Below are 57671 nucleotides of genomic sequence, written 5' to 3' on the forward strand. Positions count from 1 at the left end.
CATCACTCTTGAAAATGGTCTGGGTGATCGCGCCGCGATTACCCCATGTTTTGCGATAAAGACATGCGGAAAAGCAAAGACCTAAAGCGTGGCAAGCGAATCCGAAGGATCGCGACGCGCTTTAGGATATAGTGTGGCGACCGAAATCGCTTGCACGCGGCATCACGCTCCAGCGATGCCAATATCGGCGGAAAGAGATCTGCTTGTCAGGCGGCGATCGCGCGGTTTCCGAAAACGGCGGTCAGGATCTTGCGATCGAACGGCTTCAGCAGGAAGTCGGTGGCACCGGCCCGTTTGCCCGCCATCAGTTTCTTCAGATCCGCCTCGACGACGCAGTAATAGATCTTGACCTCCTTGCCGCCGTCCATGGCACGGATGGCAGCGATGAGGTCGAGGGCGCCTTCCATGCCGGAATCGACGATCAGATATTCCGGCAGCTCCGCCTGGCAGCGCTGCAGCGCCTCGCCGGCGTTGGAGGCCTCGCTGACGAGAAAGTCGAGTTCGGAGAGAATGCGCTTGCCGACCTTGCGGACGATGTCCGAATTATCGGTGATCATGAACCTTTGCATGGCCGCTCCTTTGCCCCCGCATTCGTCGCAGCAAGAGGCCTCTTACAACCCTGGAGAATAGGTCCATCAGGCTAACGAATCGTTACCGGACGGGGCGCCGACACAGGTCCGCGCTCGAAATCAGGCTGCCGCAGCCACTGCCGTGAACACCAGTTCGTCGGCGCTGGCGCTATGATCAAGCGTCATTCCGCACTCCTGCGCCAGAAGCACGGTGTAATAGGGCTGGATCGAATGGGCATCGATCGCCTCCTCGATAGTGCCGGTCGATATCTCGACGAACTTCGGCGGCAAGCGCATCAGTTTGCCTTTGGCCGTGAGCTTGAACTTCGCATCAAACTCGGGATTTTCGAGTGTTACCTCGAGCACGCCGCCGCGCGGAATGGCGGAATAGGCAACGAGGAAGAGATTGAGCAGCAGCTTGACGCGGTTCTTGGCGACGATAGCGCGCGGTCCGTTCCAGATCACCTCGGTCTTCTTCTCGGCGACGGCGAAATCCTTGGCTGCACGCTCGGCCTCACCGGTGTCGATCGAGGCGCCGACGGAACCCGACGCGCCGAAGGCGAGACGTGCGAATTTCAGGCGGACGGAAGCGTTGAGCGCGCTGGTGCGGATCAGGTCCATCGCATCTGAATCGGCGCCGCCTTCATCCAGGAGTTCCAGTCCGTTATTGATCGCGCCGACCGGCGAGATGACATCGTGGCAAACGCGGCTGCAAAGAAGCGCGGCCAGGTCCGGGCCGGACAGGGTGAGATTGGGGTTCTTGGACATCATTGTCTCCTGATGGGCGGCAATTTCATTGCGCCCGGAATATGCTTCATCAAAATTGCGCGAAGTTTGCGATCGTACTCGGTGCCATAATGACACCATATTTGGTAAACCGATTGTTAAGATCATCGGCGCAAAATGCACCAATCGCCGCGAGCGGTTGCCCGCTCTCAGCCAAACGACGAACGGATGACACCATGCGCCCTCGATTTCCGCACCGATTCATCGGCTTCTGCAGGTTACTTTCGGCCCTCATCTTCTCCTCGCTGATGGTTGCCGGCCCGGCCGCCGCCCAAGACAACGGTCAGTACACGATGCAGGAAATCGTCGACGCCGGCCACTCCTTCTTCGGCTCTGCCAGCGGCGGACTTGCCAAGGTCGTCGAGAGTGCCTTCCAGAAATACGGTCTGCCGAACGGCTATATCCTCGGGCAGGAAGGCGGCGGCGCCTTCATCGCCGGCCTTACCTATGGCGAAGGCCAGCTGAACACCAAGAACGCCGGCGAACATAACCTCTACTGGCAGGGGCCTTCGCTCGGCCTCGATTACGGCGGCCAGGGCTCGCGCGTGATGATGTTGGTCTACGACCTGCCCTCCGTCAACGGCATCTATGCCCGCTTCGGCGGCGTCAGCGGCTCGGCCTATGTGATCGCCGGCTTCGGCATGACGCTGCTCAAGAACAACGACGTGCTGGTCGTGCCGATCCGCACCGGCGTCGGTGCTCGCCTCGGCGTCAATGTCGGCTATCTCAAGATCACCCAGGCGCCGACCTGGAACCCCTTCTGAGGCCGCAAAGCCGCCGGAATCTGCCGCCGTCCCCACCGGCGGCCTTGCCATGCGCGTCACGCGTGCTTAATCATCGCGGCTGACCTCGTATCAACCTTCTTACCGATGGCCACGCCGTGATCGAATATGCTCTCTTGTTCGGATTGGGCTTCCTGACCGCGGCCTTCCTCGTCTTTCTGGTCTCGCCCGCCGTTCACCGCCGCATTGTCTGGTATACCGAGAACCGGCTGAAAGCGACGATGCCGCTGAGCCCGCAGGAGGTTCGCGCCCAGAAAGACATGGTGCGCGCGCTCTATGCCGCCGAAAACGCCCGCACCACCCAGGACCTTCTGCGTGAGCGCGAGAAGTCCCTGTCGTTCCAGCTTCGCCACGACGCCCTCGCCGTCGATGCCGGCAGGCTTGCCGCCGAGATCGGCGAACTGCAGGCCCAGATCGGCGAGATGCATATCGAGGCGGCCGACCAGCGCTCGCATCTGCGCAAGGACGAGAACTACATCAGCCAGTTGAAGACCAATCTGCATATTGCCGAGCAGTCCGCTGCCAACAAGGAGAGCGAACTGGCGGCGATGCGGACGCGGCTGAGCAAGCTCGGTGAACAGGCCGATGGGCTGAGAATAGACCTGGCCGCGCGCGAGACCGAGGCGGAGAGCCTGAAATTCCGTGTCAACGCGCTGCGCGACGAACGCGACACACTGCGCCAGGACGTCAGCCTGCTGCAGAAGCGCGCCAAGGATGCCGAACAGAAACTGACGCAGCAGCAGCATATGGTGATCCGCCTGGAGGATAAGGCCGCCCGCGAGAGCGCAGCCGCCACAGAAAAGGAAAACCTGGTCGCTCGCCGCCAGCAGGAGATCGTCAAGTTGAAGGAGCAGTTGAAGGCCGCCAACGCCGAGATCCGCAAGGTCAACCGGGTGCTGCGCGACGCCGGCCTTGCCGGGATGGTCGCGGAGCTACCGGCGGAAATGACGGCCGAAGACATGACCGCGTCCGCGCTCGACACCGCCATCGTCACGGCTGAAATCGGCGAAGATGTCCGCAAACGCAGCGCCGCCCTGGCCGAGCGCCTGCAAAAGACAAAAGCCGTAGCCGGACGAGATGGTGCGATCCGCGAGGAGATCGCCTCGATCGCCGCCAATATGGTGGCGCTGACCGCCCTGAACGAGGGTCCCTCCTCGCCGATCCGCACGCTGCTCGTCGAAGCTGCGGAAAAGAACCCGAACGATCGTGTCAGCCTTGCCGACAGGGTAACCGCGATCCTCGCCGATCCCCCGCGCGCCTGATAGGACGCGCGAGAGGATGTGCGTTAGACCCGGCCCATTGCGGAAGCCATGGAAAACAGCGCGATCCCCGTCGCCGTCGCGGCATTTAGGCTATCGAGTTCCTCCGACTGTGGAATGCGCGCGCTCTGGAACCGCGCAAGCAGCGCCTCCGGCAACCCCTCGCCTTCGGTACCGACGACGAGCGCCATGCGCGTCGAGACCGGAATGGCGCGGATATCGGTCTTGCCGTGCGGTGAAAGCGTCCAGATGGTAAAACCCCGTTCGGCAAGCGCCACGAGGACATCGAGCGCCTTGCCGCCACGGCGGTGCGGAACGCTCAGCACCGAACCGACCGAGACACGCAGCGCCTTGCGGTAGAGTGGATCACAGGAGGTTTCGTCGAGCAGCACAGCATCCGCCCGGAAGGCGGCCGCATTGCGGAACATCGAGCCGGCATTGTCGTGATTGGAAATGCCGCAGCCGACGAGCACCAGCGCCCGTTCCGGCAGCGCGTCGAGAAGCGCCGCCTCCTCGCGGTCCAGTCGCCGGCCGAGCGCGAGAACGCCCCGATGCAGATGAAAACCGACGACGCCATCGAGCACATCCGCCCCGGCGACATAGACCGGCACATCGGCCGGAAACCGCTCCAGGATGGGCAGCACGCCCTCGACGCGGTTGCGCAGCAGCAGGATCTTTTCGGCGAAAAAGCCGCGGCCTGCCGCATGCGCCTCGGCGAGCATGCGCAGCACGACCGTGCCTTCGGCGATGAAGCGGTTCTCTCGGCCTGTCAGGTCGCGCTCGCGGATCTCGCGGAATTCAGCGACGCGCGGATCGTCGGCGCTGTCGATGTCGATCGGGACGGCAGCCATGCCGGCCTCAATTGCCCGTAACAGTGACGTCGGCGACGGTGCGGCCGGTCCTGAGATCGTAGACCAGCGCTTTGTTCTTGCCCTCGACCGTTTCGCCGTAGAACAGGATCTGCCCAGCCGAAAACGATGTGGACTGCACCTTGAAGCCGAGCGGCAGGGAAACGGTTGCCGCAAGCGGCGCATCCGAGGGCACGCCGGAGGCGGTAACAGCGGACGCCGTCTCCTTCGGCTCGCTGTGCATCACCTTGTAGACAACCGCGCCGAAGACCGCCATAAGGCTCACGAACATGATGGCGCCGGAAACGATCTGCAGGCGGACCATCTTGCGCCGGACGCTTTCCATCGCCGGATCAAGGGGCTTCTCTTCCTGGTCGTCTGGCTCGATTGCTGTCATCTGTGCGTCCCGTTCTAAAAAATACGTCGGAGAAGAAGCGTCTTGAGCGACCCCTTTAAACAAGCAGCCGGCAATAGAAAAGTCCTGACCGCCGATGAAACTGCCGAAGGCCGGTTGGACGCCTGGCTGACGGCGCAGGTCGGCGAGGAATTTTCGCGCAGCCGCATCAAGGCGCTGATCAAGGACGGCCAGGTTTTTCTGCGCGGCGAACCCATCACCGACCCGCAGCGCAAGGTGCGCACCGGGGACAGTTTCGAGATCACGCTGCCCGAGCCGGAAGACCCGACGCCGCAGGGCGAGGACATCCCGCTGGATATTCTCCATGAGGACGACGACGTCATCGTCATCTCCAAACCTTCCGGTCTCGTCGTCCATCCCGGATCCGGCAACTGGACCGGGACGCTGGTCAACGCGCTGATCCACCATTGCAGCGATACGCTTTCCGGCATTGGCGGCGTGCGCCGCCCCGGCATCGTCCACCGTCTCGACAAGGACACGACAGGCGTCATGGTCGTCGCCAAGAACGACATTGCCCATCGCCACCTGTCGCTGCAATTTGCCGACCATGGCCGCACAACCCCGCTTGAGCGGGCCTATCAGGCAGTCGTCTGGGGCCGGCCGCGCTCGCTGTCGGGCACGGTCGACGCGCCGCTCGGCCGCGCCACCGGCGACCGCACGCGCCGTGCCGTCAAACGCCCCGACAGTCAGGACGCCGACGAGGCGATCACGCATTACCAAGTGATCGAGCGCTTCCATGAGAAGCCGGACGCAACCGCGCTCGCCTCGCTGGTCGAGTGCCGCCTTGAGACCGGCCGCACCCATCAGATCCGTGTCCACATGGCCCATATCGGCCATCCGCTGCTCGGCGACACCGTTTACGGCGCCGGCTTCAAGACCAAGGCCAATATCCTGCCTGAAGAGATCCGCAAGGTCGTCAATGGTTTCGGCCGTCAGGCGCTGCATGCCTTCATGCTGCAGTTCGAGCATCCCCGCACCGGCGAAATCATGCATTTCGAGGTGCCGCTACCGGATGATATGGTCGAATTGGTCGAAGCGCTGCGGCGATAAAGCCGGGCTCCGAATGCCGCCTGCCCAACTCACACCTGCGTGAGCGGCACCTTGAACCGCCGTTTCGCCACACTTATCTGTATATTGACTTAGTGCGGGCTCGTAGTAGAGCCGCACGTCCCGGTTTGCCTTTTCTAACGCGAGGATGCGTTGCCATCGGGAACCGGAATTCACTTTAGGAGGGTGCACTATGGCCCGAAATACCTTGCCGTCCATTACCGCCGGTGAAGCCGGTCTCAATCGTTACCTCGACGAAATCCGCAAGTTCCCGATGCTGGAACCGCAGCAGGAATACATGCTCGCCAAGCGTTATGCCGAGCATGGTGACCGCGATGCCGCCCACAAGCTCGTCACCAGCCATCTTCGCCTCGTCGCGAAGATCGCGATGGGTTATCGCGGCTACGGCCTGCCGATCGGCGAAGTCGTCTCCGAAGGCAATGTCGGCCTGATGCAGGCCGTCAAGAAGTTCGATGCCGAGCGCGGCTTCCGCCTCGCCACCTACGCCATGTGGTGGATCAAGGCTTCGATCCAGGAATATATCCTGCGTTCGTGGTCGCTGGTGAAGATGGGCACGACCGCCAACCAGAAGCGCCTGTTCTTCAATCTGCGCCGGCTGAAAGGCCGCATCCAGGCAATCGATGATGGCGACCTGAAGCCGGAGCACGTCTCGGAGATCGCCACCAAGCTGAACGTCTCGGAGGAGGAGGTCATTTCGATGAACCGCCGCCTCTCCGGCGACGCCTCGCTGAACGCACCGATCAAGGCAGCCGAAGGTGACGGCGGCCAATGGCAGGATTGGCTGGTGGATGACCATGACAGCCAGGAAGACGTGCTGATCGAACAGGATGAGCTCGACACCCGCCGGCGCATGCTGGCGAAAGCGATGAGCGTGCTGAACGAACGCGAACGCCGCATCTTCGAGGCTCGCCGTCTCGCCGAGGATCCTGTGACCCTGGAAGACCTTTCGACGGAATTCGACATCAGCCGCGAACGCGTTCGCCAGATCGAGGTCCGCGCCTTCGAAAAGGTGCAGGACGCCGTCCGCAAAGAAGCCCTGGAACGCGCCAAGGCCGTCCGGGTCGTCGAAGCCACGGCATAAACCTGTCGTGTGATATAATTCAAGAAGGCGGGTCCTTGCGGCCCGCCTTTTCTTTTTCATTCATCTTTGTCCGCAGCCTCAGCACCGCGCCAAGATCCGGGAACGCTGACGCTGCCGAACCGTCACTGGCTCGTCGACACATCTCCGAGCGCAGTCCATTCCTTGATCGCGGTATTGAAGGCGTCCGTTCCCGTACCGCCCTTTTCCATCGTCAGCAGCGCGCGGCGGCCGTTGCGGTAGGTGATCGGAATATCGATCCAGTTGCGAGTCGACATCAGGTCGAGATTGGCCTTGCGCGCATCAGGATAGTCGTTGAGCGCGATCATGTGGAAATCGTCGGTAATCTTGGCCGGAACCGCGATCAGCGCGTCACCACGGTCCTGCTCCGTGCGCTTCATCGAGATGCGCTGGACGCTGTCAATGCTGCCGCCTTCAAAATTCGGCGGCACCGAGAAGACGATCTCGACGAGATGGCTTGCCGGCAGCGACGGATCGGAATTGCGCTTGAACGTGACGAGAGCCGAGAGATTGCGCTCGGGAACCGTGACATTGCCCTGAACCGTCGCCTCCTGCCGGCCATCCTGGCCAGCCTCGTGCTGCACGCTCCAGACGACCGATCCCTCGATCGCCGTCGGCGAGCTCTGGCCGATGCGCTCCTCATAGAGGAACATCTTTTGCGACGAACCGACAGGCGCGGTCTGCGGCGGCGATGCCACCGGGCCGTTCGACGTCCGCGTGTCGGCGGGTGCCGCATCGCCTTGCGCGCTGGCAGGCGGCGTATCGGCTGCCGCGACATTCTGTTCGGCGACCGATTTTCCTTCCGCGGTCGGCGTTCCCGGCACCGTCGCCGGTCCGCTGTCGACCTCGGTTCCATCGGTCAGCAGCCGCTGGGTGAATTTCGAATTGGCCGCAGCGCCGTCATTGTTCACTGACGCTACCTGCGGGTTCGGCTGCACCGGCGCCGCTGGCGTATTCTGCGCTCCTGGCGTGGTTGGCTGGGCTGGCGTCACCGCGCCCGGCTGGGCAGGCGTCGCCGCGCCATCCGGCGGCGTTGCCGCCTCGTTCCTGGTCGCCTGCGACGGTGCCGAGCTGACGAGCCCGTCGACCATCGCCACCAGCGCCTCTCTGTTCGTCCAGCCGGCATAGGCGCCGCCACCGATCAGGATGAGTGCGAAGATGAGCGTGATCACGGTGCCGATACCAAAGCGGCGGCGCTTCGGCTCCATACGGAAGCTCTTGCCCTGCAGCTTGGAGGCAACAATCTGATCGATATCCATCGACGAATTGGAGTCATCGTCATCAGCGGCGACAGAGCCGCGGCGGTCGTAGCCGCGCAGCGCCTTCGCCTCTCGCCAGTCCTCGCTCGGCGCGCCGTTAGCGGGCGCCGGCTTGCCATTGTGCACTTCCGCGAAGATATCGACATCGTCGAAATGAGAGGCAACCGGCGTCTTCTTATTATTGCCAGCCTCAATCGGCGGCAGATCGTCGAAGGCGGCCGTTTCCCAGGAAAAACTTTCCTTGGCGGTCGGCATGACGGCCGCGGGCGCCACTTTCTCGAGGCTCGATATCACCTCCTCGAAGGCGCGCGCCGAAGCATCGGCAGTAATCGGCGCCGGCGCCGTCTCCGAATATTGCCGGAGTTCCTCTTCCGCCCATTCGGTCTCCGCATCCTTGGGCGCCGGAGCCGGCGTTTCGGCAACCGGCTCGGTCCAGACGGGGTCGAAATGCGCCGCAGCTTCGGCCTGCAACGGCTCCTCGCGGCTGTGCTCGACGAACTCCTGCGGACGATCGAAATCGGCGACCGGCTCCACCAGGCGGTTGGATGCGTGGTCTATGCCGCGGGTGATCGGCTGCAACGGCTCGACGGGCTCGTGGGCCTCCGGCTCCTCGCTTTCCACGGCCGCAGGTTCGTCCGCGATCTCGTCGGCTTCCAGGGGATGCTGCTCGTCGGTACGGTCTTCGTCGGCTTGCTCGTCGCGATGCTCGGCAGGTGGCGCTTCCCAACCGTCATGTTCGGCCGGCACTTCTTCGGCAGCGACGTCGCGCGCCTCGCCGGCATGCCATTCCTCGGCCGGCGCTTCCTCCTCCTGCGAGGGATGCCAGTATGTCTCGGCCGGACCGGATGTCTCCGGCAAAACCGGTGTCTCGGCGGAAACAGGGATTTCCGGGGGAACGGATGTTTCAGGTGAAACGAGTGTTTCCTGGGAAAGGGGCTCCTCGGCGGTGACCTCTTCCTCAGCCTCAGCCTCCTCCGGCGCGCCGGCTTCCACCTGATCGGGCTCGTCGGCGGCCTGCGGTTCCGCATAGGCTTCGTAGACCGGCTCCGCGACAGCCGTCTCCGGCGCCGGTTCGCTTTCGTCGGGAACCGCTTGTTCTTCGAAGGATTCCGACACGGCGACGGCCGCAACCGGCTCATCGAGCGGCATCGCCTCGGAGTGTTCGCCTTCCACTTCGCGGATGGCAGCCTCGAGCTTTTCGAGCTGGCGTTGCAGCATGGCTTCCGGCGGACGCGGCTTCATGTTCTCGAGCTGCCGCTGCACTGCGCCGCGGGCACGTTCGTAGACCTTCACCCGCATCTCGGGGGTATTTTCAGCCAGGCCGTCGACGGCCCGCCGAATAACTGCAATAAAATCCGCCATCAGTACTTTCTCAAGAAGTCCGGCACCCTACCGAACCATCCTCCACAGTGACCCGTGAGCTTAATCCTCAAACGGATCGGTCACAAGTATCGTGTCATCCCGCTCCGGGCTGGTGGAAAGGAGCGCGACGGGTGCCCCGATCAGCTCTTCGACCTGGCGAACATATTTGATCGCCTGTGCCGGCAGATCCGCCCAACTGCGGGCGCCGACGGTCGATTCCTTCCATCCCTCCAGGGTGACGTAGATCGGTTCGACCCTAGCTTGCGCTCCCTGGCTTGCGGGAAGATGATCAATCTGTTCACCGTCGAGCATGTAGCCGACGCAGATCTTCAGTTCCTCGAGACCGTCGAGTACGTCGAGCTTGGTGAGCGCGATGCCCGTGATGCCGTTGGTGGCGACCGACTGGCGTACGAGTGCGGCGTCGAACCAGCCGCAGCGCCGCTTGCGTCCGGTCACCACGCCGAACTCATGACCTTTTTCCCCAAGGAACTCACCGATCGCATCCTTCAGCTCCGTCGGGAACGGGCCTTCGCCGACGCGCGTCGTATAGGCCTTGGTGATGCCGAGGATATAGCCGAGCGAGCCGGGTCCCATGCCAGAACCAGCAGCAGCCTGACCGGCCACCGTGTTCGACGAGGTCACGAAAGGATAGGTGCCGTGATCGATGTCGAGCAGAGTGCCTTGCGCGCCTTCGAACAGGATGCGGGAGCCCTTGCGGCGCTCCCTGTCGAGGAAGAGCCAGACCGTATCACGGAAGGGCAGTACCCGATCGGCGATCGAGGTCAGCTCGTCCATGATCGCCTGGTGGCTGACTTCGGCAACGCCAAGGCCGCGGCGAAGCGCATTGTGATGCGTCAGAATACGGTCGACCTTACCGGAAAGACTCTCCAGATCGGCAAGATCCATGACGCGGATGGCGCGGCGGCCGACTTTGTCTTCATAGGCCGGGCCGATGCCGCGGCGTGTCGTACCGATTTTGGTGCCGCTGTTCGACGCCGCATCCTCGCGCATCGCGTCGAGTTCGCGGTGCAGCGACAGGATGAGCGTCGCATTGTCTGCAATGCGCAGATTGTCAGGCGTAACCGTCACGCCCTGCGCCTCCAGCCGGCCGATCTCGGCGATCAGCGCATGCGGATCGACGACGACACCGTTGCCGATGACGGCCATCTTGCCCGGGCGCACGACGCCGGACGGCAGCAGCGAGAGCTTATAGCTCGTGCCGTCGATGACGAGCGTATGGCCGGCATTGTGTCCGCCCTGATAGCGCACAACGATATCCGCACGCTCCGAAAGCCAGTCGACAATCTTGCCCTTGCCTTCGTCACCCCATTGCGAACCGACCACGACTACGTTCGTCATCCAACTCTTCCTGTTACCGGCGCGGAACCGCGCACCTGCTCAAACCCGCGCATCTATAAAGCTTTGTTTTTTGGAAAGCGACCCTGTTGTCACAGCAGATTGGGCTTTTTACGTGACAAATCAGCAGCCGACAGGCTATTTCCCCTCACAAAACGCCGCTCGGCGATCGCGGAAAGACGGGAAGAACGCTCTTGCAAGCCACGGCCTATATCTGCCTCGTTATCGCCACCCTCTGCTGGGGCGGCAACTCCGTCGCCGGCAAACTCGCGCTCGGGCATATCAGCCCGATGATGCTGACCTTCCTGCGCTGGTTCCTCGCCGTGGCGATGATCGCCGCAATTTCAGTACCGCAACTGCGGAAGGACTGGCCGGTAGTGAGAAAGAACCTGCCGCTGCTCCTCTTCTACGGCGTCATCGGCTACACCCTTTTCAACGCCATGCTTTATTCAGCAGTGCAATATACGACTGCGATCAACGTCGCCATCGAGCAGGCCGGCATCCCAATGCTGATCTTCCTGCTGAATTTTATGTTCTTCCGTACCGGCATCTCGCTGGCGCAATGTCTCGGCTTCGGCATGACGCTGATCGGCGTCGCTCTGACCGCCGCGCATGGCGACCTCGCAACGCTGCTGCAACTCAGCCTCAACCGCGGCGACGGGCTGATGCTGATCGCCATTGCCGCCTATTCGGTCTACACGATTTTCCTGCGCTGGAAGCCGCCGCTGGACTGGCGCACGCTGATGGCGGTCCCGGCGCTCGGCGCCATGCTGACCTCGCTGCCGCTGCTCCTTTGGGAGGCGGGCCGCGGTGCCGCGCAGTGGCCGGACCAGGCCGGCTGGGTCATCACTCTCTACACGGCGATCTTCCCGTCGCTGGTGGCGCAGATCCTCTATATCAAGGGCGTCGTGGCCATCGGCGCCAACCGGGCCGGCTTGTTCATCAATCTTGTGCCGGTGTTCGGAACGCTGCTCTCCGTCGCCCTGATCGGCGAGAGGCTGCAGTCCTTCCATGTGATCGCGCTGGTGCTGACCTTGGGCGGCATCGCGATCGCCGAAAAGGGCCGTCCGAAAGCTTCGTCGCCGACCGTGCCCGCATCACCCGTGGATTAAAGCCTTTCCTCGTCAGGAAAGGCTTTAACCGAGCTCCAGCGTCGTCACGCCGAAAACGTGCTTCAGCGGGATGGCCGGTGCCGGTCCGCGATACATGCGTGTCGTCTCGAACACCGGTTGAAGGCCGATGCCTTCGGCAAGCGCAACCGCGTCGCGGTTCTCTGCGGGAATGTCGATGAAGACCGCAGCCCCCTTCGCCTCGGGGATCAATTCGGCAAGCAGCGCCGCGGCGCTGTCGACATCGTTGGCGAAGAGCGGGCCGATCTTGTAGCCCTCGTAGCACCGGCGGATCGTGCCGTAACCGCGAATCTTGTGGCTCTTGCGCACCACCGCCGAACGACGGCCCTTTCGGGCGGTGCACCAGGCAGCGAGAAAGGCATCCCGCGGCTGCGGAAAGATCGCCGAATCATATCGCTGCAGGCCTTCGAGGCGTGAATCCAGCACCGGCTGCGCGACAAGCGTCGAGACCGGCAAGGAAGTAGCGACACCGCCGTAACGAATAGTGGAATAGGCGGGTTCGAAGCCGGCCTTGCGGTAGTTATCCTGCTGTGCTGCGACGCCGTCAAGACCGATCGTGCGGTCTCCCGCGCTGGCGATGCCCGTCGCCCAGATCGCCTTGCCGTAACCCTTGCCGCGAAAATCAGGATGGACGATGTAGAGGCCAAGGAAGGCAAAAGTGTCGCCATATTTGACGACCGAGATCGAGCCGACGGGGACTTCACCGATGGAGCCGACGAAAAATCCCGACGGATCGGCCTCGTTGAATGCAAGCGAATCGTCGAGGCCGGGGTTCCAGCCTTCCTGACGCGCCCATTCGAGCACGAGTTCCAGTTCGCCGGGCCGCATCGAACGAACGGCAAATTCCGAATTCATGCAACTTTCCCAGATTAAATGTCCCGCAAGTCCATCCCGGCAACGGCAAAGCAATTGTCAGGCCCCAGCTCCCGATTGCACCTGCGAACGATGGAGAGCCGCGCTCATGGACTTGACGACGCGTATAATCATTTTTCGATGCAATACAGAAAGCTTCGTTTCCGCATTACCATGAAACAATGCCGTTGCAAGCTCAAGAAAATTACTTGCGCCTCAATTATCTTCCAGCCGATGCGAATAAAAAGCCGCGCCGAAAAGATGCCGCCCTGCCAATTTGAAAGACGAGAGAAGCATTCGTCCGAAATCACCTCCGCAACGCGGCAAAAAACCGGGGGAGCGACGACAGTCGCCCGCGGAAGGATCACCAGCCGTTCAGCTGCCCATCGCCGTCTTCTGCTTTTCGATTCGGCTCGCCGGCGATGAGAAAAGACGCTCTGTCTCGGCCGCCGGTGCGGGATAACCGAACGCATAACCCTGCAGGCCATCGCAGCCGAGCTGCGCCAGCACGACGGCATGCGCCTCGGTCTCGATGCCCTCGGCGATCACCTCGACATCGAGCGCCTTGGCGATTTCCACGATCGAACCCACCACGCGCCGCTGCTCGGCGGAAGTGACGACCTCGGTGACGAGCTGCCGGTCGATCTTTAGCCGCTTCGGTCGCAGCTTGACGAGACCGATCAGCGAAGCATGGCCGGACCCGAAGTCGTCGATCTCGATGTCGATGCCCATCTGTTTAATATCGCCGATATGATCGAGCAGTTTTTCGTCGCTATCGTCGAGGAAAATCGTCTCGACCAGTTCGAAGACGATCACGCCGGGCGGGATATTGAGTTTCCTCAGCTTGTCGAGCAACGCCGGATCGGCAAGGCGCGACGCCGAGATATTGACGGCAATGCGCGGAACCGCAAGGCCGCGCAACAGCCAGAACAGCCGGTCTTCGAGAACGCTTTTGAGGATCGCCGCGTCGATCTCCGCCGCAAGCCCGTGCTCGTCGGCGATCTTCAGGAATATGCCGGGGGCGAGCACGCCCTTCTCGGGATGTTTCCAGCGCGCCAGCGCCTCGAAGCCGATGACTTCCCGGGTTCGGGCGTCGAGCTGCACCTGATAATAAGGAAGGATCTCGCCGCGCTCCAGCCCGAGCTTCAGCTCTTCGGCGAGGCGACGCTTGGCGCGCAGGTCCTCCTGCAATTGCCGCGTGAAGAATTCGACGCGGTTGCGTCCAAGCTTCTTGGCCTGATAGAGCGCCAGATCGGATTCGGCCAGCAGATTGCGCGCCCGCCGATCGCCGCTCCAGGAAACGCCGATCGAGGCGCCGGATTGCAGCATCTCCTGGCCGAAGCGGATCTTCTTCCGCAGCCGGCGCTGGACGTCCTCGGTGATCTGCTTCAGTTCAGTGAGATCGGTGAAATTGACCAGCACGATGACGAATTCATCGCCACCGACACGGGCAACCATGCCATTCGCAGGAATGGCAGCGGTGATGCGAAGGGCCGCGGCCCTGAGAACGGCGTCGCCCGCCGCATGACCGTGGCTGTCGTTGATCTGCTTGAACTGGTCGAGGTCCAGATGCAGAACCGCAAGCGTGGTGATGCTCTTGTTGGCCAGCAGCTCCGCCAGCCGCTTGTCGAGAAGGCGCCGATTCGGCAGACCGGTGAGATAGTCGTGATCGGCGACATGCTCGATGCGCGCATTGCTTTCCTCGAGCGCCAGCGCCCTCGCCTCGGCCACCACCTTCTGCCGTGCGAGTTCCGCATTGAGCATTACGTCGACCGTCACATCCCATTCGGCGCCGATGAAGGAGGGCAGCCCCTCCGCATCGACATAGAAATGCGCGCGCGAACGCAGGTGGCGGATTTCGCCACTCGGCAATACGATCCGGAATTGTGAATTATAGGCGCCCCGCGTCGCGATCGCCTGCTCGAAGTCGCGTTCGGCCCGCTCGCGATCATCGGGATGGATGGCGTTCGACCAAAGCGAGGCCGGCACCAGCCGGCAAGTCTCGCCGGTTTCGTAGAGACGATGCATCTGCGCATCCCACAAGATCCCGTCCTGCTCGATGCTGTGCTCCCAGACACCGATTCGGGATGCATCGAGCGCGAGTTCGAGCCGACGCAGAAGATCCTGAAACTCGTGTTCGGATCGTGTGGCTTTTTTCTCTGGCAACGCGGTCCCAGCCTTAGAAGCTTGCATAACGGCAATATGGTCTCAAGCCGGCATTAATGAAGCCTTGTCCAGATGACCGAACTAGTGACTAGGTGAACTGTTCGTTACGAACTTTCCCCTTTTGGATCAAAGGACTTGCAGTCTGCGGCACCGTCAAGATCAGTGGTTGTGCCGCGGCGGGTTTTTTGCGATCTGGCGGAATTCCGTCGATCCCTCCAGAACCGCGCCGTCCGACAATTGCGTAACCGAGCGGCGATAGATCTGCTGCCATGGCGTCGCATCCGCCGGCACTGGCGGGATGCCGTCGCCCTTGCGCCGTTCGATCTCGGCGTCCTCGACCAGCATGTCGCAGCGCCCGTGGTTGAAGTCGATGCGGATGATATCGCCGGTACGAAGCCAGGCAAGGCCGCCGCCGGCAGCGCTTTCCGGGGAGGCGTTGAGGATCGAGGGACTGTCCGCCGTACCTGATTGGCGGCCGTCGCCGATCGTCGGCAGGCTGCGGATGCCGCGCTTCAGCAGATGATCCGGCGGCTGCATGTTGACGACCTCAGCCGAACCCGGCCAGCCGATCGGCCCGGCGCCGCGGATGACGAGGATGGTATTCTCATCGATGCCGAGTTCGGGTTCGTTGATGCGCTTGTGATAATCCTCAGAACCGTCGAAGACCACCGCCCTGCCCTCGAAGACGCCCTCATGCCCGGGTTCTTGAAGGTAGCGCCGGCGGAAATCCTCCGAGACCACGCTCATTTTCATGATCGCGAAATCGAAGAGATTGCCCTTGAGAACGAGGAAGCCTGCCCGCTCCTTCAGCGGCGCAGCGAACGGCGTGATGACCTCGCGGTCGCGCGCTTGCCTGCCCTCCAGGTTCTCGGCCATCGTCCTGCCCGTCACCGTGCGACAGTTGCCATCGAGCTTTCCGGCCTGCAGCAGTTCCCACATGATCGCCGGCGTACCGCCGGCGCGATGAAAGCGCTCGCCGAGATAGGCGCCCGCAGGCTGGACGTTGGCCAGCAGCGGGATATCGAAACCATACACCTGCCAGTCATCGGGATGAAGTTCGACGCCGGCGTGCTTCGCCATCGCGGCCAGATGCGGCTGCGCGTTGGTCGAGCCGCCGATCGCCGAATTGGTGCGGATCGCATTGAGGAAAGCCTCGCGCGTCAGGATATCCGACGGCTTCATATCCTCGAACACGATTTCGACGGCGCGCCGCCCGGTGCGGTAGGCCATCTGGCCGCGTTCGCGGTAAGCGGCCGGAATGGCGCCGCAGCCGGTCAGCGAAAGGCCGAGCGCCTCGGCCAGCGCATTCATCGTCGAAGCAGTGCCCATCGTATTGCAGTGGCCGACGGAAGGCGCAGAATCGAGCGCAGCCTGAAGAAACTCTTCCCGATCGATCTCGCCTGCCGCATATTTCCGCCGCATCCGCCAGATCACCGTGCCGGAGCCCGCCAGTTCCCCTTCGTGCCAGCCGTCGAGCATCGGGCCGCCGGAGAGCACGATCGCCGGAATATCGACCGTCGAAGCCGCCATGATCGCCGAAGGCGTGGTCTTGTCGCAGCCGGTGGTCAGCACGACACCGTCGAGCGGATAGCCGTAGAGGATTTCGACGAGGCCGAGATAGGCGAGATTGCGGTCGAGTGCGGCTGTCGGGCGCTTGCAATTCTCGAAGATCGGATGGGTCGGAAACTCGATCGGAATGCCGCCGGCATCGCGAATGCCGTCGCGCACACGCTTGGCAAGCTCGACATGCACCCTGTTACAGGGCGTTAGATCACTGCCGCTCTGGGCAATTCCGATGATCGGCTTGCCAGAGCGCAGCTCTTCCGGCGTGATGCCGTAATTCATGAAGCGCTCGAGATAGAGCGCTGCCATATCGATATGATCGGGATTGTCGAACCAGTCTTGCGAACGTAGGCGCCGCTTGGGCGAATGGCTGTCCGTCACTTCTTTCCTCCCGGCCGGGCATTCTTCTCTTCGAGATGGAGGAGCAGGCCGCTGTGATCCTTTTCGCCATTGCCATTGGCGACGAATTCGCTGAATTCGGCATGCACCGCCGAAGTCAGCGGCAGCGTCAACGACAGGGTCTTGGCCGTCTCCATGGCGGCGTTCAGATCCTTCAGCTGGTTACTGGACGAACCGCCTGGCGTAAACTGCCGTTCGACCATGCGCTTGCCGTGCAGTTCGAGGATACGGCTCTCGGCAAAGCCGCCGCGAATGGCGTCCCGGAAGGCCGCCGGCGAGCCGCCGCCCGCTTCGATCAGCATCATCGCTTCGGCGACGGCGCCGATCGTCACCGCGACGATCTGCTGGTTGGCAAGCTTGGCAAGCTGGCCTGCCCCGCTCGGGCCGACGCGGGTCACGCGCCCCATCGGCGCGAAGACATCTTGAAGCCCGTCGATCACCCCGTTGTCGCCGCCCGCCATGATCGCCAGCGTACCGGCTTGCGCCCCGACGACGCCGCCGGATACCGGCGCGTCGACATGCTGGATGCCGCGGTCGGCAAGCCGCGTGGAATGATCGCGGGCGAAATGCGGGGCGATCGAACTCATGTCAATGACCGTTGTGCCAAGCGCCATCGCATTGGCTGCTCCGCGGTCGAACAACACGTCCTCCACCGCCTCGGCGTTGGTGAGCATGGTGATGACGACGTCGGCGCCGGAAACGGCATCCGCCGGTGTTTTCGCGCAGATTGCGCCGTCTCCTGCAAGCGGTTCGGCCTTGCCGGAATCGCGATTCCAGACGGTGACGGCAAAGCCCGCGCCAAGCAGCCGGCGAGCCATCGGCGCGCCCATCAGGCCGGTGCCGAGAAAGGCGATCCGCCTGCCGTCATGACCTTCTCTCGAACTCGTCATTCAGTCCTCCCAACTGTTATCCGTCTTTGATAGTCCCCTCGCCCATCGTTGCAAACCGTTTTGACGGACGTAACGCATTTTTGTCACATGCCCTGAAAACGATACGGGCGAGAACCGAAGTTCCCGCCCGATTTACTCGACAAAGGAAGGTTGAATTCCGTTTATTCCGCCGCGAGCCGGATGACCTCCGCCTCTTCTTCCTTGTGTTCGTCCGGCTTATGCTGGATGAGCGGACGATTGCCCGTCAGCCGTCGCAGCAGCACATAGAACACCGGCGTCATGAAGATGCCGAAGAAGGTCACGCCGATCATGCCCGAGAAGACCGCGACACCCATGGCCGCGCGCATTTCCGCGCCGGCGCCGGTGGAGACGACGAGCGGCACGACACCCATGATGAAGGCAAGGGAGGTCATGAGGATCGGGCGAAGGCGAAGGCGGCTGGCCTCGATCGCGGCCTCCCGCGGTGTTCTTCCCTCGAACTCCAGTTCGCGGGCGAATTCCACGATCAGGATCGCGTTCTTCGCTGATAGGCCGACAAGCACCACAAGACCGATCTGGGTGAAGATGTTGTTGTCTCCACCGGTGAGCCAGACGCCGGTCAGCGCCGCCAGCACGCCCATCGGCACGATCATGATGATCGCAAGCGGCAGCGTCAGGCTTTCATACTGGGCGGCCAGTACCAGGAAGACGAGCAACAGTGCCAGTGGGAAGACGACGATGCTCGAATTGCCGGCCAGGATCTGCTGATAGGTCAGATCCGTCCATTCGAAGTCGATGCCCGCGGGAAGGGTCTCGCGAAGGATCTTCTCGATTGCCGCCTGCGCCTGACCGGACGAGAAGCCCGGTGCCGGACCGCCGTTGATATCGGCGGCAAGGAAGCCGTTGTAGCGGTTTGCACGTTCCGGACCGGTGCTCGGTTCCACCTTCAGGAGGGCCGAAAGCGGGATCATCTCACCCGATGCCGAACGCACCTTCAACTGACCGATATCTTCCGGCTGGGCGCGGAATTTCGCATCGGCCTGCACACGGACGCTGTAGGTACGGCCGAAGGCGTTGAAGTCGTTGACATAAAGCGAACCGAGATAGATCTGCAGCGTCTGGAAGACGTCCGTGACGGAAACCCCGAGCTGCTCTGCCTTGGCACGGTCGAGATCGGCATAGAGCTGCGGCACGTTGATCTGGAAGCTGGAGAACAGTCCGGCGAGCTCAGGCGCCTGGTAGGCTTTTGCAAGGACGGCCTTGGTCGCCTCGTCGAGCGCCTGGTTGCCGAGGCCGGCACGATCCTCGATCTGCAGCTTGAAACCGCCCGTCGTGCCGAGACCATTGACCGGCGGCGGCGGGAACATGGCGATGAAGGCATCCTGGATGACGCCGAACTTCTGGTTCAGCGCCATGGCGATTGCACCGCCCGACAAATCAGGCGTCTTGCGCTCCTCGAAGTCCTTCAGCGTCACAAAGACGATGCCGGCATTCGAGGAGTTGGTGAAGCCGTTGATCGACAGCCCCGGGAAGGCAATCGCATTGGCAACGCCCGGCTGCGCCAGCGCGATGTCGGTCATGCGCTTGATGACGTCTTCCGTGCGGTCCAGGCTTGCGGCATCCGGCAACTGGGCAAAGCCGATCAGATACTGCTTGTCCTGCGACGGCACGAAGCCGCCGGGGACCGTGCTGAACAGGCTGTAGGTCGCACCGACCAGCGCCAGATAGATCACCATGACGATGCTCTTGCGCGACAACAGCCCGCCAACGCCCTTGCCGTAGGCATTCGAGCCCGCGCCGAAGACACGGTTGAAGCCGCGGAAGAACCAGCCGAAGATAGCGTCCATGAACCGCGTCAGCCAGTCTTTCGGCTGATCATGGCTCTTCAGGAGAAGGGCTGCCAGAGCCGGAGACAGCGTGAGCGAGTTGAAGGCGGAGATGACGGTCGAAATCGCGATCGTCAGCGCGAACTGGCGGTAGAACTGACCCGACAGACCGGAGATGAAGGCAAGCGGCACGAAGACCGCGACGAGCACCAGCGCGATCGCGACGATCGGACCGGAGACTTCCCTCATCGCCTTGTAGGTGGCAGCCCGCGGCGACAGACCCTCCTCGATATTGCGCTCGACGTTTTCGACCACCACGATCGCGTCGTCGACGACGATACCGATCGCAAGCACCAGTCCGAACAGACTGAGCGCGTTGATCGAGAAGCCGAAGACATACATGACCGCGAAAGTGCCGATGATCGAGACAGGAACGGCGATCAGCGGGATGATCGAGGCGCGCCACGTCTGCAGGAACAGGATGACGACGAGGACGACGAGCGCGATGGCTTCGAGCAGCGTGTCGATGACCTTCTCGATCGAGGCCCGCACGAATTTCGTCGTATCGTAGACGATCTCGTATTTGACGCCCTCAGGCATGGCGAGCTGCAGCTGATCCATGGTTGCGTTCACGTTGTCCGCGATCTCGATCGCGTTCGAACCCGGCGCCTGAAGAACGGCGACGGCGACGGCCGGCTTGCCGTCGAGCAGCGAACGCAGCGTGTAGTCCGCAGCTCCGAGCTCGATGCGCGCGACATCGCGAAGGCGGGTGATCTCGCCATTGGCGCCCGTCTTGACGATGATGTTGCCGAACTCCTCGGGCGTGCGCAGGCGGCCCTGAGCATTGACGTTGAGCTGAAGGTCCACACCGGGCTGGCTCGGCGATGCGCCGATGATACCGGCGGCGGCCTGGATGTTCTGGGAACTGATCGCGCTACTGATGTCACTGGCGGCAAGATTGTGCTCGGCGGCCTTCTGCGGGTCGATCCAGACACGCATGGAATAGTCGCCGGCGCCGAAGACCTGCACCTGACCGACACCTGCGATGCGGGCGAGCCGATCCTTGACGTTCAGGGTCGCGTAGTTGCGAAGATAGGTGATGTCGTGATTGTTCCCGTCGGAGACGAGGTTCACCACCATGATGAAGTTGGGCGAACTCTTGACTGTGGTGATGCCGAGCGAACGGACTTCCGCCGGCAGGCGCGGTTCGGCCTGCGAAACGCGGTTCTGCACGAGCTGCTGCGCCTTGTCGGGATCGGTGCCGAGCTTAAAGGTGACGGTCACGTTGAGCACACCGTCCGATGTCGCCTGGCTGGCCATGTAGAGCATGCCCTCGACGCCGTTGATCTGCTCCTCGAGCGGCGTCGCCACCGTTTCGGCGATGACGCTTGGGTTGGCGCCGGGATAAGTGGCGCGCACGACGATCGACGGCGGCACGACCTCTGGATATTCGGAAATCGGCAGCGCGCGCAGGCCGATCAGGCCGGCAACCAGGATGAGGACCGAAAGAACACCGGCAAAGACCGGGCGGTCGACAAAGAATCTGGAGATGTTCATATCAAAGCCCTCTCCGGGGTGAACATGGATGCAAAGCCCCTCTCCGGCGGTTTGGGAGCCGCCGGCGGGTCGTATCATTTCGAGTATTGGCGCCCTCCCCCTCAGGGGAAGGCGAAAGTCTTTACTGCGCGGTCGCGACCTTCTCTTCCATCTGAGGTGCGACGACTGCGCCTGGACGGATGCGCTGCAGACCGTTGACGACGATCTTCTCGCCGACGTTCAGGCCGCTTTCGACCACCCGCTGACCGTCAGCCACTGTGCCGAGCTGGACCTGCCGATAGGCGACCTTGTTCTCGCCATCGACGACGAAGACGAACTTCTTGTCCTGGTCCGTGCCGACGGCGCGGTCACTGATGACGATCTTGTTTTCGGCCTTCGGCTGGCCCATGCGCACGCGCACGAACTGGCCGGGGATGAGACGCCCGCCCGGATTATCGAAGACGGCGCGAACGCCGATCGTGCCGCTTGATGCATCGACCTCGTTATCGATCAGTTGCAACTTGCCCTTGATCGGCGTGCCGCTGTCGGTCAACGTGCCGACCTCGACCGGGATCTGCTCGACGGGAGGCAGGGCGCTGTCCGTCTGCGGAAGCTGGGCAAGCGCACGCGTCACCATCTCTTCGCTGGCGTTGAAGCTCGCATAGATCGGATCGACCGAAACGAGTGTCGTCAGCGCCGGCGAGGCCGACCCGGCCGCCACGAGGTTACCGGCGGTCACCTCGATCTTGCCGATACGGCCGGACACCGGAGCCCGCACCTCAGTGTAATCGAGATCGAGCTGGGCCGACTGCAGTGCAGCCTGCGCCGAACGCAGCCCCGCCTGGGCCTCGGCCAGCGCACTCTGGCGCTGGTCGAGATCGCTCTGGGAGATGGTGCGGTTGTCGGAAAGCCTGCGGCCGCGGTCGAGTTCGGTCTGCGCCAGGCTGACCTTGGCTTCGGCCGAAGCGACCTGGCCTTGCGCCTGCGCCACGCTCGCCTGATAGGGGGCTGGGTCGATGGTGAAGAGCAGGTCGCCCTGCTTAACCAGCGCCCCTTCGCGGAACGCCACAGAAAGGATGGCGCCGGCGACACGGGAACGCACCTGCACCCGGTCGACCGCTTCGAGACGGCCGGAGAAACTTTCCCAGGCCGTCACGTCGCGCGCCGCGACGACGGCAACCGTCACCGGCACAGCGGGAGCCTGCGCGGGGACGGAAGCGGCCGTGGCGGTCGTGCTCATCGGCAATTCGAAAAACAATGCAGCGCCGGAAACGGACGCAACAAGGCCAATGCCGGCGCCCAACAGGGCCCAGCGCTTACTTCTGGACGTCATTAGTACTCTCCTTGCGGCTCTAAGCCGCCGAAATATCAGTCTTCTTCAATGCAATTGCGGTTGGACGCTTACGTCCCGAAGGAAGCTTCCGAAATGGCGGCTGACGTTTTCCTGCCAGTCGGGCACTCCCTCGGATTTCCCACCATAAAGCGAGGGCCAGCCCGTCCCGGCGGGAAGGACATGCTGGCGCACACCGACGCCGGCCTGTTTCAGGCGGACACCGTAACCAATTGTCTCGTCGTGCAGAGGATCGTCCTCCGCGGTTAATATCAGCGCCGGCGCGACGCCTGAAATACGCGAACAGAGGCAAGGCGCCGCATAAGGGTGGCAACCGCCGCCGCTCAGATAGTGGCTCCAACCTTCCGTCCAGCGCTGACGCATGCCGATGGCTTCAGCCTTGCGGATCGAGGAGGTACCCATGAAGGGATCGAGCAACGGCGAAATCAGGACCTGACCGTCGAGCGCGTCCGGCATCTGGTCGCGTGCCTTCAGTGCGACGCCGGCGGCGATATTGCCGCCGGCCTCTTCACCGGCGACGAAAAGCAACGACTTTCGGTCACCAAGACCGGCGCGTTTGTTGGCGAGATAGGTAAAAACTGAGAAGGAAACTTCCAGCGCCTTCGGAAATATGTTGCCGGACAGCGTGCTGTAGTCAGCGTCGACGACGATGGCGCCGGCTTTGGCGAGGCTCATCGCCACCGGCCGGTCGGCCGCTTTGTCGCTGTCGAGAAAAGCCCCGCCGTGCAGGTAAAGCACGATCGGCGGGCCCTTGCCATAATCGGCACCCATGTAGATACGTGCGGAAACGGGGCCGATGGCCACCTTATCCAGCATCATATCTTTCCATTCCACCGTCATGGTTCGGATCTCTTTTGCGTCAGCCACAAGCAGACAACGGCTGCCGCTTGCATTTTGCACAAAAAAGATATTGTTATTCCAACCAGGGAATAAGAAGCTATATCGCGATAACACTGTTCCAGATCTCGAACAATGGTGCAACGCAAACTGCGGACTTGAAACCGATGGATCAGCTCTCGGCAATGCGCGTCTTCATCCGCGTCGTGGAGACGGGCAATTTCACCCGCGCCGCCGACATGCTCGCCATGCCCAAGGCGACGGTGACCAATCTCATCCAGGGCCTGGAAGCGCATCTGCGCACCAAGCTTTTGAATCGTACCACGCGCCGGGTCATGGTGACCACGGACGGCGCGCTTTATTACGAGCGCGCCGCCCATATCATTTCGGAGCTGGAGGAACTCGACGGCAGCCTTTCCAATTCGCAGAGCCTGCCGAGCGGGCGGCTGCGCGTCGAGATGGCCGGCGCTTTCGCCGATTGGATCGTCGTTCCGGCACTTTGCGATTTCTATCAGCGTTATCCGGACATCCGCATCGACCTCGGTGTCGGCGACCGCACGGTCGATTATCTTGCAGAAAATGTCGACTGCGCGCTGCGGGCCGGCACGCCGGCCGACCAGTCGCTGATTGCGCGGCGGGTCTCCGAAGTCGAGATGATCACATGTGCTGCGCCGAGCTACATCCAGAAATTCGGCATGCCCGAGCGGCCGGAGGATCTGGAGGCAGATCATCACTCGGTCAACTATTTCCGCGCCCAGAACAACCGAACGCTGCCCTTCGAATTCCGCCGGCACAACGAGGTGATCGAGACCAGTCCGCGTTACATCGCCTCGGTCAACGACAGCCGCACCTATCTGACAGCTGCGCTGACGGGTCTCGGCATCGCGCAGGTGCCGATCTTCATGGCGCGCGAGCCGATGGCAAAGGGCGAACTTGTCCGAGTGCTGCCGGACTGGCGTCGCGATCCGCTGCCGCTCTATGTCGTCTATCCGCCGAACCGCCACCTCAGCAACAAGGTCCGCGTCTTCGTCGACTGGCTGGTGAAACTTCTGGTCGAGGCAAGACTGAACGACGGTTGAGCGCCGAGACAAATACGGCCCGGAAGGCAAGGGAAGCCTTCGACGGGCCGCAATCTGCAACTTTGAACATCAAGCCTGTCGTACCGTAGCAAGGGCGCGGCAGGCACTGGAGGTTCGCAAGGAGAACGGCAGGGAATTCCACTCTCTCGCGATGAAGCAGATATACGCACTCCACGCACGATTATAAGGGAAAATTCCGCAACCGCGTTCACATATTTGCGATGACGGCTTGGCTCCTATGTTCCCGCGCGGTCGTCCCGCGCGCGGTGGCGAACGGGGTTTCAATTCCCGGCGGCCGGCTTCAGCAAGTCCTCGAGGCCGATGCGGCGGAACAGTTCCGCCCGGACACGGTCGGCGACGCCGTTGACGATCTCCGCGCCGTCCTCGGACGGATCGATATGGACGCGGAATGGCCGGGTGCCAAACGGCTTGCCGACAACACCGACGATGGCAGCGGCGACCGCGCCGGCATCGGCGTCGGCAGGCTCGAGCGCTGCCAGGCCCCGCAGCGCCTGTTCCGGCACGCCCTTGTAGGGTCCTTCATTGTATTCGGCAGTGCGGGCCGTATCATCGGGCGAGCCGGAATGGGCGAAGTGATTGGTACCCTTGGTGAAGGCGCCGGGCACGATGATCGAGGTCTCGATGCCCCAGCGGGTAAGCTCGCCGGCATAGGAGACGGCAAGTGAATCCATCGCCGCCTTGGCGGCGAAATAGGGCGAGAGGTAGGGAGGCGTACCGCCGCGGCTGCTCGACGACGATACCCAGACCACCAGGCCCTTGCCCTGCTTGCGCAGATAGGGGAGTGCCGCGCGGTTGACGCGCTGGGTGGAGAGCACGTTGATGTCGAAGAGTTCGGCGAACTGTTCCGGCGTGAAGGCTTCGGCCGGGCCGAAGGACATATGGCCGGCATTGTGGATGATGACGTCGAGGCGACCCGCATCGGCGATGATCCTGGCGATGCCTGATACAACCGACGCGTCGGAGGCGACATCGAGTTCGACCGAGCGCAGATCGACATTGTTGTCCTTGGCGAATTCAGCCGCATCGGCGACGGCGGGAGCATTGCGGCCTTCCGTGGCACGCATGCCGGCATAGACGCTGTGGCCGGCCTTGGCGAGCGCACGGGCGGTGAGAGCGCCAAAACCGCTGGAAGCGCCGGTTATGACGATGACTTGCTTGCTCATGATCCTATTCCTTCTGGATTCGATTGGTTGATTGAGGAATGAAAATTCGGATGAGCGGCGGTCGAAAGCCGCCGGTCTCGTCAGATCGCGCCGCCATTGGCGCGCAGCGTCTGCCCGTTGATCCAGCCGCCGTCCGGGCCGGCAAGGAAGGCAACCGCAGAAGCGATGTCTTCCGGTGTGCCGAGGCGTTCCAGCGGGTTCATTTTCGCCGTGCGGGCGATGAGTTCATCCGACTTACCGTTAAGGAAAAGGTCGGTGGCGACAGGACCGGGCGCGACGGCGTTGACGGTGATGTTGCGGCCGCGCATCTCCTTGGCCATGATCGCCGTCAGCGTTTCCACCGCAGCCTTAGTAGCGGCATAAACGCCGTAGGTTTCGAGCTTCAGGCCAACGACGGATGTCGAGAAGTTGACGACCCGGCCGCCGTCAGGCAGACGCTTGGCAGCCTCGCGCAACGTATTGAAGGTGCCCTTCAGATTGACGCCGATCTGGCGATCGAAATTGGCGTCATCGGCCTCGGCAAGCGAAGAGAGCATCATTATGCCGGCATTGTTAACGAGCACATCGACGCCGCCGAAAGCGGTTTCCGCGGCATCGAACATGCGGCGGACGGCTTCGGCATCGCTGACATCGGCTTTCGCCGTCAGCGCCTTGCCGCCGGCCTGCTCGATCTTCTTTGCCAGCTCCTCGGCCGGCGCGGCATTCCCGGAGTAATTGATGACGACGGTGAAACCGTCCTTGGCGAGACGCTCGGCGACCGCTGCGCCGATGCCGCGGGATGAGCCGGTCACCAATGCGACCTTGTTTTCGTTGGAAGCCATTGTTCTTCTCCTTCATTCTGCGCCGTAGTGCGTGTTCGATGAAGAGAAGATGCGCCCTTTCCTTTTGCGGATAATCAGGCATTCTTCGGCATCACTATCCGGAAATCTCGAACAAACAGATGGACAGATTTGACGCCATGCGCGTGTTTTGCCGTGTCGTGGAACGCCGCAGCTTCACCCTTGCCGCCGAAGACACCGGTCTGCCGCGCTCGACTGTCACCGATACGGTCAAGGGGCTGGAAGCCCGCCTCGGCGTGCGGCTGCTCCAGCGCACGACGCGCCATGTCAGTCCGACGCTTGATGGCGAAGCCTATTACCAACGCTGCCTGTCGATCCTTGCCGATATCGAGGAAGCCGAAGGTGCCTTTGCCGGCGCCAAGCCGAAGGGCATGCTGCGTGTCGACGTTCACGGCACGCTCGCCCGTCATTTCGTGCTGCCGAGCCTGCCGTCCTTCCTGGAGACCTATCCGGAGATCGAATTCTACATGAGCGAGGGCGATCGGCTGGTCGATCTCGTGCGTGAGGGCATCGATTGCGTGCTGCGCGTCGGCACGCCTGAAGATAGCGACATGGTCGCCCGGCGTGTCGCCATGCTCGATGAAGTAACGCTCGCCTCTCCCGCCTATATCGCCCGCCACGGCCTGCCGCAGCATCCCGACCGGCTTGCCGGCCATCGCATGGTCGGCTTCCACTCCAGCGGCACGGGCAGCCTGCTGCCGCTCGAATTCACCGTCCGCGGCACGGTGCGTAACATCACCATTCCCGCCAGCGTCGCGGTCAACGCCGCCGAAAGCTATATTTCAGCGGCGAGGATGGGCCTCGGCATGATCCAGATCCCACGCTATCACGCCGAAGAAGATCTTGCCGCGGGAACGCTGGTCCAGATACTGCAGGATTTTCCCCTGACCCCGACACCGGTTTCCCTGCTCTACCCCCGCAACCGCCAGCTTTCGCCGCGCGTGCGCGTCTTCATCGACTGGCTGGTGAAGGTCTTTGCTCGACAAAATTCCGAAAACGCGCTTCACTAAATTGCGCCTTGCTAATATGAGCGTCCTCGGAGAACGGCCATGGCACTCAACGATATCACCGTCTACCAGACCGAAGACGGGTTCGTCGTCGAGTTCGGCGGCGAAGGCGAAGACAGCATTGCCGTGACACTGCGAAGCACGCCCGGGCTGGCCTCGGAAACCGCCGTCTCGCGCGCCAAGGCTCTGCTCGCCGCAGCCATCGAACCTGCCCACAGCGACGGCGCACGCAGCAAGGATCCTGCTTTGCTTGAAGAAGAGCTGGAGGAGGGTCTGGAAGATTCCTTCCCGGCGAGCGACCCGGTCTCGGTCACCGTCTCCTCCATCCCGATGCGCGATCCGAATGCCGGCCGCTGATGTCTCCGGCCGAAAAACATGAAGCTGTTTCGGGGTGACGGCGAACGCGCTGAATGTTATCTGCGTCGGCCATGACCGATGGTGGAACCATATCAGGTGCGATCGGCACCGGCACGCTCACCGGCGAAAGCCTCAGGAATTTTTTCGAGCGCGATGCGATTACCGTCTCTCGCGACCTGCTTGGCTGCCACCTGACGGTGGATGGCGTCGGCGGACGCATCACCGAGACCGAAGCCTATTTCCCCGACGACGAGGCCTCGCACAGCTTTCGCGGCCCGACCAAGCGCAACGGCGCCATGTACGGCAAGCCGGGCAACGTCTACATCTACCGCATCTACGGCATGTACTGGTGCCTGAATTTCGTCTGCCATCCGGGCTCGGCCGTGCTGATCCGCGCGCTGGAACCGGAAACGGGAATTTCTGCGATGATCGAACGGCGCGGCATCGATATGCTGACGGCGCTCTGCAGCGGCCCCGGCAAGCTCTGCCAGGCGCTCGGCATCGATATCGCGATCAATGACAGGCTGCTTGATCGCCCGCCCTATGCGATTGCGGTGTCGGCACCCGTGCCGATCGTCTCGGGAAAACGCATCGGCATCACGAAAAATGCCGATGCACCATGGCGCTTCGGCATCCAGGGATCGCGCTATCTCAGCAAGCCGTTTCGCTAAAGCATGATACCGAAAAGTGTGAGCGGTTTTTCGACCGGAATTGCGCGAATCTGGAGTTCATTCCATCACCGCGTTGTGGTCGACGGCGGGTGCTGCCTTCGGCTTGCGCAGCAAGAGCACCAGCGGAATGACCGCAAGCGACATTAGCATCAGCAGCTTGAAATCGTCCATATAGGCAATGATCGTCGCTTGCAGCGTGATGATCTCGTTGAGCGAGGCGCGGCCGGCCGCCGTCACCGGGCTGAGCCCCTGCGCGGCCACCGCATTGAAGGCGTGGTTGAACGGCGTCACATAGGCCGCGATCGATTCATGATTGCTCTGCGTGTTCTCGACGATCAGCGCCGAGACGATTGAGATTCCGACCGCCGAGCCGATGTTTCGCGACAGGTTGTAGAGACCGGTGCCGTCGCCGCGCATTTGGGCGGGCAGCGTGGAAAAAGCGATCGTCGTCAGCGGCACGAACAGAAAGCCGAGGCCGGCGCCCTGGATGAAGCCGACCGAGACGATCGTCCATTGCGAGACGTCGGGTGTCCAGCCGGTCATGTCGTACATCGCCCATGCGGTGAGCCCCAAGCCGAGCGCCAGCAACGCGCGCGTATCGACCTTGCCGACCAGCCGCCCGACGATGAACATGCAGAGCATGGTGCCGAGCCCGCGCGGCCCCATGACGATGCCGGCGGTGATGACGGGATAGCCCATCAGCGTTTGCAGATAGGGCGTCATCAGCGCCAGTGAGGCGAGATAGGTAATGCCGACCACGAAGATGAAGATCATGCTGATCGAGAAGTTCTGGTCGAGGAATAGCTTTGGGTTCACGAAGGATTTCTCCGCAGTCAGCGTATGCACGATCAGCAGATAGAAGGCTGAGGCGCAGATCAACGCCTCGAGCATGATCTCACCGGAAGAGAACCAGTCGAGCTGCTCTCCGCGGTCGAGGAAGAGCTGCAGCGCGGCGATGCCGAGGCTCATCATCCCGAAGCCGAACCAGTCCAGTTTGGCGAGCAGATCCCTCTTGGTCTCGGTGACGAAGACGACGATGCCCATGAAGGCCAGCGCGCCGATCGGCACGTTGATATAAAACACCCACCGCCAGCTGATATTGTCGGTCAGCCAGCCGCCGATGACAGGCCCAAGTACCGGCCCGACCATGACCGAGACACCGAAAAGGGCCATGGCCGAGCCGCGCTCCTCGACCGTATAGATGTCGAGGAGGATGCCCTGGGAAAGCGGCACCAGCGATGCCCCGAACAAGCCTTGCAGCAGGCGGAAGGCGACAATCTGGTTCAGCGATTGCGCCAGGCCGCAGAGAACGGAGGCCGCCACGAAGCCGGCGATGGCGACGAGCAGCACGCGTTTGCGGCCGAACTTGGCAGCGAGGAAGCCCGACGGCGGCGTCATGATTGCCGCCGCGACGATATAGGAAGTCAGCACCCAATTGATCTGGTCGGCAGAAGCCGACACGCTGCCCTGGATGTAGGGCAGCGCCACGTTGGCGATCGTCGTGTCCAGCGCCTGCATGATGACGGCGAGAATGACGCAGGCCGTGATCGCACCGCGATTGGCAATCGGAGTCGCCGGAGAAGCGGGAGCGTTAATCATGATCCTTGCCCTGAGGCCGGCCCAGAAGCTTGTTGACGAAATCAGGCAGGCCGCGGGCATGACCGGTCTCGACATCGACCACCGTGCTCATGCCGACGCGCAGCGGCGGCTTGCCTTCGGTGTCCCCGATGCTGACACGCATCGGAATGCGCTGAACGACCTTCACCCAGTTGCCCGTGGTGTTCTGCGCCGGCAGCAGCGAGAAGCTGGAGCCGGAGGCCGGGCTGATGCTCTCGACCTTGCCCTTCCAGGTCACGCCGGGATAGGTGTCGACATAGATCTCGGCCGACTGGCCGGGCTTGACATAGGTAAGCTCGGTTTCCTTCGGGCTGGCGGCGATCCACAGATGGTCGGTGGCAACAAGCGAGAAGGCCTGCTGCGAAGCCTGCAGGTAGGAGCCCACCTGCAGCGCGTTGACATTAGTGACGATGCCGTCGAACGGCGCCTTGACGACGCTGTGGTCGAGTTCGCGCTGGGCATTGTCGACCTGCGACTTGGCCTGCAGGTAGAGCGGGTTTTCCTCGACCGGCTGGTCGGCATTGCCACCGAGCTGGGCGAGTGTCGTTGCGGCTTCCGCCTTGGCGACGGCAACCTTCTGCTGCGCGGCTTCCAGATTGTGCTTGGCTTCGTCATAGGCCGACTGCGTCGCGCTGCCGTTGTTGACGAGGTTTTGCTGCCGGTCAAACTGATCCTGATAATAGGGCAGGTCGGCTTGCGCCTGGGTGATCTCGGCAAGTGACTGCTGATAGCTGGCCTTGAGATTCATGATCTGGTTGCGCTGCGCGCCGAGCTGCGCCTTGGCGCCATCGAGCGCAATCTTGAAAGAATCCGACCGCAGGCTGAAGAGCACCTGCCCCGCCTTGACCGCCTCGTTCTCATGCACATTGATCTGGTCGACGATGCCAGAGACATCGGTGGTAAGCCCGACCATGTCAGCCTGGATATAGGCGTTGTCGGTCGACATCACCTGGCCGCCATTGACGTAATAATAACCGCCGACGACGAGCGCCACGGGGAGCAAAGCAAACAGGATCGGCCGCGTGAGACTGCGCCGGCGGCGGACCTTGTTGCCGCCAGGCGCAGCCACGGCGGCAGCCGGCGCTGAATTGGATGAAGGCGCTTCGGCTACCGTTTCCTGCTGTTTCGCTTGCGTTTCTTCGACAGGAGTCTCGGTCTTGGCATTGGCGTCGGCAACGACGCGGAGGGGGGATTGATCAGCCATCGTTCGTCTCATTCTCGTCAACCGGGGTCCGGCATGCCTGAACCAGGTTCGTCTTCATTACGGATAGGATGTGGAAGAGCTGCTCGCGCTGCTCGGCCGAGACGCCTTGCAGCGCTTCCGCGCGGGTGGTGTCGCCGAGCTCGCGCATTTCGGCGAGCAGCGGGTGCGCCTCGTCGCGCATGTAGAGTAGCCAGATGCGCCGGTCGGTGGGGTGCTGGCGGCGCTCGATCAGCCCACGTTCGGCGAGCTTGTCGAGAATGCGCACCAGCGTGATCGGCTCGACTTCGAGGATTTCGGCAAGGCCGCCCTGATGGATGCCTTCGTTATTCGAGAGATAGGCAAGCGTCTGCCATTGCGACCGGGTAAGCCCAAGGCACTTCGCGCGCTGTTCGAACCGCTTGCGCAGCAGCCGTGCGACGTCATGGAGAAGGAAACCGAGGGTCGGAGTGGCGTTCATGAAAACCTGTGACCGTTATTTATAAGCATACTTATAATATCGGTAGATATATTGAGCATGCAAGCTGCACAAGTGCATGGACGGCAGATTCAGCCATGGCGGCTAAAATGCCGCAGACTGGGTTCAAGCATATCCTGCAGTTTCTCCTTTCGGCGTTTACAAGCGCCAGGCGGTAGCCGCGTCCAGCTCCGCCCTAATTCTGCGGCAGGAACAGCCTCCGCCAGAGGCGCGCGTTGGGGAGCTCGATGGCGTTCGCTCTTCCACCCGGCAGAGACGAGATCGTCGAGAGCTGATTGCCCTCTGTGACGTTTTGATGGATTCCAGAATCGTTACCAATTGGCATTTGCAATTTTTCGCCGCTGCCGTTTATAGTCCAATTCCATAGGGTTACGATTTTTCTGATGTGCATTGCGTGCCGGCCTTCCTTTTCCAAGGGATTGAACGCCGGGGAAATCACGGGGGCCAAGGCCCTCGTTCAAAGCAGCAAGACATGAACAGCATCACTTCATCTTGAGGTTGGCGGCAGTGAATCGGCCGTCGAGATTGGAGGACCGGTATGACTTACGCGCTTCGACAGATGGTGGTGCTTGGCTGTATCGCCGCATTCATGCCCCTCCCCGCGCTGGCCCAGAGCGCCCCGCCGCCACCACCCGTCACGGTCGCCAAGCCGGTCGTTCGCGATGTTGTCGACAGCGACGAGTTCATCGGCCGTTTCGAGCCGGTCGACGAGGTCTCCGTTCGCTCGCGCGTCGGGGGTTACCTGCAGGAAATTCATTTCCAGGACGGCGCATTGGTCAAGCAGGGCGACCTGCTCTTCGTCATCGACCAACGGCCGTTCGTCACCGCGCTCAATCAGGCAAAGGCGGCACTCGAATCGGCGCAATCCGCCTTGGTCTTTGCCGATGCGCAATACAAGCGCACGCAATCGCTTGCTTCGAGCGGTAGCCAGTCGGCGCAGACGCTGGATGATCGCCGCCGCGAATTCGATTCGGCCGAGGCCAATGTCCGCGGCGCACAGGCCGCAGCGGACCGCGCCTCTCTCGACATGGAATATACCGAGATCAAAGCGCCGCTCAGCGGCCGCATCGACCGTCGGCTGATCTCTGCCGGCAACCTCGTGCAGACCGACCAGACTGTGCTGACGACGATCGTTTCGCTCGATCCGATCGATTTCTATTTCGACGTCGATGAACGCCGTCTGCTCAATTTCGCCGACACGGCGCGCAAACTGGGCAAGGATCTCCAGTTGGGCGGTGGCGGACTGGATGTCTCCGTCACGATCTCGGATCCCACTGCCAAACCATTCAAGGGGAAGCTCGATTTCGCCGAGAACCGGGTCGACAATGAGAGTGGCACCATTCGTCTGCGTGCCCGCTTCCCCAACCCCGATCTCGTCCTTCAGCCCGGCCTCTTCGGTCGCATACAGGTCGAAGCCTCCAACACCTACCAGGCCATTCTCGTCCCCGACGAGGCAATAGGCTCGGACCAGAATGAGCGCGTCGTCTATGTCGTCGCCGAAGACGGCACGGTGTCGACCAAGCCCGTGAGACCTGGACCGCGTCTTTATGGCTACCGCGTGATACGCGAGGGCCTCGACGGCACCGAGACGATCATCGTCAACGGCCTGATGCGCGCCCGGCCGGGTGCAAAGATCACGCCTCAGATGACCGAACTGCCCAAGGAGCGGCAGGACACTGCGCCCGAAACCGTCGGCGCGGAGAACGGACAATGAGATTTGCTCATTTTTTCGTAGACCGGCCGATCTTTGCGGCCGTCATCTCGATCCTTTTTCTCGTGGTCGGCGGCATTGCCTATACACAATTGCCGGTATCGCAGTATCCTGAGATAGCGCCGCCGACCATCGTCGTGCGCACCTCTTATCCGGGTGCCGACCCGCAGACGATCGCCGATACCGTTTCGACGCCGCTCGAGCAACAGATCAACGGCGTCGAAGACATGCTTTACATGTCTTCTTACTCCAGCGCTGACGGCGCCATGTCGCTGACGATCACCTTCAAGCTCGGCACCGATCTCGACAAGGTCCAGGTGCTTGTCCAGAACCGCGTTTCCATCGCCCTTCCCCGTCTTCCCGAAGAAGTCCAGCGGCTTGGCGTGACCACCGACAAGAGCTCGCCGGATCTGATGATGGTGGTGCACCTGCTGTCGCCGTCGCACCGCTATGACCAGCTTTACGTCTCGAACTATGCCCGCAACCGCATCCGCGACGTTCTCGTGCGCCTTGACGGCGTCGGCGACGTGCAGATCTTTGGCGAGCGCCAGTATTCGATGCGAATCTGGCTGGATCCGGAAAAGCTCTCCGCCTACGGGATGACCTCCGATGACGTCGTCTCCGCGTTGAGAGACCAGAACGTCCAGGTATCAGGCGGCAAGATTGGGGCTCCACCCGTCACCGGCAAGAATGCATTCGAATATACGGTGCGAACGGATGGCCGTTTCTCCGACGTGCGCGAGTTCCGATATGTCATTGTGAAATCGACGACATCGGGCCGCCTCGTGCAGTTGCAGGATGTCGCCCGGATCGAACTCGGTGCACAGGATTACGTCACCAACAGTTATCTCAACAACGATCCCGCAGTTGCTCTCGGCATCTTCGCCCGGCCGGGAACCAACGCCCTGGACACGGCCCATCAGGTCCAGACGCTCATGAAGGACATATCCCAGAATTTCCCGCCGGGTCTGGAATATCGTATCGTCTACGACACGACCGAATTCATCTCGGATTCGATCACCGAGGTCTATAGGACCATTGCCGAAGCGGCCATCCTCGTCGCAATCGTCGTTCTTGTCTTCCTGCAATCCTGGCGAACCGCGATCATTCCGATCATTGCCATCCCGGTATCGCTGATCGGTACCTTCGCTGTCCTTCTCGCCTTCGGCTTCTCGCTCAACATGCTCACCCTGTTCGGCCTTGTGCTGGCAATCGGTATCGTCGTCGACGACGCGATCGTGGTCGTGGAAAACGTCGAGCGCAATCTGGCGCGCGGCATGACACCGAAGCAGGCGTCCCATGTCACGATGGACGAAGTCGGAACCGCCGTCGTCGCCATCTCGCTGGTGCTGATCGCCGTGTTCGTACCGACAGCCTTCATTCCAGGCATCTCTGGCCAGTTCTACCGGCAGTTCGCGGTCACGATCTCCGTCACCACTGCAATTTCCGCATTGAATTCGCTCACACTGTCGCCCGCGCTCGCAGGCATATTGCTGAAAACCCATGACCATGAAACCAAGCGCACGAATGTCGCATCCCGTCTGGGAAGAGGGCTGGCAGACGGCTTCAACCGTGGATTCGATCGGCTGAGCTCCGGCTATTCATGGACCGTTCGGCATCTGGTCAGCAGTTGGGTAGGGTTGACAGCCGCGATGGTCACCTTCGCCTGCCTACTCGGAGCGACCTGGTACATGAGCACGAAAGTTCCCGCGGGTTTTATCCCGACCATGGACCAGGGTTACGCGATCATCGTCATACAGCTACCGGATGGAGCGTCGCTTGCGCGTACCGATGCCGTCGTCAAACAGGTGGGCGATATCGCCCGCACCGTGCCCGGCGTCGGCAATGCCGTGCAATTTGCCGGCTTCAGCGGGGCGACGTTCACCAACGCCTCGAATGCCGGCGTCGTCTTCGTCCCGTTCAAATCCTTTGCCGAACGTGAAGAAGGCGGCGAGAACGCCAACAAGATCATCGGCGAGCTTTACGGCAAGCTGCAAAGCATCCAGGAAGCCTTCATCATCGCCATCCCGCCGCCATCCGTGCGGGGCGTCGGCAATTCCGGCGGCTTCAAGATGCAGATTTCCGATCTCGAAAACGCCGATATGACCCGCGTCCTCGGCCTCGCCCGCCAGATGATGGGTGCGGCGGCAACGACCGAGGGGCTGACCGGCGTCTTTACGACATTTTCGGATGCCAGCCCGCAATACTTCCTCGCGATCGACCGCGACAAGGCGCGCTTCCTGAATGTGCCGATCCCCAATATCTTCAACGCCCTTTCCATCAATCTCGGCGTCGCCTACGTCAACGATTTCAATGCGTTCGGCCGTGTCTACCAGGTTCGCGCCCAGGCCGACCGGCAATACCGCATGGACCGGGAGGACATCCTTGCCCTGAAGGTCCGCTCGGCGACCGGCGCGCTGGTTCCGCTTGGAACCTTGATGGACATCCAGGATGCCAGCGGCCCGGCGCTTGTCCAGCGCTACAACATGTACGTCTCGGTGCCGCTTCAGGGCAATCCGACGCCGGGCACGTCGACGGGTGATGCCATCGCCAAGATGGAAGCGCTGGCAGCCAAGATCCTGCCGCAGGGCACGACCTTCGAATGGACGGAACTGGCCTATCAGGAAACCCACACCGGCAACACCGCCATCTACATCTTCGCCCTGTCTGTCGTCTTCGTCTTCCTGGCGCTGGCGGCGCAATATGAAAGCTGGGTTCTGCCGCTTGCCATCATTCTGATCGTCCCGCTTGCGGTGCTCGCGGCGCTGATCGGTGTCTCGCTGAGGGGAATGGACAACAACGTCCTGACGCAGATCGGCCTGATCGTCCTGATCGGTCTTGCGGCCAAGAACGCCATTCTGATCGTCGAGTTCGCCAGACAGGCGGAAGATGAGGGCAAGTCGCCGGTGGAGGCAGCCATCGAGGCCAGCCATCTTCGGTTGCGCCCGATTCTGATGACGGCATTCGCCTTCATCTTCGGTGTTCTGCCGCTTGCCATCGCCACCGGCCCCGGCGCCGAAATGCGCCAGTCGCTCGGCACCGCCGTCTTCTCGGGCATGCTCGGCGTGACGATCTTCGGCCTGTTCCTGACACCGGTCTTCTATGTCGTGTTGCGCGGCTGGCGCCGCAACCGACCGGCTGAGAAGCCGGTCGAGACCGTCCCGATCGAAAAGGAGACGGTTTAATCCGCTTCGTGACAAGCTCCGCTCGATGGTGAGGTGGGAAAGTCAGGTGGAAAACAGATGCACCTGACCCTGCCAAAAGCGGGCGACGGTGAGCTTGCCGCTACGAAAGGCGCGCGTATCGAGATTGAGCCGCCTCGGCCGTATGTCGGGCTCGTCGTTCGGCGTATGACCGTGAACGACGAGTTTCGGCAACGGTATCCGGCTTTCGAGAAACCGCTGGCGGATGAGGACCAAATCCTCGTCCGTCTGCTCGCTGAGCGGCAGCTTCGGATTGATGCCGGCATGCACGAAAATCACGCTCGGGGTCTCCAGCAGGACAGGCATCGCCCGCATGAAATCGATATGCGTACGCGGCAGCGACTGCCGGATGAAGGCATCGAGCTTCGCGCCGGAGGGGAAGACCAGCGGCAGATGCTCCGGATCGAGGCCATAGGATTTGAGCAGCTCCGCCGACCCCATCTGCATCCAATCGTGATAGGAGATCCAGCCATCGATATAGTCGAGCATGGCGATCTCGTGATTGCCGGCAAGGCAGATGCGATCGAATCCATCAGGCGGCGGCTCCATGAGGTGGGTGATGACCTGTGCCGATTCCGGGCCGCGGTCGATATAGTCGCCGAGCGTGACGATCAGCTTACGCTCGGGCAGCCGCGCGCCATCGCGCAGGATCGCCTCCTCGGCTTTCACAAGCAGGTCATAGCGGCCGTGAATGTCGCCGATCGCATAAGTTGGGATAGCGGCAATATCCAACGTCAGACGCGGTCTCGGCTGGCGCGCCATTTTCGAAACCTCGCTGTTGCGAGCACGAGAGTCGCTCATCACATTTCTCGATCAAGGAAGCCCCACTTCACCGTAAGTAGAGCAAAGGAAAAGGCAATCAAGCTGGTAAGAAAATTCAAAGCACCCGGGTTTTGTAGAAAAACCGGCCTTATCATTCGAAGGCTAATCCCTCACTCCTGTATGCGTCGAGGAAAGAGTGACCGATGGGAACGGTATCGCAGTTTCATGAGAGCCTAAGGTCTCCCGCGCATCGTATCGAAAGCGAAGAGGAGGCGATATCCACGGCCCGCGACCTCGCCGCCGCATTCCGGCATCAGGCGAGCGAACGCGATATCAACCGCATCCTGCCTTTTGCCGAGCTTGATGCGCTATCTCTATCGGGGCTGACGGCAATCACTGTTCCGCCAGACTATGAAGGGCTCGACGTGTCGAACGCCCTGCTCGCCGAAATCGTTGCAATCATCGCTGAGGGCGATGCATCGATCGGCGAGGCGCTGGAAAATCACTTTTCTGCGCTGGAAACGCTCCGCACTCAGGCTGCCGAAGATTTGAAGGTATCGCTGTACGCCCGCGTGCTGCTTGGCGACCGCTTCGCGGGCGCCGCCTTCACCGACGGGACCGAACTGACGGCCGAAGGCCCGGGCTACCGCCTGATCGGGCGCACGCGGCAAGTGCCCGGTATTCTCTTCGCCGACTGGATCGCCGCTGCCGCCACCGCTCCTCCCAGCCGCCCGGTGACGCTCTACCTCGCACGCGGTGAAGAAGGCGTGCAGGTGGTTGATGATTGGGACGGCTTCGGCCAGCGCACCAATGGATCGGCGACGGCGATCGTCGGAACACTTCATGTCAATGCCGATGCGATTGCCCCTGCCCCCTCCTCCGGACATTCGACCGACATCTCGCTCGGCCTGCTGCTGAAGGCGGGCGTCAGCCTGGGCATCGCCCGGGCCGCATGGAGCGACCTGATGACCGCAATTGGCGATCGCAGCACGAGCGTCCTTCCGCAAATCGGCGAACGCGCCATCCGCATCGAAGCAACGGCGGCAGCCTTGGAACGGGCTGGCCGCAAACTCGACATTGCCCAGGTCAATCCCGTTGAGGCCGCGATGGAGGACGCGCATTTCTCCTGCTCGGCGGCCGCAAATCCTTGCCGGGGAAACGGCGCTCGACACCGCAAATGCGATGTTCGAACTTGCAGGGGAAACATCGGCCAGCATCGGGCTCAATCTCGACCGTCATTGGCGCAACACCCGCATTCACGCGCTATCGTTGCCGCGGGATAGCCTGGTGCATACCGCAGGTGAATATAGGTCGAAGCCCGGCAGCAGCTAATTCAGCTGGCGGCGGAGATCGGGAATTGTTCCTTGGCGCCGTCGATGCGGCCGCCATCGGCAACGAATTGCTCGAGGGTCATATTGTCGAGAATGGCGGCGATCGCGTCCCGAACATCGGTCATTGAGCGCCGCACCTGACAGGTTTCCGGATCGGCACAGTCGTCGCAGGCCTCGTAAGCCGTACGGCTGGCGCAGCGGATCGGCGCTAAGGGCCCGTCGAGCGTGCGGATGACATGGCCGATGCGGATTTCGGTTGCCGGCCGCGAGAGGGAATAGCCGCCGCCCGGTCCCTTTTTCGAGCGCAGGATGCCGACATTGCGCAGTTCGAGCAGGATCGTGTCGAGAAACTTCTTCGGGATATTGTTGCGGGCCGCGATGTCGTTGATGAAGGCGGTCTCACCCGGCGCCAACCGCGCCAAGTCGACCAGCGCCTTCAGCCCGTATTTTCCCTTTTTCGTCAGCATCGTCGTCGCCTTGTAGAAATCGCAGTATTTATCCTGCCAATAGCAGGCAAATAGCGTCAAAAGCGTGAACATACAACAAAATAGCTATTATTTATAGCTTGTATCGGCAACGTCCACAGGCTCGCGCGGCAGCCGTGAGAAGGACCGGCCGCCGCGCGCTTTGTCAGCCGCCCTCAATCAGATCGTCTTCAGCATGCCACCATCGACGAAATAGGTCGAGCCGATGCAATAGCTCGCACGCTCCGAACTCAGGAAGACGAAGACGTTGGCCAGCTCCTCCGGCGTGCCGAAGCGTTTGGAGGCGGCGTGCTCGTTGGCGACGCTCTGCAGATAGCCTTCCCAGTTGCCGCCGGTTTCCGCCGTCAATTGCTTGGCGGTCTTGATCCAGTCGGGCGTCAGGATCAGGCCGGCATTGACGCAGTTGACACGGATATTGTCCTTGATGAGTTCGGTCGAGAGCGTCTTCGAAAACATCATCAGCGCCGACTTGCTGACATTGTAGATCGGCTCGTACCAGAGCGGCTGGACGGCGCAGATCGAGGCATTGTGCAGGATCACCCCGCCACCGCGTTCCTTCATCTGCGGCGCGATGCCGCGCGCCAGCCGCACGGCGGCCATCACATGCAGGTCCCAATAGGCCTGCCACTTCTCGTCGGGCGCCTCCATCACCGTCTCGTTCGATCCGGTGCCGGCATTGTTGATGAGGATATCGGCGCCGCCTTTTTCGGCCGCCGCCGCAATGATCGCCTCGGTTCCCGCAACCGTCGCCACATCGGCCGCGACAGCGGCGGCGCTGACGCTGTACTTCTCGGCGATACGGGCGGCTTCCGCCTCGAGCCGTTCGCCGCCGCGTGCTGCCAGCACGAGGTCGGCGCCCTCAGCCGCCAGCCCCTCGGCGATCGCCAGCCCGATGCCGACCGACGCACCGGTAATGACGGCAGTCTTACCCTTCAATCCGAGATCCATGTCTTCCTCCGCAAACGGCCGGAGATCCCGGCCTGATGTGCCGAGTGTTCCGCCAATGAACCCGGGCGTCAAGCGTCCGGACCCCTCTTGCGGCAGGCGCCGATCTGTCGCATGCCTGCATCAACATGTGGGAGGAGTTTTCATGCGACGTTATTCAGCCTGCATAGAATGGCTGTTTGCCGAAGAGGGTGACAGCTTTCCCGATCGCATCCGCCGCGCCCATGCGGCCGGCCTGACGACGATCGAATTCTGGCGCTGGACCGGCAGGGATCTGGATGCGATCGAGGCGGCGCTGAAGGAAACCGGCCTTGCCGTCTCCAGCCTCGTCGCCGAACCGATGATCGCGCTGACCGACGCTGCCAACCGGCAGGCCTGGCTGAAAGGCCTTGCCGAATCCGTCACTGTCGCGAAGCGTCTCGGCGCGCCGGTGCTGATTGCCCAGGCGGGCGACGATGTCCCAGGCTTGACCCGCCAAGAACAGCGCCGGGCGCTGACCGAAACGCTGAGAGCCGGCGCCGACATCCTCAAAGGCAGTGGTGTTCGCCTCGGCGTCGAGCCGCTCAACATCCGCATCGACCATGTCGGCTATTTCCTCGATTCGACCCGCGAAGGTCTCGACATCATCGATGACGTCGCTCGCCCCGAGATCGGCATCGTCTACGACATCTACCATTCCGCCGTGATGGACGAGCGCACCGAGGAGGTGCTGAACGGCCGTCTCGACCGTATCGTCCACGTCCACGTCGCCGATCACCCTGGCCGCAACGAACCGGGCTCCGGCGATATCGACCTTGCTCGACGCCTCGGCTGGATCTTCGCCAACGGTTACGACGGCGCCGTCGGTCTGGAATACCGCCCGACTAGGCCCGGCGCGGACGCAGTCAAGGCCGCGATTGCTTCGCTCGGCGGTTAAACCTCGGCGGCATCGACGCTTGCCACCACCTTGCAGGGTCCGGCCGAGCGGCGCTCGATAATGCGCGAGGCGATCATGATGCGCCGCGCCGGCATGCCCGGCAGGCGTGGATTTTCGATGCGCTCGAGCAAAAGCCGCAGCCCGACCGCCCCGCATTCTTGCCCCTCCATCCTCACCGTCGTCAGCGCCGGCGAGATCTGCGTCGCCGGCGAGTAGTCGCCGAAACCGACGACCGAAATATCGTCGGGAATGCGGTATCCCTGACCGAGCAACTCGGAAACCACGGTCAGGGCAAGCCCGTCATGGGCGCAGAAAAAAGCCGTCGGCCGGATGCCTTTTTCGGCGAGCGCCCGGAAGGCTGCGTTGAAGCCATTCTCTTCGTCGAACTGCATAACATGAAGCGCAACATCCGGATAACGTTCGGCGATTTCTCGGGCACCGTAATGCCGCTCCTGGCGGCCCCGCAGGCCCGGCATGCCATAGACGTACACGATGGACCGATGGCCGAGCCCGACCAGATACTCCAGCACCGCCTGCCCTGCCTCATGATCGGTGCCACCCACATGATCGATCTGTTCGAGCGCATCGACCCAGCCGAAACGCACGATCGGAACGCCGGTGGCACTCACCGCCGCCACTGCCTCCCGGGCATGTGGACCGACGAGCATCAGCCCGTCGCAGCTGCGCGCCAGCTCTTCCAGCTGACCGGAATCATGGGTCCAGCGTACGCGCAGCGTCATGCCAAGCCGATGAGCCTCGCGCTGCACACCGTTCTGCACCTGCATATAGAGCTCACTGTTGACCGCATCGAGATCGTGAAAGACAACCGCGACCTCGCCTGCAGCACCCTGCCCGGCGGGCTTGGTATAGCCAAGGCGCTGCGCCGTCTCGCGGATCAGTGCGCGCGTCTCCTCGCTGACGCCACTCTTGCCGGCAAGCGACCGCGATACCGCATATTTCGACAGGCCGACCTCCTTTGCGATGGTCTGCAATGTAACCCGGCCTCTGCTTCCCACGTGACACCTCAGCATTCGATTGATGCGACGCTGGCTATATCAACCGCGCCACCAAAGCAAATTTTTACACTAACGGAAACATAACGCTTTACCTAACAATATCCAAATGTAATCTTCCCCTCATCCCAGCCCGCAGCAAAAAATAATGATAAGGGCGCGGATTTTTGGAGGAGATCCCTATGATCAAGCTGAAACGACGTGCGTTTCTGGCCGGGACATCGGCCGCCCTGATATTGCCGGCCCTGCCGGTTTTCGCCGCTGACTTCAAGGAAGCGGATATCTTGAAAACGAAGGTGTCAAGCGGCACCCTGCCGGCCCTGAAGGACCGGCTTCCTGAAAATCCGCTCGTCGTCAAACCGGTCGAAAGCGTCGGCAAATACGGCGGCGACTGGAACATGGCGCTCGTCGGCGGCGGGTCGCTGTCGATGCTGTTCCGCTATCAAGCCTACGAGCCGCTGCTGCGCTATACGCCCGACTGGTCTGGCGTAACGCTGAATGTCGCCGAGTCCTTTGAGGGCGACGCCGAGTCCAAGGTCTATACGATCCGCCTGCGCAAGGGCATGAAATGGTCGGACGGCCATCCCTATACCACCGCCGACATCAAGTTCTGGTACGACACCGTTTTCACCGACAAGCGCGTCGCCTTTGTCGGCCAGGATCACTGGAAGTCCGGCGGCAAGCCGGCCAAGCTGGAGATCGTCGACGAGCAGACCTTCAAGGTCACCTTCGACAAGCCGAACGGCCTGTTCCCGCTGCAGGTCGCCTGGGCAAACAACGACCAGACGACGCGCACGCCGAAACATTATCTCGAGCAGTTCCACATCGACTTCAATCCGAAGGCCGATGAACTCGCCAAGCAACGCGGCTTCGAAAGCTGGATCGCTTCCTTCCAGGCGGCCGCCGGTTTCCAGGATGACAACGCCTTCTTCCTGAACTCCTCGAAGAAGCCCTGCGTGCATGCCTGGATGTTCACCATAGCGCCCGGCGAAAACACCGAACGCGCCGTTGCCGAGCGCAATCCTTACTATTGGAAGGTCGATACCGAGGGCAACCAGCTGCCCTATATGGACCGTATCGTCTACCAGATGGTCGCCGACCCGCAGGTTCTGCTGTTGAAGGCCATGCAGGGCGAAGTCGACCTGATGGACCAGTATATCGCCACGCCGAACAACAAGTCGGTTCTCTACGATGCGCGTGAGCAGGGCGGTTATGATTTCTACACACTGACCTCGACCGAGGCCAATGTGATGAATTTCATCTTCAACCTGAACCACAATGACGAGACCAAGCGGAAGCTCTTCCGGAACAAGGATTTCCGTGCGGCACTCTCGACCGCGCTCGACCGGCAGTCGCTGATCGATGCAGTGCTTGTTGGTCAGGGGGCGCCTGCCCAGCCGTCGATCAAGAAGGAAGACCCGCTTTACAACGAGCAGCTCGCCACGCAGTTCACGGCCTATGACGTCGACAAGGCGAATGCCATGCTCGATCAGATCGTGCCGAAGCGCGACGACCAGAACTTCCGCCTCGACGAAAAGGGCCGCCGCCTGACAATCATCTTCGAGATCGACCAGGCGCGCGCCGTTTTCCTCGATCTCTTCCAGCTGGTGATCCCGATGTTCCAGGCGGTCGGCATCGATGCGCAGATGCGCTCGATGGACCGTTCGCTCTGGGAGACGCGCGTCCGCCAGGGCCGTGATTTCGATGCGACCGCCCACCAGTTCGGCGCAAACGGCGGCGTCGCCGCCATGCTCGACCCACGCTACTACGTGCCGACCGATGCCAACGCCATGTATGCCCCGGCCTGGCAACTCTGGTATCGCGACCGCGCCAATGCCAATGCCGAAGAGCCGCCGGAAAGCACGAAGAACCAGCTTGCGCTCTACGACAAGCTGAAGGCGACCTCCGACGCATCAGGCCAGCGCGAGGTCATGAAGCAGATCCTGCAAGGCGCCGCCGACAATTTCTATGTCTTCGGCATTTCGCTGCCGCCCGATGGATACGGCATTGTCAAGAACAACATGAAGAACATCACGAAGATCATGCCGAACTCCTTCGGCTGGCCGACGCCTGCTCCGACCATGCCGGAGCAGTTCTACAAGGTCTGAAGACCTTTATTCCAGGAGCCTAGTTAGGCGCCGGCCCCGCCGGTTGGCGCCGAGGCCCTTTTTTGCCGATGATTGGATGAAGACGATGCTCGATGCCAGAAAACAGAATACCCACATGCTGAGGACGCCGGACTGGTTCAAGACGGCGACCCGCTGGACCCAGCTGACCTTCGTGGAAGACGATCCGGAGAAATACGACCCGGCCTTCTGGGTCGACGTCTTCAAGCGCACGAAATCGAACGCGGTCTGCCTCAGCGCCGGCGGCTACATTGCCTATTATCCGAGCGAAGTGCCCTACCATTATGTGAGCAAGTATCTCGGCGACAAGGATATCTTCGGCGCGCTCGTCGATGCCGCTCGCAAACTCGATATGCATGTCATGGCCCGCGTCGACCCGCATGCTATCCATGACGATGCCGCCAAAGCCCATCCCGAATGGGTGATGATCAATGCCGACGGCACGCCGCGCCGTCACTGGGCCTATCCCGATGTCTGGGTGACCAATGCCTATGGCGACTACAACACCGTCTTCATGCCTGAGGTGGTCAAGGAGATCGTCCGCAAATACGATATCGATGCGGTCTTCGCCAATCGCTGGCAGGGCCACGGCGTCGATTATAGCGAAGACAGCGCCCGCCGCTTCAAGGACATGTCCGGCCACGCCCTGCCTGTAAAACCCGACGCCGAGGATCCCGCCTGGCAGGCCTGGGTGCAATGGCGCCGCCGCGTGCTCACCGACATGATCGCGCAATGGGACGATGCCGTCAAAGCGATCCGTCCGCATGCGAGCTTCATTCCGAACATGGGCGGCGCGTCTCTGATGGAATTCGACCTCTCGGTCATCGCCAGGCACTGCCCCTTCCTCGTCGTCGACCATCAGGGCCGCAAGGGCCTCGAGCTCGGCTGGTCGGCTGGCCGCAACGGCAAGCGCATCCGCGCCACCTTCCCCGACCGCCCGGTCGTACTGATCACCTCGATCGGCCCGGAGGAGGAATATCGCTGGAAGGACGCCGTCACCTCGGGCGAGGAGATGCAGCTCTGGATCAATGACGGCACCGCCCACGGCCTCTACGCCTGGTTCACCAAGTTCAACGGTGTCGTGCCCGACAAACGCTGGGTCGAGCCGGTGGCCGACGCATTCGGCCTGCAGGCAGCCGTCGAGCCAGTGCTGGAAAGTATGAAGCCGACCGCCGAAATCGCCGTCATCGATCCCTCGACGACGCTGCGCCACTGGGCGCCGGAAGAACGGCATTCCGCAGAGAAGCACGATCTCGGTCTCTACCACGCCCTCGTTGAAGCCCGCCTGCCCTTCGAGCTGCTTTCGGACCAAGTGCTGACCGATGAAAACCTCGACCGCTTCAAGCTGATCATTCTCGCCAACGCCTCCTGCCTTTCGGATGTGCAGAACGCGGCGATCCGCGCCTATGTCGATCGCGGCGGCAGCGTCATTTCCTCCTACGAGACGTCGCTGCGTGACGAATTCGGCAAGAAGCGTGACGAATTCGGTCTGGCCGACGTGCTCGGCGCCAGATACGTCTCCGGCCCGCGCGGCATCGTCAAGAACACCTATGTTGCCCTTTCCGGCGATCACCCGATCAATCGGGGTTTCGACGGCGCCGAACGCATCATGGGCGGCACCCGCCTGATCCACGCCGAGCCGTCGGCCGATGCAAAGACTCCCTTCCTCTACGTACCCGACTTTCCCGATCTGCCGATGGAAGAAGTCTATCCGCGTGAAGACCCGAAAGGTGCTGCCGTCATCGCCCGCGAGACTGGCAAGGGCGGCCGCACGGTCTATATTCCCTGGAACATCGGCGAGATCTTCTGGGAGGTCTTTGCGGTCGACCACGCCCGTCTCATCGCCAACGCCGTCCATTGGGCACTCGGCAAGACGCCGCGCGTCACCGTCAAGGGCAAGGGCGTCGTCGATCTGGCGTTGCGCGAAAACGATGAGGGCCTGGCGCTCAGCCTCTTCAACCTCACCAATCCGATGATGATGAAAGGCCCGATTCGCGACAATTACCCTCTGGCAGCGCAGACCGTTTCGGTGGAGATTCCGGAGGGCCGATCGGTGGCGAAGGCTTGGCTCGTTGTTGCCGATCGCGCCGCAAGCTTCAGCTTCGGGAATGGCCGCGCGCAGGTGGAGGTGCCAGCTATCGATCGGCTGGAGGTCCTGCATCTCACCTGGAAATGAGATGACACGCGACGGAGGAGCGCTTTCGGCCTGGAGGGCCGAAGGCGGGTGAAGATCCGGGGGAAGCGCGTCACGGCGTTCCCGACGGGAGGAGAAACGTTTCAATGCTTGGCTATATCTTCAAGCGCGTGCTCTACATGATCCCGACCTTGTTTGGCATGTCGCTGATCTCGTTCCTGATCATCCAGCTGCCGCCGGGTGACTATCTGACGTCGATGATCGCCACCATGAGCGACAGCGGCCAGACCGTCGATCCCGCGCAGATCGAGCGGCTGAAGGAAATCTACGGCTTCGACGACCCCTTCTATATCCAATATCTGAAATGGATCTGGGGCATCGTCAGCCGCGGCGACTTCGGCTACTCCTTCGAATGGGGCCGGCCCGTCTCCGGGCTGATCTGGGGCCGCATGGGCTCGACGCTGGTGATCTCGCTCTTGAGCCTGCTCTTCGTCTGGATCGTGGCTTTGCCGATCGGCATCTATTCCGCTGTCCGCCGCCACTCCGTCGGCGATCATGTCTTCACATTTCTAGGCTTCATCGGCCTTGCGGTGCCGAACTTCATCCTGGCGCTGACGCTGATGTACATCGCCTATAAATATCTCGGCCAGAGCGTCGGCGGACTGATCTCGCCGGAATATGCCGAGGCGCCCTGGAGCCTCGCCAAGGTCGGCGATTTCCTCGCCCATCTCTGGATCCCGATCATCATCATCGGCGCATCCGGAACGGCAGCGATGATCCGCATCTTGCGCGCCAACCTGACCGACGAACTGCACAAGCCCTATGTCGTCACCGCCCGCGCCAAGGGACTGCCGGAATACAAGGTGATCCTCAAATATCCGGTCAGAATCGCGCTCAATCCCTTCGTCTCGGCGATCGGCTGGGTGCTGCCGCATCTCGTCTCCGGCGTGACGATCACCGCCATCGTGCTGAACCTTCCGACGGCCGGCCCGCTGCTTTTCCGCGCGCTGATCTCGCAGGACATGTATCTCGCCGGCAGTTTCATCCTGCTTTTGAGCGCGCTGACCCTCGTCGGCATGCTGCTGTCGGATCTGCTACTGGCGCTGCTCGATCCGCGCATCCGGTTCAATTGAGGGGAATGCGATGAGCACGCACGAAACCTTCGGAAACCACACCGGACCCCTCCACGTCGTCGCCGACGGCCCCTCGATCAGCCCGCTGAAACAGGGCAAGACCGTCTCGACCGCCGCGATCGGCCCCTGGCGGCTGGTCGCCGGCAAACTCATCCGCCAGAAAGTGGCGATGGTGGCCGGCGCTATCATCCTCTTCCTCTATCTGGTCGGCCTCTTCGCCGAATTCCTGGCGCCTGCTTTGCCGATGACCTCGCGACCGCAATATACCTATGCCCCGCCGCAGGGCTTCAGCTTCTTCGTCGAAAAGCCGGACGGCAGCTCGGAATTCAATTTCCATGTGAAGGGCTACAAGGTCGAGATCGACAAGGTGGCGCTGCGCCGCACTTTCGTCGTCGACGACACCAAGGTCGTCCCGATCGGCTTCTTCGTCAAAGGCGCAGCTTATAACCTCTGGGGGCTGATCCCGATGAACCGGCACCTGATCGGCCCCCTCAACCAGAACGACCCGATGTATCTGCTTGGCGCCGACCGGCTCGGCCGCGACGTCTTCTCGCGCCTCGTCTACGGCACGCGCGTATCCATGTCGATCGGCCTCGTCGGCGTCGCGATGTCGCTGATCCTGGGTGTCGTGCTCGGCTCGATCTCCGGCTTCTACGGCGGCTGGGTGGATACGCTGATCCAGCGTGTCATCGAGGTCGTCAGTGCCATGCCGACCATCCCACTGTGGCTCGGCCTGGCGGCGGCGATCCCGCTGACATGGTCGCCGGTCAATGTCTATTTCGTCATAACGATCATCGTCTCGCTGCTCGGCTGGACCAGCCTGGCGCGGGAAGTGCGCGGCCGGTTCCTGGCACTGCGCAGCGAGGATTTCGTCGTTGCCGCCCGGCTGGACGGATCGAGCGAGACGCGGCTGATCTTCCGCCATATCCTGCCCTCGCTGACGAGCCATATCCTTGCGGTCGTCACACTGGCCGTGCCGACCATGATCGTCGCCGAGACCTCGCTGTCCTTCCTCGGCATCGGCCTCAAGCCGCCGGTCGTCAGCTGGGGCGTGCTGCTGCAGGACGCCCAGAACATCCGCACCGTCGCCACCGCGCCGTGGCTCCTGATCTGGCCGTCGCTCGCAGTCGTCGTCGCCGTCCTGTCCTTCAATTTCTTCGGCGACGGCCTGCGCGATGCCGCCGACCCCTATGACAATTGAGGAGGAAACCATGACCGATCTTTCAGACGACGTCGTTCTCTCCGTCGAAAACCTCTCGATCGATTTCAGGCTGCGCACCCACATCCTGCACGCCGTCGAAAATGTCAGCTTCGAGCTGAAGCGCGGTGAGACGCTCTGCCTCGTCGGCGAAAGCGGCTCCGGCAAAAGCGTCACTGCCCGCTCGCTGCTGCAGATCGTCGACAGCCCCGGCCGCATCGTTTCCGGCCGCATCCTGCTCAACAACGGCGACGGGATCACCGATATCGCCGCGTTGAAGCCGTCGGATCGGGCAATGCGCGCCATCCGCGGCCGCCGCATCGGCCTGATTTTTCAGGAGCCGATGAGCTCGCTGTCGCCGGTGCACACCATCGGCTCGCAGATCATCGAGGCGGTGCGCCTGCACAGCAATCTCGACCAGCGCGCCGCCCGCGAAAGGACCGTCGAACTGCTGCGCCAAGTCGAAATTCCGAATCCGGACAAGATGGCCGACCGTTATACGTTCGAATTCTCCGGCGGCATGCGCCAACGCGCCATGATCGCCATGGCGCTTGCCGGCAATCCCGATATTCTCATCGCCGACGAACCGACGACGGCGCTCGACGTCACCACCCAGGCCGAGATCCTCGACCTGATCAAACGCCTGCAGGTCGAGCGCGGCATGGCCATGCTGCTCATCACCCATGACATGGGGATCGTCGCCGAAGTGGCAGACGACGTCGCCGTCATGCGCTTCGGCCGTATCGTCGAGCGCGGGCCGGTCGATACAATCTACCACGCCGCCGAACATCCCTATACCCGCCAACTACTCGCCTCGACGGTCAAGCTCACCCACCATGTCGAAGGCAGGCTGCCCGCTGTGGCGCTGTCGCCGCAGGCACCGCAACCGATCCTGTCCGTCCGTAACCTCAGTAAGATCTATGGCTGGCACGGCAAATCAAACACGCTGCGCGCCGTCGATGACGCCAGCTTCGATCTCTATCCCGGCGAAAACCTCGGTATCGTCGGCGAAAGCGGCTCCGGCAAGACGACGCTCGGCCGCCTGATCCTGCGCACCGTCGAGCCGACATCGGGCAGCATCACCTATCGCGGCAGGGACGGCGGCGAGATCGACGTCACGAAACTCACCAAGCGCGAACTCCGCACTTTCCACCGCGAAGTCCGCCTGGTTTTCCAGGATCCGTTCGCCTCGCTCAATCCGCGCATGACCGTCAAGGAGGTGATCGGCGATCCGCTTGTTGTCAACGGGCTGGCCAAGGGCAAGGCACTGGAGGACCGCGTCGCCGAACTGATGCGCCTCGTCGGCCTCGATCCGATGGGCATGGAGCGCTACCCGCATGCCTTCTCCGGCGGCCAGCGCCAGCGCATCGGCATCGCCCGCGCCCTTGCACTTGACCCGCGCATCATCATCGCAGACGAGGCGACGTCGGCGCTCGACGTCTCGATCCGCAGCCAGATCCTCGACCTGCTGCTCGATATCCGCCAGCGGCTGAACCTGAGCTTCATCTTCATCTCGCACGACATTTCGGTCGTGCGTTATTTTTGCGATCGCGTCGCCGTCATGCATCGCGGCAAAATCGTCGAACTTGGTGAGGCAGAACAGATCTGCACCGCTCCCGAAGAGGCCTACACCAAGAGCCTCATCTCCGCCGTTCCCAATCCCGACCCTCGCGACAAGCGCATGCTGCACCGGCATCGTTTCGTCGCGCCTGCCACTATCTAAGGACGATCCCGTGCCGAAATTTTCCGCCAACCTTTCCTTCCTCTACCAGGACCTGCCCTTTCTCGACCGTTTCGCCGCTGCCGCAAAGGACGGCTTCGGCGCGCTGGAATATCTCGGCCCCTATGCCGAGCCGAAGGAGAAGATCGCCGAGGCGCTGAAGGCGAGCGGCCTGAAACAGGCGCTCTTCAACGTGCCGTCCGGCGACTGGGCCGGCGGCGAGCGCGGCATTGCCTGCCTGCCGGACCGCGTAGAGGAGTTCCGCAACGGGGTCGCGCAGGCGCTCGATTATGCCAAGGCGCTCGATTGTCGGCAGGTGAATGTCATTTCCGGCCTCGTGCCTGGAGGTGCCAACCTGGAGACGCTGGAAAATGTGCTGGTCGACAATCTGAAATATGCAGCAAAACGCTGTGCCGACGCTGGCGTCAGGCTTTTGATCGAGCCGATCAATCTGCGCGATATTCCAGGTTTCTTCCTATCGACGACCACTCATGCCGAGCACATCCTCGACCGGGTCGGCTCGGACAATCTCTATATCCAGTATGACTTCTACCACATGCAGATCATGCAGGGCGACCTGATCCCGACCTTCACAAGGCTGAAGGAGAAGATCGCCCATGTGCAGATCGCCGACAATCCCGGCCGGGGCGAACCCGGCACCGGCGAGATCAACTACGGCTTCATCCTCTCCGAGCTCGACCGTCTCGGCTACGACGGCTGGGTCGGCTGCGAGTACAAGCCGAAATCCGGCACCAGCGAGGGCCTCGGCTGGATGAAACCCTATCTGAACTCAGCGAGAGCAGCATGAACATTGGATTTATCGGACTGGGCGTCATGGGCCGCCCGATGGCGGAACACCTGATCGACGCCGGCCACACGCTGCATCTGAGCCGCGTGAAGGAAGCCTCGCAGCATCTTGTCGACAAGGGCGGCAAAGCTGCCGCCAGCGCCAGGACGGTGGCGCAAGCCTCCGACATCGTCATCCTGATGCTGCCGGATACACCAGACGTCGAGGCGGTTCTCTTCGGTGAAGACGGCGTCGCCTCCGGCCTTTCCCAGGGCAAGCTCGTCATCGACATGAGTTCGATCTCGCCGGTGGCGACGAAGACCTTCGCCAAGCGCATCGAGGCGCTCGGTTGCGATTATCTCGATGCTCCCGTTTCCGGTGGTGAGGTCGGCGCCAAGGCAGCCTCGTTGACGATCATGGTTGGCGGCAAGGAGCAGGTTTTCGAACGCGCCAGGTCGCTTTTCGAAAAGATGGGCAAGAACATCACCCATGTCGGCGGTAGCGGCGACGGTCAGACGGCCAAGGTCGCCAACCAGATCATCGTCGGCCTGACGATCGAGGCGGTTGCCGAAGCGCTGCTCTTTGCCCGGAAGGCCGGCGCCGATCCGGCCAAGGTGCGCTCTGCGCTGATGGGCGGCTTTGCCGCTTCGCGCATCCTCGAAGTGCATGGCGAGCGGATGGTCAAGGGGACCTTTGAGCCCGGCTTCCGCATCCGTCTGCACCGCAAGGATATGACGCTTGCCGTCGATGCCGCCCGCGCACTCGATCTGTCGCTGCCGAACACGGCCGCCACGCAACAGCTAATGAATGCCGCGATCGCCAATGGCGACGGCGAACGCGACCATTCCGCCCTCATCCGCACCCTGGAACTCCTCGCCGGAGGGCCGCGCTAGATCAACGCTTTTTAGAACAACCGGACGACATCTTCGATTGCCGACCGCCGGAGCCTTCTTTCCGGACGGCGAAGCCATGTCCGGTCACCGATAGAGAAGGACAGGACAATGCTCAACAAAGATATCCAGCTGCCCTACGGCGCCGTCTATTTCCGCAAGTCGAATCCGCCTCGCGAGGATTGGGAACGTGACTACGCCACCGCTGGGCAAGACGGCCTCAACATCTTCCGCCACTGGTTCATGTGGAGCGCGATCGAAACCACCCCCGGCGTCTACGACTGGGAAGAATATGACCGCCAGATGGACCTTGCCGCCGCAAACGGCATCAAGACCGTTATCGCCGAGCTGATCCATGCCGTGCCGGACTGGGCAGTGCGCAAATATGCTCATGCATTGCAGGTCAATGCCGACGGCACCAAACTCGGCTCCTATATGGGTGTGTCGTCGGCGACCGGCGGCTTCTCCAACAATGGCGGCGGCGCCGGCGCTCTGACGCTGAACTGCCCCGAAGTGAAGGAAGCAGCGGGCAAATTCCTGACCGCGCTCGCCACCCGCTACAAGGATCATCCGGCGATCTATGGCTACGACGTCTGGAACGAGTGCAACTATTCCGCCGATGTCGATTACAGCCCCTATGCCAAGGCTGCCTTTCGCAAATGGCTGGAAAAGAAATACGGCAGCCTGAAGGTCCTGGCCAAGGCCTGGTACCGCTACAGCTATGCCGAATGGGAGGATATCGAGCCGCCGGTGCATATGGCACCCTATCCCGAATGCATCGACTGGCTGCAGTTCAAACGCGACAATTTCTATGACCAGATGCAATGGCGCATCGACACGATCCGCGCCGTCGACCAGAAGAACACCATCGTTGCCCACGGCATATCCGGCGCAATTCCCAACATGGCGGCCAACGGCTGCGACGACTGGCTCGCCGCCTCCAAGGTCGAGGTTTACGGCTTCACCTGGATCCAGGCCCGCAAGGGGTCGGAAGCGTGGAAGAACTGGTACGGCGTCGACATCAACCGCGCCGCCGCCCGCGGCAAGCCCTTCTGGCATGCCGAACGCCAGGGCGGCCCGCTCTGGCTTCAGCCGCAGGTGATCGGCCGCGACAAGGAAGATGGCCGCGTCGCCGAGCCCGAGGATATCCGTCTCTGGAGCATGACCTCACTTGCCGGCGGCGCCCGCGGCGTGATCAACCTGCGCTGGCGCCCGCTGCTCGATGGTCCACTCTTCGGCGCCTTCGGCTCCTACGGCATGGACGGCTCGCGCACGCCGCGCTCTGACATGGCAAGCGCCATGGCGAAATGGGCTAACGACAAGGCGCAGGCCACCCTCTGGGAGGCAAAGCCGGTGCGCGGCGAAGTCGGCATCCTCGTCGTTCGCGAAACTCAGGAATTCGATTACCTCCTGAACCACGACCGCAAGGAGAAACCCTATCCCGAAGCCATGTGGGGGGCCTATCGGGCCTTCCTCGAAAATGGCGTGCAGCCGGACTGGGTGCATATCGACGATATCGCAGCCTATGATTTCCTTTATTTCCCCTATCCGATCATGTTCACATCAGAGCAGGCGAAACGCCTGAAAGCCTGGGTCGAAAACGGCGGCACGCTGATTGCCGAGGCATGCCCCGGCTATTTCGGCGACCGTGGCCATGTCGGCACCGTGCAGCCGAACATGGGCCTCGACGAGGTCTTCGGCGCGCGCGAGGAGGAAGTCGAATTCATGCCCGATATCGGCGACCGCATCCATTTCGATCTCGACGGCGCGGCGGTCGACGGTGGCGGCTTCCTCCAGTCTTATCGGCTGACCGGCGGAACGGGACGCGGCCACTTCACCGACGGTCGTCTTGCCGTGGTCGAAAACGCCTATGGCAAGGGCCGCACGCTGCTGATCGGCACCAATCCCTCCGTCGCCTATTACCGCACGCAGGGTAAGGTGAATGGCGCTTTCTTCGCTGAGCTATTGAGATGGAGCGGGAAGAAGCGTCACGTAACGTTGTCGAATGCCGCCCTCTTCGCCCGTATCCACAAGGGAGAAAATGGCAGCTTCCTCTGGCTCGTCAATCCGACGAGAACGGCGCAGAAGACCGAGGTGACGCTCGCCCGAGGAGCACTTGCGCAAAGCCAGGCAGTCTGGCCGATCGACCATATCGGCAATAGTGGCATCGAGGTGCCGCCGCGCGATGTGCTGATCCTGCCGCTCGATAGCTGAAATTTCAGGATGCGGATGAACTGGCACTTTCGGCAAAGGCTTCAAGCTCGGGGTCGAAGTCGACCTCGACGACATTGTTGAAGACGGCGGTGGCCAGCATGATGCCGGCAAAGGCGACGAGATCGACCAGCACCTTGGTCTCGTAGCGCTCTTTCAGCTTTGCCCAGAGTTCGACGGGAACAGCGTTGGAATCGGCGACGATCGCCTTGCCGAAGGTGTCGAGCAGCGCTTCCTCGTCGGAAAGCTCCAGCGCATCGGGATTGAAACCGTTGTTGATCAGCGCCCTGCGAAAGAAGCTGATGGCGATCTTCGATTTCGCTGCCTTCGAGATGGCATGCGAGAAAATCCAGATCTCCCGGTCGCTGATGACGGGATCGAGCTCTGCCCGCAGCGTGAACCACTCGGAATAGATGCGATGGGCGACAGGCGAATGTAAGAGCGTGCGCTTCATGTTGGTCATGCGCCCACGCAGCCTGATTTCCTCGTCATGCGCCGCACGGATCTCTTCGGAAGCACTGTCGTAGTCGATCTGCGGGAGGTGGCTCATCGGGGCGCTCTTTCTGATGCATGAAGGGAAATCCGCTTGGCCGCCATGCGGCTCCCGCCTAGACTGACCAAATCGAAGGCGGAGGCAAGACATGAGCGAGGACCGAGAGCATCATCACGTCGACTGGCGCGAACATGGCGTCAAGGTCATCCCCGGCAATTCGCTCGATCCGAACACCGCCCAGACACCGGGCATGAACCGCGCGACCGCGATCAACAATGCACGCGCCGGCGCCGAAAAGATCTGGGCCGGTACGGTGACGATCCATGCCAACGCCAAGACCGGCGCCCATCACCATGGCGATCTCGAAAGCATCATCTACGTGGTCAAGGGCAGGGCCCGCATGCGCTGGGGCGAGCATCTGGAATATACCGCCGAGGCTGGCCCCGGCGACTTCATCTATGTTCCGCCTTATGTGCCGCATCAGGAGATCAACGCCAGCCGCGACGAGACGCTGGAATGCGTGCTCGTCCGCTCAGGCCAGGAACCAGTCGTCGTCAACCTCGACATCGAGCCGGTTGAGAAGCCGGAGGACGTCGCGTGGATCGACCCGATCCACCGGTAGCGCAATTCACCTCGAGCAAACGGCTGGCATCCTCAGCCGCCGAACGCTGTGCAAGGATCGTCGCAGACCGCTTTAGGCGTGGACGGCGCCTGCGCTGTTCATAACAGGGTTCTCTATGATCCGGCCGGTATCGGCAGCATAGAGGTGGATCTGGTCGTAATCGATCGCGATGCCGATCGGATCGCCCGACTTCACCTTCACGGCCTCAGTCAGCGCCACGGCAAAGGGCAGCCCATCGAAATCGGCGTGCACGACGCGGCTTGCACCGAGTTCTTCGATGAAATCGGCCGTTGCGGTGAGGGCGCCCGGCGCATCCGGGGCCACCAGCCGGGCGGCCTCGGCGCGCATGCCGAGCACTACGCGTTTGCCTTTCAGCGGTGCGGCGCGCTCGCGCGGCAGCGCGACCTTGCGGCTTTGATCGTAGACGAAGACACCCTCGTCATTGATCGTGCCCTCGAGCAAGTTCATCGCCGGCGTGCCGACGAAGCCGGCGACGAAGCGCGAGACCGGATGATGATAGACCTCTTCAGGCGTGCCGACCTGCTCCACCCTGCCGCCGTTCATCACCACCAGCCGGTCGGCCAGCGTCATCGCTTCGGTCTGGTCATGCGTGACGAAGATCGAGGTTGCGCTGAGGCGGCGGTGCAGGCGGCGGATTTCGGCGCGCATGGCGATGCGCAGCTTGGCGTCGAGGTTCGACAACGGCTCGTCGAAGAGAAACACCTTCGGCTCGCGGATCATCGCGCGGCCCATGGCGACGCGTTGGCGCTGGCCGCCGGAAAGGGCAGCCGGCCGGCGCTCGAGGAAGGGTTCGAGACTGAGCGCCTTGGCGACCTCGCCGATGCGCCGCTGACGCTCCGACTTCGAGACACCGGCCACCTTCAAGGCGTAGCCGATATTCTCGGCAACGCTCATATGCGGATAAAGCGCATAGTTCTGGAACACCATGGCACAGCCCCGCTCGCGCGGCTCCAGCTGGTTGACGACGCGGCCGTCAATGGCGATTTCACCGCCGGTGATTTCCTCGAGGCCGGCGATCATGCGCAGCAACGTGGACTTGCCGCAGCCGGAGGGGCCGAGGATGACGATGAACTCGCCCGACTGGATGTCGAGATCGACGCCGTGAACGACGGGGGTTTTGCCGTAGTTTTTCTTCACGCCACGAATGGAGATCGGTGCCAAGGGAGTACTCCTTCACTTCTCGGTGGAGATAAGGCCGCGTACGAACCAGCGCTGCATCAGAATGACGAGGATCAATGGCGGCGACATGATGATCAGGGTTCCGGCCATGGCGACGTTCCAGTCGGGCAGGCCGAATTCGGACGGGATGAGGGTCTTGAGCTGCGTCACGGCGATGCCGAAATTCGGATCGGTAGTGATCAGCAGCGGCCAGAGATACTGGTTCCAGGCCCAGACGAACATGATCGTGAAGAGTGCGATCATGTTCGGCCGCGAAAGCGGCAGCAGAATGTCCCAGAAGAACCGGACCGGACCCGATCCGTCCATCTTCGAGGCCTCGGCCAGCTCGTCGGGAACCGTCAGGTAGAACTGCCGGTAAAGGAAGGTGCCGGTCGCGGTCGCGACCAGCGGCAGAACGAGGCCGGGATAGGAATTCAGCAGGCCCCATTCGAGCTTGATCTGAATGCCGGTGACCTGTGCGACGAGCCAGCTTATGCCGGTGACTTCGAGGATCGTCTGGAACGGCTGCAACGCGTTGGCCGCAATCGAATAGGTCGGCACGATGCGGACTTCCAGCGGCAGCATCAGCGTGATGAAGATGATCCAGAAAATCACATACCGGCCGCGGAAGCGGAAGTAGACGATCGAGAAGGCTGCCATGGAAGACAGCATGACCTTGCCGGCGCCGACGGTTGCGGCGAAGATGATGCTGTGGAACAGCTTGTTGCCGAGATCGGCGCGAACCCAGGCGGTCTGCGCGTTTTCCCAGAAATGCGAGCCCGGCATCAGCGGCAGCGGCACGCGATTGACCGTCTCCAGATCGAGGGTCGACGCGATGATGACGATGGCGAAAGGCAGAAGCGCGATCACCATGCCAAGCGCGAGAAGCGTATAGCAGATGAAGTTGAATATCGGCGTGCGTTCGATCATGTCCGCGACCTCACTTGTAGTGCACGCGCCGCTCGATGAAGCGGAACTGGAAGATTGTGAGAAGGACAACGAGCACCATCAGGATGATGGACTGCGCTGCAGCACCCGAATAATCGA

Annotated in this window: 47 protein-coding genes and 1 pseudogene (1 of these 48 running past the window's edge); 22 read left to right on the plus strand and 26 right to left on the minus strand. The window is 62.1% G+C overall.

The annotated features are described in order from the left end of the window. Positions 1 to 206 precede the first annotated feature (206 nt). Together G9X64_RS06515 and chpT are read right to left on the minus strand one after the other, a co-directional pair. A complete protein-coding gene (locus G9X64_RS06515; protein ID WP_010069020.1) occupies positions 207 to 569 on the minus strand; it encodes a response regulator in 363 nt (120 codons plus the stop codon). A gap of 120 nt (positions 570 to 689) precedes the next feature. After that, positions 690 to 1337 carry a histidine phosphotransferase ChpT gene (gene chpT / locus G9X64_RS06520; RefSeq protein WP_168311763.1) on the minus strand — a complete coding sequence of 216 codons (648 nt, stop codon included), beginning with the start codon at positions 1335 to 1337 and terminating at the stop codon, positions 690 to 692. 194 nt (positions 1338 to 1531) lie between these two features. Here chpT and G9X64_RS06525 point away from each other — a divergent pair, with 194 nt between their 5' ends. Together G9X64_RS06525 and G9X64_RS06530 are read left to right on the plus strand one after the other, a co-directional pair. After that, positions 1532 to 2119 (plus strand): DUF1134 domain-containing protein, encoded by a 588-nt coding sequence (locus G9X64_RS06525; protein ID WP_012758704.1) that lies wholly within the window; start codon positions 1532 to 1534, stop codon positions 2117 to 2119. A gap of 116 nt (positions 2120 to 2235) precedes the next feature. Beyond that, positions 2236 to 3399, plus strand: a complete 1164-nt coding sequence (locus G9X64_RS06530; protein WP_168311680.1) for a coiled-coil domain-containing protein — start codon at positions 2236 to 2238, stop codon at positions 3397 to 3399. A gap of 23 nt (positions 3400 to 3422) precedes the next feature. On the opposite strand, the gene G9X64_RS06535 is transcribed toward G9X64_RS06530, so the two are convergent. Next, positions 3423 to 4247: a TrmH family RNA methyltransferase gene (locus G9X64_RS06535; protein WP_168311681.1), complete on the minus strand. Its 825-nt coding sequence runs from the start codon at positions 4245 to 4247 to the stop codon at positions 3423 to 3425. A 7-nt stretch (positions 4248 to 4254) separates the two neighbouring features. Continuing rightward, positions 4255 to 4641: a hypothetical protein gene (locus G9X64_RS06540; protein ID WP_168311682.1), complete on the minus strand. Its 387-nt coding sequence runs from the start codon at positions 4639 to 4641 to the stop codon at positions 4255 to 4257. Positions 4642 to 4683: 42 nt separating this feature from the next. On the opposite strand from G9X64_RS06540, the gene G9X64_RS06545 reads away from it, so the two are divergent. Both G9X64_RS06545 and rpoH read left to right on the plus strand, forming a co-directional pair. Further along, entirely contained in the window at positions 4684 to 5709 is a 1026-nt protein-coding gene (locus G9X64_RS06545; RefSeq protein WP_168311683.1) for an RluA family pseudouridine synthase, read from the plus strand. A gap of 190 nt (positions 5710 to 5899) precedes the next feature. Further along, positions 5900 to 6808, plus strand: coding sequence for an RNA polymerase sigma factor RpoH (rpoH, locus tag G9X64_RS06550; RefSeq protein WP_003542378.1), 909 nt, complete (start codon positions 5900 to 5902; stop codon positions 6806 to 6808). 122 nt (positions 6809 to 6930) lie between these two features. On the opposite strand, the gene G9X64_RS06555 is transcribed toward rpoH, so the two are convergent. Both G9X64_RS06555 and G9X64_RS06560 read right to left on the minus strand, forming a co-directional pair. Continuing rightward, positions 6931 to 9447 (minus strand): hypothetical protein, encoded by a 2517-nt coding sequence (locus G9X64_RS06555; protein ID WP_168311684.1) that lies wholly within the window; start codon positions 9445 to 9447, stop codon positions 6931 to 6933. 60 nt (positions 9448 to 9507) lie between these two features. After that, positions 9508 to 10806 (minus strand): adenylosuccinate synthase, encoded by a 1299-nt coding sequence (locus G9X64_RS06560; protein WP_168311685.1) that lies wholly within the window; start codon positions 10804 to 10806, stop codon positions 9508 to 9510. A 191-nt stretch (positions 10807 to 10997) separates the two neighbouring features. Here G9X64_RS06560 and G9X64_RS06565 point away from each other — a divergent pair, with 191 nt between their 5' ends. Beyond that, entirely contained in the window at positions 10998 to 11915 is a 918-nt protein-coding gene (locus G9X64_RS06565; RefSeq protein WP_168311686.1) for a DMT family transporter, read from the plus strand. Between the two features lie 24 nt (positions 11916 to 11939). Here G9X64_RS06565 and G9X64_RS06570 read toward each other — a convergent pair whose 3' ends face one another. The 7 genes from G9X64_RS06570 to G9X64_RS06600 all read right to left on the minus strand — a co-directional run bounded on the left by G9X64_RS06570 (position 11940) and on the right by G9X64_RS06600 (position 23335). After that, a complete protein-coding gene (locus G9X64_RS06570; protein WP_168311687.1) occupies positions 11940 to 12788 on the minus strand; it encodes a GNAT family N-acetyltransferase in 849 nt (282 codons plus the stop codon). 372 nt (positions 12789 to 13160) lie between these two features. Continuing rightward, positions 13161 to 14978: a putative bifunctional diguanylate cyclase/phosphodiesterase gene (locus tag G9X64_RS06575; RefSeq protein WP_168311688.1), complete on the minus strand. Its 1818-nt coding sequence runs from the start codon at positions 14976 to 14978 to the stop codon at positions 13161 to 13163. 132 nt (positions 14979 to 15110) lie between these two features. After that, positions 15111 to 16895 carry an IlvD/Edd family dehydratase gene (locus G9X64_RS06580; RefSeq protein ID WP_168311689.1) on the minus strand — a complete coding sequence of 595 codons (1785 nt, stop codon included), beginning with the start codon at positions 16893 to 16895 and terminating at the stop codon, positions 15111 to 15113. After that, a complete protein-coding gene (locus G9X64_RS06585; protein WP_168311690.1) occupies positions 16892 to 17803 on the minus strand; it encodes an NAD(P)-dependent oxidoreductase in 912 nt (303 codons plus the stop codon). The genes G9X64_RS06580 and G9X64_RS06585 overlap by 4 nt, the downstream gene beginning before the upstream one ends. 161 nt (positions 17804 to 17964) lie before the next feature. Further along, the gene (locus G9X64_RS06590; RefSeq protein WP_168311691.1) at positions 17965 to 21165 is read right to left on the minus strand and encodes an efflux RND transporter permease subunit; all 3201 of its coding nucleotides are present in this window, start codon (positions 21163 to 21165) and stop codon (positions 17965 to 17967) included. Positions 21166 to 21286: 121 nt separating this feature from the next. Further along, positions 21287 to 22477, minus strand: coding sequence for an efflux RND transporter periplasmic adaptor subunit (locus G9X64_RS06595; RefSeq protein ID WP_168311692.1), 1191 nt, complete (start codon positions 22475 to 22477; stop codon positions 21287 to 21289). A gap of 45 nt (positions 22478 to 22522) precedes the next feature. After that, the gene (locus G9X64_RS06600; RefSeq protein ID WP_171376215.1) at positions 22523 to 23335 is read right to left on the minus strand and encodes an alpha/beta hydrolase fold domain-containing protein; all 813 of its coding nucleotides are present in this window, start codon (positions 23333 to 23335) and stop codon (positions 22523 to 22525) included. Positions 23336 to 23499: 164 nt separating this feature from the next. Between G9X64_RS06600 and G9X64_RS06605 the strand changes: the two genes are divergently transcribed. Then, complete coding sequence (locus G9X64_RS06605) at positions 23500 to 24411, plus strand: LysR family transcriptional regulator (RefSeq protein WP_168311694.1); 912 nt, start codon at positions 23500 to 23502, stop codon at positions 24409 to 24411. 281 nt (positions 24412 to 24692) lie between these two features. Here the strand turns inward: G9X64_RS06605 and G9X64_RS06610 are convergent, their stop codons facing one another. Then, positions 24693 to 25595 carry an SDR family oxidoreductase gene (locus G9X64_RS06610; RefSeq protein WP_168311695.1) on the minus strand — a complete coding sequence of 301 codons (903 nt, stop codon included), beginning with the start codon at positions 25593 to 25595 and terminating at the stop codon, positions 24693 to 24695. Between the two features lie 80 nt (positions 25596 to 25675). After that, entirely contained in the window at positions 25676 to 26416 is a 741-nt protein-coding gene (locus tag G9X64_RS06615; RefSeq protein ID WP_168311696.1) for an SDR family oxidoreductase, read from the minus strand. Positions 26417 to 26535: 119 nt separating this feature from the next. On the opposite strand from G9X64_RS06615, the gene G9X64_RS06620 reads away from it, so the two are divergent. The 3 genes from G9X64_RS06620 to G9X64_RS06630 are packed head-to-tail and all read left to right on the plus strand — an operon-like array spanning position 26536 to position 28469. Continuing rightward, on the plus strand, positions 26536 to 27444 hold the full coding sequence (locus G9X64_RS06620; protein ID WP_171376216.1) for a LysR family transcriptional regulator: 909 nt from the start codon (positions 26536 to 26538) through the stop codon (positions 27442 to 27444). Between the two features lie 39 nt (positions 27445 to 27483). Next, positions 27484 to 27798 carry a hypothetical protein gene (locus tag G9X64_RS06625; RefSeq protein WP_168311698.1) on the plus strand — a complete coding sequence of 105 codons (315 nt, stop codon included), beginning with the start codon at positions 27484 to 27486 and terminating at the stop codon, positions 27796 to 27798. A 53-nt stretch (positions 27799 to 27851) separates the two neighbouring features. Beyond that, entirely contained in the window at positions 27852 to 28469 is a 618-nt protein-coding gene (locus tag G9X64_RS06630) for a DNA-3-methyladenine glycosylase (RefSeq protein ID WP_168311699.1), read from the plus strand. Positions 28470 to 28526: 57 nt separating this feature from the next. On the opposite strand, the gene G9X64_RS06635 is transcribed toward G9X64_RS06630, so the two are convergent. The 3 genes from G9X64_RS06635 to G9X64_RS06645 are packed head-to-tail and all read right to left on the minus strand — an operon-like array spanning position 28527 to position 31747. Further along, positions 28527 to 30068 carry a DHA2 family efflux MFS transporter permease subunit gene (locus G9X64_RS06635; protein WP_168314332.1) on the minus strand — a complete coding sequence of 514 codons (1542 nt, stop codon included), beginning with the start codon at positions 30066 to 30068 and terminating at the stop codon, positions 28527 to 28529. Next, positions 30061 to 31290: an HlyD family secretion protein gene (locus G9X64_RS06640; RefSeq protein WP_168311701.1), complete on the minus strand. Its 1230-nt coding sequence runs from the start codon at positions 31288 to 31290 to the stop codon at positions 30061 to 30063. The genes G9X64_RS06635 and G9X64_RS06640 overlap by 8 nt, the downstream gene beginning before the upstream one ends. Beyond that, complete coding sequence (locus G9X64_RS06645) at positions 31283 to 31747, minus strand: MarR family winged helix-turn-helix transcriptional regulator (RefSeq protein ID WP_168311702.1); 465 nt, start codon at positions 31745 to 31747, stop codon at positions 31283 to 31285. The genes G9X64_RS06640 and G9X64_RS06645 overlap by 8 nt, the downstream gene beginning before the upstream one ends. A 556-nt stretch (positions 31748 to 32303) precedes the next feature. Here G9X64_RS06645 and G9X64_RS06650 point away from each other — a divergent pair. Next, positions 32304 to 33479, plus strand: a complete 1176-nt coding sequence (locus tag G9X64_RS06650; RefSeq protein ID WP_168311703.1) for an efflux RND transporter periplasmic adaptor subunit — start codon at positions 32304 to 32306, stop codon at positions 33477 to 33479. Continuing rightward, positions 33476 to 36661 carry an efflux RND transporter permease subunit gene (locus G9X64_RS06655; RefSeq protein WP_168311704.1) on the plus strand — a complete coding sequence of 1062 codons (3186 nt, stop codon included), beginning with the start codon at positions 33476 to 33478 and terminating at the stop codon, positions 36659 to 36661. The genes G9X64_RS06650 and G9X64_RS06655 overlap by 4 nt, the downstream gene beginning before the upstream one ends. A gap of 42 nt (positions 36662 to 36703) precedes the next feature. Here G9X64_RS06655 and G9X64_RS06660 read toward each other — a convergent pair whose 3' ends face one another. Beyond that, complete coding sequence (locus G9X64_RS06660) at positions 36704 to 37480, minus strand: metallophosphoesterase family protein (RefSeq protein ID WP_171376217.1); 777 nt, start codon at positions 37478 to 37480, stop codon at positions 36704 to 36706. A gap of 164 nt (positions 37481 to 37644) precedes the next feature. Here G9X64_RS06660 and G9X64_RS06665 point away from each other — a divergent pair. Beyond that, positions 37645 to 38773, plus strand: a pseudogene (locus G9X64_RS06665) (acyl-CoA dehydrogenase). A gap of 1 nt (position 38774) precedes the next feature. Here the strand turns inward: G9X64_RS06665 and G9X64_RS06670 are convergent. Next, positions 38775 to 39239 carry an RrF2 family transcriptional regulator gene (locus tag G9X64_RS06670; protein ID WP_003542434.1) on the minus strand — a complete coding sequence of 155 codons (465 nt, stop codon included), beginning with the start codon at positions 39237 to 39239 and terminating at the stop codon, positions 38775 to 38777. A gap of 177 nt (positions 39240 to 39416) precedes the next feature. Further along, positions 39417 to 40205, minus strand: a complete 789-nt coding sequence (locus tag G9X64_RS06675; RefSeq protein WP_168311706.1) for an SDR family NAD(P)-dependent oxidoreductase — start codon at positions 40203 to 40205, stop codon at positions 39417 to 39419. A gap of 142 nt (positions 40206 to 40347) precedes the next feature. On the opposite strand from G9X64_RS06675, the gene G9X64_RS06680 reads away from it, so the two are divergent. Next, positions 40348 to 41118, plus strand: a complete 771-nt coding sequence (locus tag G9X64_RS06680) for a TIM barrel protein (protein ID WP_168311707.1) — start codon at positions 40348 to 40350, stop codon at positions 41116 to 41118. On the opposite strand, the gene G9X64_RS06685 is transcribed toward G9X64_RS06680, so the two are convergent. Further along, positions 41115 to 42134 (minus strand): LacI family DNA-binding transcriptional regulator, encoded by a 1020-nt coding sequence (locus G9X64_RS06685; RefSeq protein ID WP_168311708.1) that lies wholly within the window; start codon positions 42132 to 42134, stop codon positions 41115 to 41117. The genes G9X64_RS06680 and G9X64_RS06685 overlap by 4 nt on opposite strands. 179 nt (positions 42135 to 42313) lie before the next feature. On the opposite strand from G9X64_RS06685, the gene G9X64_RS06690 reads away from it, so the two are divergent. The 8 genes from G9X64_RS06690 to G9X64_RS06725 all read left to right on the plus strand — a co-directional run bounded on the left by G9X64_RS06690 (position 42314) and on the right by G9X64_RS06725 (position 54333). Beyond that, a complete protein-coding gene (locus tag G9X64_RS06690; protein WP_168311709.1) occupies positions 42314 to 44239 on the plus strand; it encodes an ABC transporter substrate-binding protein in 1926 nt (641 codons plus the stop codon). Between the two features lie 85 nt (positions 44240 to 44324). Beyond that, a complete protein-coding gene (locus G9X64_RS06695) occupies positions 44325 to 46433 on the plus strand; it encodes an alpha-amylase family protein (protein ID WP_168311710.1) in 2109 nt (702 codons plus the stop codon). A 104-nt stretch (positions 46434 to 46537) separates the two neighbouring features. Further along, positions 46538 to 47524 (plus strand): ABC transporter permease, encoded by a 987-nt coding sequence (locus G9X64_RS06700; protein ID WP_171376218.1) that lies wholly within the window; start codon positions 46538 to 46540, stop codon positions 47522 to 47524. 10 nt (positions 47525 to 47534) lie between these two features. After that, positions 47535 to 48725, plus strand: coding sequence for an ABC transporter permease (locus G9X64_RS06705; RefSeq protein WP_168311712.1), 1191 nt, complete (start codon positions 47535 to 47537; stop codon positions 48723 to 48725). A gap of 10 nt (positions 48726 to 48735) precedes the next feature. Continuing rightward, a complete protein-coding gene (locus G9X64_RS06710) occupies positions 48736 to 50445 on the plus strand; it encodes an ABC transporter ATP-binding protein (protein WP_171376219.1) in 1710 nt (569 codons plus the stop codon). A gap of 10 nt (positions 50446 to 50455) precedes the next feature. Then, a complete protein-coding gene (gene otnI, locus G9X64_RS06715) occupies positions 50456 to 51250 on the plus strand; it encodes a 2-oxo-tetronate isomerase (protein ID WP_168314334.1) in 795 nt (264 codons plus the stop codon). Then, positions 51247 to 52122 (plus strand): 2-hydroxy-3-oxopropionate reductase, encoded by an 876-nt coding sequence (locus G9X64_RS06720; RefSeq protein WP_171376220.1) that lies wholly within the window; start codon positions 51247 to 51249, stop codon positions 52120 to 52122. The genes otnI and G9X64_RS06720 overlap by 4 nt, the downstream gene beginning before the upstream one ends. A gap of 108 nt (positions 52123 to 52230) precedes the next feature. Continuing rightward, positions 52231 to 54333, plus strand: a complete 2103-nt coding sequence (locus tag G9X64_RS06725) for a beta-galactosidase (protein WP_171376221.1) — start codon at positions 52231 to 52233, stop codon at positions 54331 to 54333. Positions 54334 to 54337: 4 nt separating this feature from the next. Here G9X64_RS06725 and G9X64_RS06730 read toward each other — a convergent pair whose 3' ends face one another. Continuing rightward, positions 54338 to 54880, minus strand: coding sequence for a carboxymuconolactone decarboxylase family protein (locus G9X64_RS06730; RefSeq protein ID WP_171376222.1), 543 nt, complete (start codon positions 54878 to 54880; stop codon positions 54338 to 54340). A 91-nt stretch (positions 54881 to 54971) separates the two neighbouring features. Between G9X64_RS06730 and G9X64_RS06735 the strand changes: the two genes are divergently transcribed. Then, the gene (locus tag G9X64_RS06735; protein ID WP_171376223.1) at positions 54972 to 55445 is read left to right on the plus strand and encodes a cupin domain-containing protein; all 474 of its coding nucleotides are present in this window, start codon (positions 54972 to 54974) and stop codon (positions 55443 to 55445) included. Positions 55446 to 55517: 72 nt separating this feature from the next. On the opposite strand, the gene G9X64_RS06740 is transcribed toward G9X64_RS06735, so the two are convergent. The 3 genes in view from G9X64_RS06740 to G9X64_RS06750 are tightly spaced (at most 12 nt apart) and all read right to left on the minus strand, a layout consistent with a single transcriptional unit that may run on beyond the window. Next, complete coding sequence (locus tag G9X64_RS06740) at positions 55518 to 56627, minus strand: sn-glycerol-3-phosphate import ATP-binding protein UgpC (RefSeq protein ID WP_171376224.1); 1110 nt, start codon at positions 56625 to 56627, stop codon at positions 55518 to 55520. 12 nt (positions 56628 to 56639) lie between these two features. Then, positions 56640 to 57554 (minus strand): ABC transporter permease subunit, encoded by a 915-nt coding sequence (locus G9X64_RS06745; RefSeq protein WP_171376225.1) that lies wholly within the window; start codon positions 57552 to 57554, stop codon positions 56640 to 56642. 10 nt (positions 57555 to 57564) lie between these two features. Then, positions 57565 to 57671, minus strand: the end of a protein-coding gene (locus G9X64_RS06750) for a carbohydrate ABC transporter permease (RefSeq protein ID WP_171376226.1). 778 nt of this gene lie beyond the right edge of the window; 107 of the gene's 885 nt are visible here — the last part of the coding sequence; its start codon lies off the right edge, out of view; the stop codon is at positions 57565 to 57567.

The sequence above is a fragment of the Rhizobium sophorae genome, assembly GCF_013087515.1.
Taxonomy (GTDB): Bacteria; Pseudomonadota; Alphaproteobacteria; order Rhizobiales; family Rhizobiaceae; genus Rhizobium; species Rhizobium sophorae.

What these genes read in the sequence shown, in the direction of transcription:
- G9X64_RS06515 (WP_010069020.1), bottom strand. Translation starts at nt 569, where the DNA reads ATGCAAAGGTTCATGATCACCGATAATTCGGACATCGTCCGCAAGGTC.
- chpT (WP_168311763.1), bottom strand. Translation starts at nt 1,337, where the DNA reads ATGTCCAAGAACCCCAATCTCACCCTGTCCGGCCCGGACCTGGCCGCG.
- G9X64_RS06525 (WP_012758704.1), top strand. Translation starts at nt 1,532, where the DNA reads ATGCGCCCTCGATTTCCGCACCGATTCATCGGCTTCTGCAGGTTACTT.
- G9X64_RS06535 (WP_168311681.1), bottom strand. Translation starts at nt 4,247, where the DNA reads ATGGCTGCCGTCCCGATCGACATCGACAGCGCCGACGATCCGCGCGTC.
- G9X64_RS06540 (WP_168311682.1), bottom strand. Translation starts at nt 4,641, where the DNA reads ATGACAGCAATCGAGCCAGACGACCAGGAAGAGAAGCCCCTTGATCCG.
- rpoH (WP_003542378.1), top strand. Translation starts at nt 5,900, where the DNA reads ATGGCCCGAAATACCTTGCCGTCCATTACCGCCGGTGAAGCCGGTCTC.
- G9X64_RS06555 (WP_168311684.1), bottom strand. Translation starts at nt 9,447, where the DNA reads ATGGCGGATTTTATTGCAGTTATTCGGCGGGCCGTCGACGGCCTGGCT.
- G9X64_RS06560 (WP_168311685.1), bottom strand. Translation starts at nt 10,806, where the DNA reads ATGACGAACGTAGTCGTGGTCGGTTCGCAATGGGGTGACGAAGGCAAG.
- G9X64_RS06570 (WP_168311687.1), bottom strand. Translation starts at nt 12,788, where the DNA reads ATGAATTCGGAATTTGCCGTTCGTTCGATGCGGCCCGGCGAACTGGAA.
- G9X64_RS06575 (WP_168311688.1), bottom strand. Translation starts at nt 14,978, where the DNA reads ATGCAAGCTTCTAAGGCTGGGACCGCGTTGCCAGAGAAAAAAGCCACA.
- G9X64_RS06585 (WP_168311690.1), bottom strand. Translation starts at nt 17,803, where the DNA reads ATGACGAGTTCGAGAGAAGGTCATGACGGCAGGCGGATCGCCTTTCTC.
- G9X64_RS06590 (WP_168311691.1), bottom strand. Translation starts at nt 21,165, where the DNA reads ATGAACATCTCCAGATTCTTTGTCGACCGCCCGGTCTTTGCCGGTGTT.
- G9X64_RS06595 (WP_168311692.1), bottom strand. Translation starts at nt 22,477, where the DNA reads ATGACGTCCAGAAGTAAGCGCTGGGCCCTGTTGGGCGCCGGCATTGGC.
- G9X64_RS06600 (WP_171376215.1), bottom strand. Translation starts at nt 23,335, where the DNA reads ATGACGGTGGAATGGAAAGATATGATGCTGGATAAGGTGGCCATCGGC.
- G9X64_RS06605 (WP_168311694.1), top strand. Translation starts at nt 23,500, where the DNA reads ATGGATCAGCTCTCGGCAATGCGCGTCTTCATCCGCGTCGTGGAGACG.
- G9X64_RS06610 (WP_168311695.1), bottom strand. Translation starts at nt 25,595, where the DNA reads ATGAGCAAGCAAGTCATCGTCATAACCGGCGCTTCCAGCGGTTTTGGC.
- G9X64_RS06615 (WP_168311696.1), bottom strand. Translation starts at nt 26,416, where the DNA reads ATGGCTTCCAACGAAAACAAGGTCGCATTGGTGACCGGCTCATCCCGC.
- G9X64_RS06620 (WP_171376216.1), top strand. Translation starts at nt 26,536, where the DNA reads ATGGACAGATTTGACGCCATGCGCGTGTTTTGCCGTGTCGTGGAACGC.
- G9X64_RS06625 (WP_168311698.1), top strand. Translation starts at nt 27,484, where the DNA reads ATGGCACTCAACGATATCACCGTCTACCAGACCGAAGACGGGTTCGTC.
- G9X64_RS06630 (WP_168311699.1), top strand. Translation starts at nt 27,852, where the DNA reads ATGTTATCTGCGTCGGCCATGACCGATGGTGGAACCATATCAGGTGCG.
- G9X64_RS06635 (WP_168314332.1), bottom strand. Translation starts at nt 30,068, where the DNA reads ATGATTAACGCTCCCGCTTCTCCGGCGACTCCGATTGCCAATCGCGGT.
- G9X64_RS06640 (WP_168311701.1), bottom strand. Translation starts at nt 31,290, where the DNA reads ATGGCTGATCAATCCCCCCTCCGCGTCGTTGCCGACGCCAATGCCAAG.
- G9X64_RS06645 (WP_168311702.1), bottom strand. Translation starts at nt 31,747, where the DNA reads ATGAACGCCACTCCGACCCTCGGTTTCCTTCTCCATGACGTCGCACGG.
- G9X64_RS06650 (WP_168311703.1), top strand. Translation starts at nt 32,304, where the DNA reads ATGACTTACGCGCTTCGACAGATGGTGGTGCTTGGCTGTATCGCCGCA.
- G9X64_RS06655 (WP_168311704.1), top strand. Translation starts at nt 33,476, where the DNA reads ATGAGATTTGCTCATTTTTTCGTAGACCGGCCGATCTTTGCGGCCGTC.
- G9X64_RS06660 (WP_171376217.1), bottom strand. Translation starts at nt 37,480, where the DNA reads ATGAGCGACTCTCGTGCTCGCAACAGCGAGGTTTCGAAAATGGCGCGC.
- G9X64_RS06670 (WP_003542434.1), bottom strand. Translation starts at nt 39,239, where the DNA reads ATGCTGACGAAAAAGGGAAAATACGGGCTGAAGGCGCTGGTCGACTTG.
- G9X64_RS06675 (WP_168311706.1), bottom strand. Translation starts at nt 40,205, where the DNA reads ATGGATCTCGGATTGAAGGGTAAGACTGCCGTCATTACCGGTGCGTCG.
- G9X64_RS06680 (WP_168311707.1), top strand. Translation starts at nt 40,348, where the DNA reads ATGCGACGTTATTCAGCCTGCATAGAATGGCTGTTTGCCGAAGAGGGT.
- G9X64_RS06690 (WP_168311709.1), top strand. Translation starts at nt 42,314, where the DNA reads ATGATCAAGCTGAAACGACGTGCGTTTCTGGCCGGGACATCGGCCGCC.
- G9X64_RS06695 (WP_168311710.1), top strand. Translation starts at nt 44,325, where the DNA reads ATGCTCGATGCCAGAAAACAGAATACCCACATGCTGAGGACGCCGGAC.
- G9X64_RS06700 (WP_171376218.1), top strand. Translation starts at nt 46,538, where the DNA reads ATGCTTGGCTATATCTTCAAGCGCGTGCTCTACATGATCCCGACCTTG.
- G9X64_RS06705 (WP_168311712.1), top strand. Translation starts at nt 47,535, where the DNA reads ATGAGCACGCACGAAACCTTCGGAAACCACACCGGACCCCTCCACGTC.
- G9X64_RS06710 (WP_171376219.1), top strand. Translation starts at nt 48,736, where the DNA reads ATGACCGATCTTTCAGACGACGTCGTTCTCTCCGTCGAAAACCTCTCG.
- G9X64_RS06720 (WP_171376220.1), top strand. Translation starts at nt 51,247, where the DNA reads ATGAACATTGGATTTATCGGACTGGGCGTCATGGGCCGCCCGATGGCG.
- G9X64_RS06725 (WP_171376221.1), top strand. Translation starts at nt 52,231, where the DNA reads ATGCTCAACAAAGATATCCAGCTGCCCTACGGCGCCGTCTATTTCCGC.
- G9X64_RS06730 (WP_171376222.1), bottom strand. Translation starts at nt 54,880, where the DNA reads ATGAGCCACCTCCCGCAGATCGACTACGACAGTGCTTCCGAAGAGATC.
- G9X64_RS06735 (WP_171376223.1), top strand. Translation starts at nt 54,972, where the DNA reads ATGAGCGAGGACCGAGAGCATCATCACGTCGACTGGCGCGAACATGGC.
- G9X64_RS06745 (WP_171376225.1), bottom strand. Translation starts at nt 57,554, where the DNA reads ATGATCGAACGCACGCCGATATTCAACTTCATCTGCTATACGCTTCTC.